Origin of the sequence: Streptomyces sp. NPDC058274 (assembly GCF_042881375.1) — a bacterium.
Lineage (GTDB): Bacteria > Actinomycetota > Actinomycetes > Streptomycetales > Streptomycetaceae > Streptomyces.
On sequence record NZ_JBHVXW010000002.1, the window covers coordinates 544,331 to 600,989 of the forward strand.

At 71.6% G+C, this 56,659-nt stretch carries 50 protein-coding genes (1 of these 50 only partly in view); 30 read left to right on the top strand and 20 right to left on the bottom strand.

The annotated features are described in order from the left end of the window. Nucleotides 1-115: 115 nt before the first annotated feature. The 4 genes from ACFVYF_RS06910 to ACFVYF_RS06925 all read right to left on the bottom strand — a co-directional run bounded on the left by ACFVYF_RS06910 (nt 116) and on the right by ACFVYF_RS06925 (nt 7,356). Nucleotides 116-1,591: an FG-GAP repeat protein gene (locus tag ACFVYF_RS06910; protein ID WP_389451862.1), complete on the bottom strand. Its 1,476-nt coding sequence runs from the start codon at nt 1,589-1,591 to the stop codon at nt 116-118. 207 nt (nt 1,592-1,798) lie between these two features. Beyond that, on the bottom strand, nt 1,799-3,241 hold the full coding sequence (locus ACFVYF_RS06915) for an FG-GAP and VCBS repeat-containing protein (RefSeq protein ID WP_389451865.1): 1,443 nt from the start codon (nt 3,239-3,241) through the stop codon (nt 1,799-1,801). Nucleotides 3,242-3,361: 120 nt separating this feature from the next. After that, the gene (locus ACFVYF_RS06920) at nt 3,362-4,786 is read right to left on the bottom strand and encodes an FG-GAP and VCBS repeat-containing protein (RefSeq protein ID WP_389451868.1); all 1,425 of its coding nucleotides are present in this window, start codon (nt 4,784-4,786) and stop codon (nt 3,362-3,364) included. Between the two features lie 293 nt (nt 4,787-5,079). Then, nucleotides 5,080-7,356: a (Fe-S)-binding protein gene (locus ACFVYF_RS06925; RefSeq protein WP_389451871.1), complete on the bottom strand. Its 2,277-nt coding sequence runs from the start codon at nt 7,354-7,356 to the stop codon at nt 5,080-5,082. Nucleotides 7,357-7,610: 254 nt separating this feature from the next. Here ACFVYF_RS06925 and ACFVYF_RS06930 point away from each other — a divergent pair, with 254 nt between their 5' ends. The 5 genes from ACFVYF_RS06930 to ACFVYF_RS06950 all read left to right on the top strand — a co-directional run bounded on the left by ACFVYF_RS06930 (nt 7,611) and on the right by ACFVYF_RS06950 (nt 13,160). After that, nucleotides 7,611-8,705 (top strand): MraY family glycosyltransferase, encoded by a 1,095-nt coding sequence (locus tag ACFVYF_RS06930; protein WP_389451874.1) that lies wholly within the window; start codon nt 7,611-7,613, stop codon nt 8,703-8,705. Nucleotides 8,706-8,951: 246 nt separating this feature from the next. After that, nucleotides 8,952-10,820 (top strand): molecular chaperone DnaK, encoded by a 1,869-nt coding sequence (gene dnaK / locus ACFVYF_RS06935; protein ID WP_383286311.1) that lies wholly within the window; start codon nt 8,952-8,954, stop codon nt 10,818-10,820. Then, nucleotides 10,817-11,482 carry a nucleotide exchange factor GrpE gene (grpE, locus tag ACFVYF_RS06940; protein WP_389451878.1) on the top strand — a complete coding sequence of 222 codons (666 nt, stop codon included), beginning with the start codon at nt 10,817-10,819 and terminating at the stop codon, nt 11,480-11,482. Before dnaK ends, grpE begins: the two co-directional genes overlap by 4 nt. A 36-nt stretch (nt 11,483-11,518) precedes the next feature. Beyond that, nucleotides 11,519-12,700: a molecular chaperone DnaJ gene (gene dnaJ, locus ACFVYF_RS06945; RefSeq protein WP_383286315.1), complete on the top strand. Its 1,182-nt coding sequence runs from the start codon at nt 11,519-11,521 to the stop codon at nt 12,698-12,700. A 7-nt stretch (nt 12,701-12,707) separates the two neighbouring features. Beyond that, the gene (locus tag ACFVYF_RS06950; protein WP_389451881.1) at nt 12,708-13,160 is read left to right on the top strand and encodes a heat shock protein transcriptional repressor HspR; all 453 of its coding nucleotides are present in this window, start codon (nt 12,708-12,710) and stop codon (nt 13,158-13,160) included. Between the two features lie 73 nt (nt 13,161-13,233). On the opposite strand, the gene ACFVYF_RS06955 is transcribed toward ACFVYF_RS06950, so the two are convergent. From ACFVYF_RS06955 to ACFVYF_RS06965, 3 genes are all read right to left on the bottom strand, one after another. Continuing rightward, nucleotides 13,234-13,488, bottom strand: a complete 255-nt coding sequence (locus ACFVYF_RS06955) for a hypothetical protein (RefSeq protein ID WP_389451884.1) — start codon at nt 13,486-13,488, stop codon at nt 13,234-13,236. Between the two features lie 262 nt (nt 13,489-13,750). Further along, entirely contained in the window at nt 13,751-13,951 is a 201-nt protein-coding gene (locus ACFVYF_RS06960) for a MerR family DNA-binding transcriptional regulator (RefSeq protein WP_389451887.1), read from the bottom strand. Next, nucleotides 13,948-14,469, bottom strand: coding sequence for a hypothetical protein (locus ACFVYF_RS06965; RefSeq protein WP_389451891.1), 522 nt, complete (start codon nt 14,467-14,469; stop codon nt 13,948-13,950). Before ACFVYF_RS06965 ends, ACFVYF_RS06960 begins: the two co-directional genes overlap by 4 nt. Nucleotides 14,470-14,806: 337 nt before the next feature. Here ACFVYF_RS06965 and ACFVYF_RS06970 point away from each other — a divergent pair, with 337 nt between their 5' ends. Continuing rightward, nucleotides 14,807-15,916, top strand: a complete 1,110-nt coding sequence (locus tag ACFVYF_RS06970) for a sugar ABC transporter substrate-binding protein (RefSeq protein WP_389452132.1) — start codon at nt 14,807-14,809, stop codon at nt 15,914-15,916. 76 nt (nt 15,917-15,992) lie between these two features. Here the strand turns inward: ACFVYF_RS06970 and ACFVYF_RS06975 are convergent, their stop codons facing one another. From ACFVYF_RS06975 to ACFVYF_RS06985, 3 genes are read right to left on the bottom strand one after another with little or no spacing between them, the layout of a single operon-like run. Continuing rightward, nucleotides 15,993-16,835, bottom strand: coding sequence for a transglutaminase domain-containing protein (locus ACFVYF_RS06975; RefSeq protein WP_389452134.1), 843 nt, complete (start codon nt 16,833-16,835; stop codon nt 15,993-15,995). Between the two features lie 44 nt (nt 16,836-16,879). Then, nucleotides 16,880-17,812 carry an alpha-E domain-containing protein gene (locus ACFVYF_RS06980; RefSeq protein WP_389451894.1) on the bottom strand — a complete coding sequence of 311 codons (933 nt, stop codon included), beginning with the start codon at nt 17,810-17,812 and terminating at the stop codon, nt 16,880-16,882. Then, nucleotides 17,809-19,353 (bottom strand): circularly permuted type 2 ATP-grasp protein, encoded by a 1,545-nt coding sequence (locus tag ACFVYF_RS06985; protein ID WP_389451897.1) that lies wholly within the window; start codon nt 19,351-19,353, stop codon nt 17,809-17,811. The genes ACFVYF_RS06980 and ACFVYF_RS06985 overlap by 4 nt, the downstream gene beginning before the upstream one ends. A 295-nt stretch (nt 19,354-19,648) precedes the next feature. Between ACFVYF_RS06985 and ACFVYF_RS06990 the strand changes: the two genes are divergently transcribed. Beyond that, on the top strand, nt 19,649-20,710 hold the full coding sequence (locus tag ACFVYF_RS06990; protein ID WP_389451900.1) for a LuxR C-terminal-related transcriptional regulator: 1,062 nt from the start codon (nt 19,649-19,651) through the stop codon (nt 20,708-20,710). On the opposite strand, the gene ACFVYF_RS06995 is transcribed toward ACFVYF_RS06990, so the two are convergent. Together ACFVYF_RS06995 and ACFVYF_RS07000 are read right to left on the bottom strand one after the other, a co-directional pair. Then, a complete protein-coding gene (locus ACFVYF_RS06995; RefSeq protein ID WP_389451903.1) occupies nt 20,655-21,653 on the bottom strand; it encodes a helix-turn-helix transcriptional regulator in 999 nt (332 codons plus the stop codon). The two genes, ACFVYF_RS06990 and ACFVYF_RS06995, sit on opposite strands and share 56 nt — an antisense overlap. Nucleotides 21,654-21,677: 24 nt before the next feature. Continuing rightward, nucleotides 21,678-22,547 (bottom strand): helix-turn-helix transcriptional regulator, encoded by an 870-nt coding sequence (locus tag ACFVYF_RS07000; RefSeq protein WP_389451906.1) that lies wholly within the window; start codon nt 22,545-22,547, stop codon nt 21,678-21,680. Between the two features lie 361 nt (nt 22,548-22,908). Between ACFVYF_RS07000 and ACFVYF_RS07005 the strand changes: the two genes are divergently transcribed. Continuing rightward, entirely contained in the window at nt 22,909-23,034 is a 126-nt protein-coding gene (locus ACFVYF_RS07005) for a hypothetical protein (protein WP_389451909.1), read from the top strand. Next, a complete protein-coding gene (locus ACFVYF_RS07010; RefSeq protein ID WP_389451912.1) occupies nt 23,031-23,366 on the top strand; it encodes a hypothetical protein in 336 nt (111 codons plus the stop codon). Before ACFVYF_RS07005 ends, ACFVYF_RS07010 begins: the two co-directional genes overlap by 4 nt. Nucleotides 23,367-23,572: 206 nt before the next feature. Here the strand turns inward: ACFVYF_RS07010 and ACFVYF_RS07015 are convergent, their stop codons facing one another. After that, nucleotides 23,573-23,986 (bottom strand): pyridoxamine 5'-phosphate oxidase family protein, encoded by a 414-nt coding sequence (locus ACFVYF_RS07015; protein WP_389451915.1) that lies wholly within the window; start codon nt 23,984-23,986, stop codon nt 23,573-23,575. 127 nt (nt 23,987-24,113) lie between these two features. On the opposite strand from ACFVYF_RS07015, the gene clpB reads away from it, so the two are divergent. Then, nucleotides 24,114-26,711 carry an ATP-dependent chaperone ClpB gene (gene clpB, locus ACFVYF_RS07020; protein WP_389451917.1) on the top strand — a complete coding sequence of 866 codons (2,598 nt, stop codon included), beginning with the start codon at nt 24,114-24,116 and terminating at the stop codon, nt 26,709-26,711. 31 nt (nt 26,712-26,742) lie between these two features. On the opposite strand, the gene ACFVYF_RS07025 is transcribed toward clpB, so the two are convergent. Beyond that, complete coding sequence (locus ACFVYF_RS07025) at nt 26,743-26,904, bottom strand: hypothetical protein (protein ID WP_389451919.1); 162 nt, start codon at nt 26,902-26,904, stop codon at nt 26,743-26,745. Nucleotides 26,905-27,029: 125 nt separating this feature from the next. On the opposite strand from ACFVYF_RS07025, the gene ACFVYF_RS07030 reads away from it, so the two are divergent. Then, complete coding sequence (locus ACFVYF_RS07030; RefSeq protein WP_389451922.1) at nt 27,030-27,560, top strand: YbjN domain-containing protein; 531 nt, start codon at nt 27,030-27,032, stop codon at nt 27,558-27,560. A 15-nt stretch (nt 27,561-27,575) separates the two neighbouring features. On the opposite strand, the gene ACFVYF_RS07035 is transcribed toward ACFVYF_RS07030, so the two are convergent. Beyond that, complete coding sequence (locus ACFVYF_RS07035) at nt 27,576-28,781, bottom strand: hypothetical protein (RefSeq protein WP_389451925.1); 1,206 nt, start codon at nt 28,779-28,781, stop codon at nt 27,576-27,578. A gap of 201 nt (nt 28,782-28,982) precedes the next feature. Next, nucleotides 28,983-30,179, bottom strand: a complete 1,197-nt coding sequence (locus ACFVYF_RS07040) for a pyridoxal phosphate-dependent aminotransferase (protein ID WP_389451927.1) — start codon at nt 30,177-30,179, stop codon at nt 28,983-28,985. Nucleotides 30,180-31,006: 827 nt separating this feature from the next. On the opposite strand from ACFVYF_RS07040, the gene ACFVYF_RS07045 reads away from it, so the two are divergent. From ACFVYF_RS07045 to kynU, 10 genes are all read left to right on the top strand, one after another. Continuing rightward, nucleotides 31,007-31,537, top strand: coding sequence for a DUF2617 family protein (locus ACFVYF_RS07045; RefSeq protein ID WP_389451930.1), 531 nt, complete (start codon nt 31,007-31,009; stop codon nt 31,535-31,537). A 143-nt stretch (nt 31,538-31,680) separates the two neighbouring features. Next, complete coding sequence (locus ACFVYF_RS07050; RefSeq protein ID WP_389451932.1) at nt 31,681-33,357, top strand: polyamine aminopropyltransferase; 1,677 nt, start codon at nt 31,681-31,683, stop codon at nt 33,355-33,357. Nucleotides 33,358-33,435: 78 nt separating this feature from the next. Next, entirely contained in the window at nt 33,436-34,479 is a 1,044-nt protein-coding gene (locus ACFVYF_RS07055) for an SRPBCC domain-containing protein (protein ID WP_389451935.1), read from the top strand. Between the two features lie 343 nt (nt 34,480-34,822). Continuing rightward, entirely contained in the window at nt 34,823-35,614 is a 792-nt protein-coding gene (locus ACFVYF_RS07060; protein ID WP_389451938.1) for an aldose 1-epimerase, read from the top strand. Nucleotides 35,615-35,745: 131 nt separating this feature from the next. Further along, nucleotides 35,746-36,294, top strand: coding sequence for an orotate phosphoribosyltransferase (pyrE, locus tag ACFVYF_RS07065; protein WP_389451941.1), 549 nt, complete (start codon nt 35,746-35,748; stop codon nt 36,292-36,294). A 132-nt stretch (nt 36,295-36,426) separates the two neighbouring features. Continuing rightward, nucleotides 36,427-37,449, top strand: coding sequence for a class II fructose-bisphosphate aldolase (fbaA, locus tag ACFVYF_RS07070; protein ID WP_389451944.1), 1,023 nt, complete (start codon nt 36,427-36,429; stop codon nt 37,447-37,449). 177 nt (nt 37,450-37,626) lie between these two features. Then, nucleotides 37,627-39,147: an MFS transporter gene (locus tag ACFVYF_RS07075; RefSeq protein ID WP_389451947.1), complete on the top strand. Its 1,521-nt coding sequence runs from the start codon at nt 37,627-37,629 to the stop codon at nt 39,145-39,147. 228 nt (nt 39,148-39,375) lie between these two features. After that, entirely contained in the window at nt 39,376-39,789 is a 414-nt protein-coding gene (locus ACFVYF_RS07080; RefSeq protein ID WP_389451949.1) for a DUF3151 domain-containing protein, read from the top strand. 159 nt (nt 39,790-39,948) lie between these two features. Then, nucleotides 39,949-40,794: a tryptophan 2,3-dioxygenase family protein gene (locus ACFVYF_RS07085; RefSeq protein ID WP_389451952.1), complete on the top strand. Its 846-nt coding sequence runs from the start codon at nt 39,949-39,951 to the stop codon at nt 40,792-40,794. Next, nucleotides 40,787-41,995: a kynureninase gene (gene kynU / locus ACFVYF_RS07090; protein WP_389451954.1), complete on the top strand. Its 1,209-nt coding sequence runs from the start codon at nt 40,787-40,789 to the stop codon at nt 41,993-41,995. Before ACFVYF_RS07085 ends, kynU begins: the two co-directional genes overlap by 8 nt. A gap of 168 nt (nt 41,996-42,163) precedes the next feature. Here the strand turns inward: kynU and ACFVYF_RS07095 are convergent, their stop codons facing one another. Beyond that, nucleotides 42,164-42,772 (bottom strand): TetR/AcrR family transcriptional regulator, encoded by a 609-nt coding sequence (locus ACFVYF_RS07095; RefSeq protein ID WP_389451957.1) that lies wholly within the window; start codon nt 42,770-42,772, stop codon nt 42,164-42,166. Between the two features lie 207 nt (nt 42,773-42,979). On the opposite strand from ACFVYF_RS07095, the gene ACFVYF_RS07100 reads away from it, so the two are divergent. Then, entirely contained in the window at nt 42,980-43,921 is a 942-nt protein-coding gene (locus ACFVYF_RS07100) for an alpha/beta hydrolase (RefSeq protein WP_389451959.1), read from the top strand. Between the two features lie 140 nt (nt 43,922-44,061). On the opposite strand, the gene ACFVYF_RS07105 is transcribed toward ACFVYF_RS07100, so the two are convergent. Next, nucleotides 44,062-44,484, bottom strand: coding sequence for a hypothetical protein (locus tag ACFVYF_RS07105; RefSeq protein WP_389451961.1), 423 nt, complete (start codon nt 44,482-44,484; stop codon nt 44,062-44,064). Nucleotides 44,485-44,927: 443 nt separating this feature from the next. Here ACFVYF_RS07105 and ACFVYF_RS07110 point away from each other — a divergent pair, with 443 nt between their 5' ends. The 7 genes from ACFVYF_RS07110 (at nt 44,928) to ACFVYF_RS07140 (ending at nt 53,143) form a co-directional block, all read left to right on the top strand. Continuing rightward, entirely contained in the window at nt 44,928-45,866 is a 939-nt protein-coding gene (locus tag ACFVYF_RS07110; protein WP_389451963.1) for an alpha/beta hydrolase, read from the top strand. Nucleotides 45,867-45,954: 88 nt separating this feature from the next. After that, a complete protein-coding gene (locus ACFVYF_RS07115) occupies nt 45,955-47,154 on the top strand; it encodes an acyltransferase (RefSeq protein ID WP_389451966.1) in 1,200 nt (399 codons plus the stop codon). A gap of 280 nt (nt 47,155-47,434) precedes the next feature. Then, on the top strand, nt 47,435-48,742 hold the full coding sequence (locus ACFVYF_RS07120) for a histidine kinase (protein WP_389451969.1): 1,308 nt from the start codon (nt 47,435-47,437) through the stop codon (nt 48,740-48,742). A 3-nt stretch (nt 48,743-48,745) separates the two neighbouring features. Further along, a complete protein-coding gene (locus tag ACFVYF_RS07125; RefSeq protein WP_389451972.1) occupies nt 48,746-49,420 on the top strand; it encodes a response regulator in 675 nt (224 codons plus the stop codon). Nucleotides 49,421-49,756: 336 nt separating this feature from the next. After that, nucleotides 49,757-51,100: a sensor histidine kinase gene (locus tag ACFVYF_RS07130; RefSeq protein WP_389451975.1), complete on the top strand. Its 1,344-nt coding sequence runs from the start codon at nt 49,757-49,759 to the stop codon at nt 51,098-51,100. Beyond that, a complete protein-coding gene (locus ACFVYF_RS07135) occupies nt 51,097-51,828 on the top strand; it encodes a response regulator (protein WP_389451978.1) in 732 nt (243 codons plus the stop codon). The genes ACFVYF_RS07130 and ACFVYF_RS07135 overlap by 4 nt, the downstream gene beginning before the upstream one ends. A 112-nt stretch (nt 51,829-51,940) precedes the next feature. Then, entirely contained in the window at nt 51,941-53,143 is a 1,203-nt protein-coding gene (locus ACFVYF_RS07140) for a cytochrome P450 (RefSeq protein WP_389451980.1), read from the top strand. Nucleotides 53,144-53,543: 400 nt separating this feature from the next. On the opposite strand, the gene ACFVYF_RS07145 is transcribed toward ACFVYF_RS07140, so the two are convergent. Together ACFVYF_RS07145 and ACFVYF_RS07150 are read right to left on the bottom strand one after the other, a co-directional pair. Continuing rightward, nucleotides 53,544-55,076, bottom strand: coding sequence for an APC family permease (locus tag ACFVYF_RS07145; protein ID WP_389451983.1), 1,533 nt, complete (start codon nt 55,074-55,076; stop codon nt 53,544-53,546). Nucleotides 55,077-55,239: 163 nt separating this feature from the next. Further along, nucleotides 55,240-56,085, bottom strand: coding sequence for a diacylglycerol kinase family protein (locus ACFVYF_RS07150; RefSeq protein WP_389451986.1), 846 nt, complete (start codon nt 56,083-56,085; stop codon nt 55,240-55,242). 192 nt (nt 56,086-56,277) lie between these two features. Between ACFVYF_RS07150 and ACFVYF_RS07155 the strand changes: the two genes are divergently transcribed. Continuing rightward, nucleotides 56,278-56,659, top strand: partial view of an adenylosuccinate synthase gene (locus ACFVYF_RS07155; RefSeq protein WP_389451989.1) — the beginning only. 902 nt of this gene lie beyond the right edge of the window; 382 of the gene's 1,284 nt are visible here — the first part of the coding sequence; the start codon lies at nt 56,278-56,280; its stop codon lies beyond the right edge, outside the window.

The following is a 56,659-nucleotide window of genomic DNA, read 5'->3' on the forward strand; positions in this document are numbered from 1 at the left end:
GGGGCTTGGGGGGGGGGGGGGGCGGGTGGTGGGGGTGGCCTATTCGGGTGGGCGGGCGCGCCGGGGCGCGCCCCCGGGGGGGGGGGGGGCCCCCCCGACTGGGGAAGGGGGTGTGTCAGTTGGCGGCGTTGGAGCCGAAGACCGGGTAGCCGTCGGTGGAGACGCCGACCGCGGAGGGGGCGAGGGAGCGCGCACCCGTCGTGGTGATCTTGGCGCCGCCGGAGGGCAGGTAGGTGAGCGCGCCGTTGAAGTCGTTCTCGCCGTTCGCGCCGACCAGCAGGTCCGCGTGGCCGTCGTTGGTGACGTCGGTGAGCTTGACCTCGGAGCCGAAGTAGTCGTTCTTCTCGTCCGTGCCGGGTACACCGGCCGTCGACTGGGCGAAGTACTGCGAGCCCGAGGACGTGTTCAGGCCGGACGCGGAGCCGTACAGGACGGTCACCGCACCCGTGTTGACGATGCCGTTCAGGTTCTCGCCCGAGGCGGCGACGGCGAGGTCCTGGAAGCCGTCGCCGTTGACGTCGCCCAGCGACAGCTCGCCGCCGAACCAGTCGCCGCGCTCCGAGGAGCCGGGCACGGAGCCGGAGTCCTGGGTGACGGCCACCGTGTAGGCCGGGCCGTCGGCGGAGCCGTAGATGAGGTGGACCTGGCCGCCGTCCACCGACTCGGGGACGGACGGGGTGCCGTCGGTGGCCGGGTCCCACTCCTGGCCGGTGACGATGTCGCCGTAACTGTCGCCGTTGACGTCGCCGATGGCCGTGATGACACCGCGCTTGAGCTGCACCGCGGCGTTGGAGTCCAGACCGGAGTCCGTGCCGGGGATGTAGTAGTTGGTGTTCCAGCCGTAGTCGCTGTCGGTCTCGAAGCCGTCGACCACGAGGTCGGTCTTCTTGTCGCCGTTGACATCGCCCGCGGTGAGGTTCAGCGGACCGGCGTACTGGCCGCCGGAGATGATGTCCGGCTTGACCGTGTAGCGGCCGCCGTACGAGCCGGACGGGCTGATGCCGCCCTTGAAGACGTAGATCGTGCTGGCGGAGGAACCGACCGCGAGGTCGTCCTTGCCGTCACCGTCGAAGTCGCCGGCGGCCAGGGTGTGGCCCCAGCGGTCGTGCGAGGAGACCGCCGGGTCCTTGATCGTCGTACCGCCGGTGAGGCCCGCGGACGAGCCCCACAGGATGAGGACGGTGCCGCCGTCGGTGTCCCCGTCGACGTCCTCGTACGAGGCCGACACGGCCAGGTCGTCGAAGCCGTCGGCGTTGAAGTCGCCGTACGCGCTGACCCAGCCGAAGCCGTCGCCCGTCTCGGCGGAGCCGGGGACACCCGTGGTGTTCTGGCTGACCGTCTTGCGGTTGGACGAGGTGACGCCGTTCGCCGACCCGTACAGGGCGACTATCTGGCCGGCCTCCTTCTTGCCGGAGACGGTGGCGTTGCCCGCGGAGAACGCGGTGTCGCCGTAGCCGTCGCCGTTGAAGTCCGCCTCGTGGTGATGGACCGAGTCCGCGGCGAGAGCCGTGGTGGTCGTGAAGGTGAGCAGACCGCCCGTCAGCGCGGCCGTGGCGGCCGTCGCGAGGGCGATACGCAAATGCTTGTGCATGCGGGATTCTCCTGCGGCATGCGGGGGACGCCTGGCGGGTGTCCACAGTCAATGGGGTGCGGACCGCCCGTGTTTGCCTGGAGTTGTCCTGGGCGTCATGGGTCGGTCGGCGAACAGGAGACCGACGCCGGGACGTGAGGGTTGTACGTGAATTCGGAAAAGTTTTGGGGCGGTCGGGGCGTGCGGGATACGGCGCTCCGCTCCGGGTCAGCGGCCGAGTTCCGTTCCGTACCCCTTTGCTCCGGACAGACCGAGGCTGCTCGGGGTCAGCGCGCGGGCACCCACCGGGTACGCGTCGTCCGTCGTCGGGAGGTACCAGACACCGCCGGTGCCGGTGTTCTCGTCGGGGGCGCCGGCCGCCAGGTCCGCGCCGCCGCCCGGGTGGTGGCGGCCGGTGGTCACCGCGGCGCCGAAGCGGTCACCTGCCTCGGCGGTGCCGGGGACGCCCTGGCTGTTCTGCGTGTATGTGATGCCGCCGGCGACCGGGCCCTGGGCGGTGCCCTTCAGGACGGTGACCGAGCCCGCGCTCTTGAGGGAGCCGACGGCCTCGCCCGGGGCGCCGACGAGGAGTTCGGGCGCGCCGTCGCCGTCCAGGTCGCCCACCGCGACCGCGTTGCCCCAGGCGTCGCCCGGCTCCGCCGTGCCGGGGACGCCGGCCGACGACTGCGACAGGCAGGTGTCCGAGCCGCCCTTCAGGCCGCCCGCGCTGAACCGGACGAGGACCGCCCCGCTCGACTCGTCCGGGCACGGTGACGGGACGTCCGCCTCGGGGTTGTCGTGCCGCTGGCCGAGGACCAGGTCGTCGGCCCCGTCGCCGTTCAGGTCGCCGACGGCGAGGGAGGCCGCGTAGTCGCCGGTGCGCCAGGTCTCGGCCGCCTCGCCGCCGGACCAGGACCAGACGCCGGTGCCGTACAGCTCCATGCCGGACCAGGTGACCGCCACGTCGTCCGTGCCGTCGCCGTCGAAGTCGCCGGTGGCCAGGTCGTTGGCGCCGCCGAAGTCGTAGCCGTCGAGGAGGGTCGTCGGGGCGGGGGACGCCAGGGGGCCCGGCCGGTACAGCAGGGCGCCGCCCTCCTCGCCGCTGGTGCCGATCGCGAGGTCGACGTCGCCGTCGTGGTCGTAGTCACCGGTCACGAAGAGTCCGCCGAGGCGCTCCGCCTCCCCGGCCCCCTTCGCCGCCAGCACCGCGGTCTTGCGGAAGCCGGACGGCGAGCCGAACACGACGGTGAGGGTGCCCTGTTCGTCGTACGCGCGGTCGGTCAGGGACTCGCTGGGCGCGCCGATGAGCAGGTCCGCGTGGCCGTCGCCGTCGACGTCCGCGGCGGCGACCCGCGCACCGAACAGGTCCGCCGCCTCCGGGTGGCCCGGGATCCCGGCGGTGGCCTGGCTGAGCGTGGTCGAGCCGGCGTCGCCGAGGCCCTTGGGGCCGCCCCAGACGACATTCACGTATCCGGCCCTGGCCTCGCCGGAGACGGTGGCGTCGGGGACGCCGACCGCGAGGTCCGCGTAACCGTCGCCGTTGAAGTCGTCCTTGAGCGTGGGTGCCGCGGAGGCGGAGCCGGCGAGCGGCAGGCTCAGCCCGGCTGCGACCAGCGCGGCCAGCGCGGCCGCGACGGCCAGCTTCTTCGCATGCGACGTCTGTGCACGCACGAGCGACTCCCGGGGCAAAGGGGCGGGCGTTTTTCGTGCGTGTGACTCACGAGGCGTACGAAAGGTTGTGCTCGGGTGGCCATCAAGTGAACGGGCCGGACGGGAACTGCCGGACAGCCCCTAAGGAAGGCGCTGTGCCGTCCCCAGATCATCGGGGGTGAACAGCTGGGCCCGCTTCGGGTCGAACCCGGCGTCCGTGCCGCGCAGCACCACAAACGCGCCCTTGCGCTTCTCGTAGAGCGGCGCGAAGACCACCGCGTCGGCGTGGCCGTCCCCGTCGACGTCCAGCAGCGGCGGCTCGTAGTTGAACGCGTTCCAGTAGTACGGGTTCGGAGTCCCGGGCAGCCCCTTGGTCCCCGCGTCCACCGACTGCTCACCCGCCGCGGACGGCACCCCGTCGGGGCCGCCCGGCAACAGGGTGACCCGGCCGTCGTGGCGCCGGAAGTCCGGGATGTCGACCACGACGTCGGGGCGGTGGTCGCCGTTGACGTCACCCACGGCCGGCGACGCACCGAAGTCGACGCGCCGCTGGTCGGTGTCCCTGTTCCCGATCACGGTCTCCCGGCGCCCGGTGCCGAGGCCCGACCGGGCGCCGTACAGGATCGTCAGCGCGCCGCCGGTCTTCGGCAGGTCGGCGGGGGCGACGATCAGCCGGGTGGGCAGCAGGAGATCGTCGGTGCCGTCGCCGTCCGCGTCGCCGACGGCGGGGGTGCGCGGGCCGCCGGGGGTCGACACGGCCCGGCTGATACGGCTCTCCTGCCGGGTGTCGCGGACGAGGCCCCGCTCGCCGCCCTCGTAGGAGGCGACGTTGTACAGGCCGGACGGTGCGGCGTCGTCCTGCTCCGCGTCGTAGGAATAGGTGAGGACGACCTCGGCCCGGTGGTCGCCGTCGAAGTCTCCGGTCACGGCGGACTGCGGGGTGCTGTAGCCGTGCTGGCTCAGGTCGAGGGCGACCTGGCGCCGTGGCGTGCCGGTGCGGTCGAACGGCCCGTACAGCAGGGCACCGTCGGTGCGTGGCCACCCGGAGCCGGGGCCGCGCCGGCCGCCGTCGAGGAGGTCCACGGATCCGTCGCCGTCGAAGTCGGCGGCGGCCAGCGGGCGGAAGCCGGCCGGCAGGTCGAGGAGGCGGGCGGCGCCGAGGCCGCGGGGACCGCCGAACATCGCGAACGTCCGCGCCTGGGCGAGGTCCGTGCCGCTGCTGGCGACGACGTCGGTGAAGCCGTCCTTGTCGAGGTCGGCCCGCAGGGGCGGCGGCCCGAATTCCTCTCCCTTGGCCGGCCGGATCCGGGTCGCCCAGGCCGGGTTGAGCCCCTTCTTCGAGCCGTGGACGACGACCAGTGTGCTGGTGCCCATGACCCCGTTCTTCGGCGCCGACTGCACGAAGCCCAGGAAATCGTCGTAGCCGTCCCCGTTGAAGTCGCCGGGATCGGGGCGGTCGGCCGGTTTCCCGGCGGTGGGGTGCCGGGGCGCGGGCTCGTCCCCGCCGCACCCGGTGCCGGCAGCGAGCACCACCGCACAGACCAGTACGGCACGCAGGCGTATCAAACCGTCTCCAGAGACTCGGCGGGCGGTGGAGAAGGTGACGTGGGGGGTCGCTGCCACCGGGCCGCTGCCGTCCTTCTCTCCAAGTAGACCGAGATAGTGCCACGGGGGCGGGCACGGCGGCGCCTGCCGGGAACACCGCCCACGGGAGCGGGCCGGAAACGCCGAGCACCCCAGGCCCCCGAAAACACCGAGCACCCCAGGCCCCCGGTGTGAACCAGGAACAAGGGGTGCCAGTGGGTGCCGGGCCGAACCCGGCGCAGTCGTCCGCAGGGCCAACCAGGCGGCAGCGTCCGCTACTTGACGGGCTCCGGCTCCGGCGTGCTCTCGGCCTCGGCGGAACCGGCCGGGTCGACGGGCGTCCTGACGGAGTCGAGCAGCAGCTGCGCGACGTCCACGACCTGGACGGACTCCGCGGCGGAGCCGCTGCCGGATGCAGCCTTCTTGCCGTTGACCGAGTCGGTCAGCATGACGAGGCAGAAGGGGCAGGCGGTCGAGACGATGTCGGGGTTGAGCGACAGGGCCTCGTCGACGCGCTCGTTGTTGATGCGCTTGCCGATCCGCTCCTCCATCCACATCCGCGCACCACCGGCGCCGCAGCAGAAGCCGCGCTCCTTGTGGCGGTGCATCTCCTGTTGACGCAGGCCCGGGACGGCCGACATGATCTCGCGCGGAGGCGTGTAGATCTTGTTGTGGCGGCCCAGGTAGCAGGGGTCGTGGTAGGTGATGAGGCCGTCGACCGGGGTCACCGGCAGCAGCTTGCCCTCGTCGATGAGGTGCTGGAGCAACTGCGTGTGGTGGATGACCTCGTAGTCGCCGCCGAGCTGCGGGTACTCGTTGCCGAGGGTGTTGAGGCAGTGCGGGCAGGTGGCGACGATCTTCTTCGCGGACTTCGGCTTCTTGGTCTCCGGGTCCTCGTCATCCTCGCCGAACGCCATGTTCAGCGCGGCCACGTTCTCCATGCCGAGCTCCTGGAACAGGGGCTCGTTGCCGAGGCGGCGGGCGGAGTCACCGGTGCACTTCTCGTCGCCGCCCATGATCGCGAACTTGACGCCCGCCATGTGGAGGAGCTCGGCGAAGGCCTTGGTGGTCTTCTTGGCGCGGTCCTCCAGGGCACCCGCACAGCCGACCCAGTACAGGTACTCGACCTCGCTGAGGTCCTCGATGTCGCGGCCGACGACCGGGATCTCGAAGTCGACCTCCTTCGTCCACTCCAGGCGCTGCTTCTTGGCCAGCCCCCAGGGGTTGCCCTTCTTCTCCAGGTTCTTGAGCATCGTGCCCGCCTCGGACGGGAACGCGGACTCGATCATCACCTGGTAGCGGCGCATGTCGACGATGTGGTCGACGTGCTCGATGTCGACGGGGCACTGCTCGACACAGGCGCCGCAGGTGGTGCAGGACCACAGGACGTCGGGGTCGATGACGCCGTTCTCTTCGAGGGTGCCGATGAGCGGGCGCTCGGCCTCGGCGAGCGCGGCGGCCGGCACGTCGGCGAGCTGTTCCTTGGTGGCCTTCTCGTTGCCCTCCATGTCCTTGCCGCCGCCGGCCAGGAGGTACGGGGCCTTGGCGTGCGCGTGGTCGCGCAGCGACATGATGAGGAGCTTCGGGGAGAGCGGCTTACCCGTGTTCCAGGCCGGGCACTGCGACTGGCAACGCCCGCACTCCGTACACGTCGAGAAGTCCAGCAGCCCCTTCCAGGAGAACTGCTCGACCTGGGAGACACCGAAGACGTCGTCGTCACCGGGGTCGGTGAAGTCGATCGGCTTGCCGCCGGAGGTCATCGGAAGGAGCCCGCCGAGGGCGGTGGCGCCCTTCGCGTTCCGCTTGAACCAGATGTTCGGGAAGGCGAGGAAGCGGTGCCAGGCCACACCCATGTTGGTGTTGAGACCGACCGTGATCGCCCAGGTCATCGTGACGCCGAGCTTGATCATGGCGGTCAGGTAGACCAGGTTCTGCAGCGTGCCGAGGCTCAGGCCCTTGAAGGCGGCGACCAGTGGATACGACGCGAAGTACGCGGCCTCGTAACCGTCGACGTGGTGCAGGGCGCCTTCGAGGCCGCGCAGCGTCATGATCGCCAGACCGATGACGAGGATGACGGCCTCGACGAAGTAGGCCTGGCCCATCTTGGAGCCCGCGAAGCGCGACTTGCGGCCCGGGCGCGAGGGCAGGTTGAGCTGCCGGATCGCGATCAGGACCAGGATGCCGACGGTCGTCGCGAGGGCGATGAACTCGGTGTACACCTCGTACGGCAGCCAGCCGCCCAGGACCGGCAGCGTCCAGTCGGCCTTGAACAGCTGGCCGTACGCGGTGACGATCGTCAGGCCGAGCGTGAGGAAGCCGACCGCGACGAACCAGTGCGCGACGCCGACGATTCCCCACCGGTTCATCCGGGTGTGGCCGACGAACTCCTTGGCCAGCGTGACGGTGCGGGCCTTCCAGTCGTCGGTGCGGGAACCGGCCGGGACCGGTTGGCCGAGCTTGATGAACCGGTAGATCTGCGCGACGGCTCGGGCGATGAGCGCCACGCCGACCACGGTCAGGACCAGCGACACGATGATCGCGGCGAGTTGCATTCGGGGGCTCCTCGGGCCTGCGAGGCGGGGCTTCGTAGCGGAGTTCGATAGTGATTACTAAGCGGTAACTTATGCAGTCCGTCTGAGACTACCCACTTCTTGCGCCGCACTGTAGCCAGGTGGGCGGTGATCTGTGTCGCTGAGGCTGACCTGAGTGGAGGTGTCGGCCCCGGGTCACGTCTGCCCCGGGAGGCGGGGAAAAGCACATCGTGTTATTCACCCGATATGAGCTGATATAGGCATAGCCTCGGCTCGTGCTGTACGGGATCACCGCCGCCACGTCGGCCCTTCTTCTCACCGCCGCGCTCAGCGCGCTGCTGCGGCTGCCCGCGCTGCGCCTCGGGGCCGTGGAGCGACGGCGGGGGCGGGTGGTTCCGCTGTTCGGGGGTGTGGCCGTCGTCGCCGGCACGGGAATCGTCGCGGGGGTGGGGGACTGGACCGGGGTCGCCCGCCTCGGCGCCGGGGTCGGGGTGCTGCTCCTCGCCGGGGTCGGAGCGGCGGTGCTGGGGCTCGTCGGGGATCTGCGGCCGGTGCCGCGGGCCGTACGGCCGGCCGGCCTCGCGGTCGCCGCCGCGTTCGTGGTGCCGTACGGCGAACTCGGCCTGCCCGCCGCCCTGTTGGCCATCGTCTGGATCGTCCTCGTCGCCCACGCCTTCGCGGCCCTCGGTCACGCGGACGGTGTGATGGGGACGGTGGGGGTGGTGACCGCCTTCGCGCTCGGCGGCTGCGCCGCGGCCGAGATCATGGACGGACTCGCCGCCCTGCTGAGCGTGCTGGCCGCCGCGCTCACCGGGTTCCTGATGCACAACTGGCCCCCGGCCCGGACCGTGTCCGGCGACTGCGGCGCGCTGTTCACCGGCTTCGTGCTCGCCTCGGCGGCGGTCGTGGTGCACGCCGGACGCGCGCCCCTGCCGAGCGTGGCGGCCCTGTTCGCCCTGACCGCCGTGCCCACCGCCGGCCTCGCCCTCGGTCTGCTCGGGGCGCGGGGCCGCGCCGGCCGGCTCGCTCCCCGGCTGCGACGGCTCGGGCTCACCGCCCAGGGGGCCGCCGTCGTCATCGGCGTGGCCGCCTTCGCCGGCGCGCTCGTCGGGCTGCTGATCGACCTGGGCCGGCTGGGCCCGGGTGCCGCGCTGTGGGTGGCGGGTGGCACGCTGGCGGCCGTACTCGCCCTGTCGCGGGTTCGGGGATACGGATCCGGGGGCACCCGGCACCGGGAGACCCCGTCGGCGGGTGCGACCGCGGTGTTCGCCGCGCCTGTCGTGGCCCCGCCCCGTGTGAAGGGCGGCGGCGCCCGGCGTGCCGTCCCGGGGCGCCGCAAGGGCCCGCGGCCGCGGACTCCGGTGGCCTGACGGGCCGGTGCTTTCTGCCGTCTCGGAGCCGTCTCGGAGCCGTCGCGGAGAGGCCTGAGAGGCATCCGAGGCGCCGTCCCGGCAATGTCACATCGGCGTCCGTTCGCGGAAAGTCGCAGGTCAGCGCCTTCTTGCGTGTAGGGGCGAGATAAGAGTTGAGTCTGCTCGACTCACCTCTGTTGACCGAGCGCCGGACGTCATGCACACTTGAGTCCGTTCCACTCAAGTCATGTTGGAGGAATTGAAATGGCACGTGCGGTCGGCATCGACCTGGGCACGACTAACTCCGTCGTCAGCGTTCTGGAGGGCGGCGAGCCCACCGTCATCACCAACGCCGAGGGCGCCAGGACCACGCCGTCCGTCGTCGCCTTCGCCAAGAACGGTGAGGTGCTCGTCGGCGAGGTCGCGAAGCGTCAGGCGGTCACGAACGTGGACCGGACCATCCGGTCCGTGAAGCGTCACATGGGTACGGACTGGAAGATCGAGCTCGACGGGAAGCCCTTCAACCCGCAGCAGATCTCCGCCTTCATCCTGCAGAAGCTGAAGCGCGACGCCGAGTCCTACCTCGGTGAGAAGGTCACGGACGCGGTCATCACCGTCCCGGCGTACTTCAACGACTCCGAGCGCCAGGCGACGAAGGAGGCCGGCGAGATCGCGGGCCTGAACGTCCTGCGCATCGTGAACGAGCCGACGGCCGCCGCCCTGGCCTACGGTCTCGACAAGGACGACCAGACCATCCTCGTCTTCGACCTCGGTGGCGGCACCTTCGACGTCTCGCTGCTCGAGATCGGCGACGGCGTCGTCGAGGTGAAGGCCACCAACGGTGACAACCACCTCGGTGGTGACGACTGGGACCAGCGGGTCATGGACTACCTGGTCAAGCAGTTCCAGTCCGGTCACGGCGTGGACCTCTCCAAGGACAAGATGGCGCTCCAGCGCCTCCGTGAGGCCGCCGAGAAGGCCAAGATCGAGCTGTCCTCGTCCACCGAGACCTCGATCAACCTGCCCTACATCACGGCGTCCGCCGAGGGCCCGCTGCACCTGGACGAGAAGCTCACGCGCGCCCAGTTCCAGCAGCTGACGGCCGACCTGCTGGAGCGCTGCAAGACGCCGTTCCACAACGTCATCAAGGACGCCGGCATCCAGCTGTCCGAGATCGACCACGTCGTTCTCGTCGGTGGCTCCACGCGTATGCCCGCCGTCGCCGAGCTCGTCAAGGAGCTGACCGGCGGCCAGGACGCCAACAAGGGCGTGAACCCGGACGAGGTCGTCGCCATCGGCGCCGCCCTGCAGGCCGGTGTCCTCAAGGGTGAGGTCAAGGACGTCCTGCTCCTGGACGTGACCCCGCTGTCCCTCGGCATCGAGACCAAGGGAGGGATCATGACGAAGCTCATCGAGCGCAACACCACGATCCCGACCAAGCGTTCCGAGATCTTCACGACGGCCGAGGACAACCAGCCGTCCGTGCAGATCCAGGTCTACCAGGGCGAGCGCGAGATCGCGGCGTACAACAAGAAGCTCGGGATGTTCGAGCTGACCGGTCTGCCGCCGGCCCCGCGCGGTGTCCCGCAGATCGAGGTCGCCTTCGACATCGACGCCAACGGCATCATGCACGTGACCGCGAAGGACCTGGGCACGGGCAAGGAGCAGAAGATGACCGTCACCGGTGGCTCCTCGCTGCCGAAGGACGAGGTCGACCGGATGCGCCAGGAGGCCGAGCAGTACGCGGACGAGGACCACAAGCGCCGCGAGGCCGCCGAGACCCGCAACCAGGGCGAGCAGCTCGTCTACCAGACGGAGAAGTTCCTCAAGGACAACGAGGACAAGGTCCCCGGCGAGGTCAAGACCGAGGTCGAGGCCGCCGTCGAGGAGCTGAAGGCCGCGCTCAAGGGCGCGACCGGCGAGAGCGAGAACACCGCCGAGATCCGTACGGCGACGGAGAAGGTCGCGGCCGTCTCGCAGAAGCTGGGCCAGGCGATGTACGCCGACGCCAACGCCGCGCAGGGTGCTGCCGGTGCCGAGGCGCCCGGTGACGACGCCGGTGCCAAGGCCGCTGACGACGACGTCGTCGACGCCGAGATCGTCGACGAGGACCGCAAGGATGGTGCCGCGTGACGGAGGAGACCCCGGGTTTCGACGAGAAGCCTGACGTCCCCTCCGGCGCGACCTCTGACGACGCCGAGCCGCAGGCCGCCACCCCCTCTCCGGAGGAGGGGGCGGCCCCGGGCGGGGACGCAGCAGCACAACTGGTGGGCCTGACGGCTCAGCTGGACCAGGCACGCACGGCGCTCAGTGAGCGCACGGCGGACCTCCAGCGGCTCCAGGCCGAGTTCCAGAACTACCGCCGCCGTGTCGAGCGCGACCGGATCGCGGTCAAGGAGCTCGCCGTGGCGAGCCTCCTGACCGAGCTCCTGCCCGTACTCGACGACATCGGCCGCGCGCGCGAACACGGCGAACTGGTCGGCGGCTTCAAGTCGGTGGCCGAGTCGCTGGAGACCGTCGCGGCGAAGATGGGCCTGCAGCAGTTCGGCAAGGAGGGCGAGCCCTTCGACCCGACGATCCACGAGGCCCTGATGCACTCGTACGCGCCGGATGTCACGGAGACGACGTGCGTGGCGATTCTGCAGCCTGGGTATCGCATCGGCGAGCGCACCATCCGCCCAGCGCGGGTGGCGGTCGCCGAGCCCCAGCCCGGGGCGCAGGCGGTCAAGGCGGACTCCCCGGATTCCGCCGAGGCGGGCGACGACAAGGAGAGCGGTGGCCCGGACGAGGGCTGACGTCACAGAGAACGCAGGGAAGGAGGGACGTCGAGGATGAGCACCAAGGACTTCATCGAGAAGGACTACTACAAGGTCCTCGGCGTCCCCAAGGACGCCACCGAAGCCGAGATCAAGAAGGCGTACCGCAAGCTCGCCCGCGAGTTCCACCCGGACGCCAACAAGGGCAACGCGAAGGCCGAGGACCGCTTCAAGGAGATCTCCGAGGCCAACGACATCCTCGGTGACCCCAAGAAGCGCAAGGAGTACGACGAGGCACGCGCCCTCTTCGGCAACGGCGGCTTCCGCCCGGGTCCCGGCGCCGGTGGCGGTTCGTTCAACTTCGACCTGGGCGACCTCTTCGGAGGCGGCGCCCAGGGCGGGACGGCGCAGGGCGGCTTCGGCGGCGGCATCGGCGACGTCTTCGGGGGCCTGTTCAACCGCGGCGGCGCGGGCACCGGTTCCCGTACGCAGCCGCGGCGCGGCCAGGACATCGAGTCCGAGGTCACGCTGAGCTTCACGGAAGCGGTGGACGGCGCGACGGTCCCGCTGCGCATGTCCTCGCAGGCGCCCTGCAAGGCCTGCTCGGGCACCGGCGACGCGAACGGCACACCGCGCGTGTGCCCGACGTGCGTCGGCACCGGACAGGTGGCGCGGGGTTCGGGCGGCGGCTTCTCGCTGACCGACCCCTGCCCGGACTGCAAGGGCCGCGGACTGATCGCGGAGAACCCCTGCGAGGTCTGCAAGGGCAGCGGCCGCGCCAAGTCGTCGCGCACGATGCAGGTCCGCATCCCGGCCGGCGTCAGCGACGGCCAGCGGATCCGGCTGCGCGGCAAGGGAGCCCCGGGCGAGCGGGGCGGACCCGCGGGCGATCTGTACGTCGTCGTGCACGTGGGCGCCCACCCCGTCTTCGGCCGCAAGGGCGACAACCTCACCGTCACGGTCCCCGTCACCTTCGCGGAGGCGGCGCTCGGCGGCGAGGTGCGCGTGCCCACGCTGGGCGGGCCGCCGGTCACTCTCAAGCTGCCGCCGGGCACGCCCAACGGCCGTACGATGCGCGCCCGCGGCAAGGGCGCGGTCCGCCAGGACGGCACCCGCGGCGACCTGCTGGTCACCGTCGAGGTCACCGTCCCCAAGGACGTTTCGGGCAAGGCTCGCGACGCGCTGGAGGCGTATCGCGAGGCGACCGCGGACGAGGATCCGCGGGCGGAGCTGTTCCAGGCCGCGAAGGGAGCATGAGAACGCCATGGACGTACCCGGCCGTCGTCGCAACCCCTACGAACTGACCGAGGAGACGCCGGTCTACGTCATCTCGGTGGCGGCCCAGCTCTCCGGTCTGCACCCGCAGACCCTGCGTCAGTACGACCGGCTGGGGCTGGTCTCCCCGGACCGCACCGCGGGCCGGGGCCGGCGTTACTCGGCCCGCGACATCGAACTGCTGCGCACCGTGCAGCAGTTGTCGCAGGACGAGGGCATCAACCTGGCCGGGATCAAGCGCATCATCGAGCTGGAGAACCAGGTCGCCGCGCTCCAGTCCCGGGTCATGGAGCTGGAGTCGGCTCTCGACGGTGCCGCTGCCGCGATGCAGCAGCGCGAGGCGGCCGTCCACGCCTCGTACCGCCGGGACCTGGTGCCGTACCAGGAGGTCCAGCAGACGAGTGCGCTGGTGGTGTGGCGGCCCAAGCGGTCGGCCGAGTAACCGTTGTCAGGCGTGCACGAAGGGGCCGGGAGGGCGAACCTCCCGGCCCCTTCGTCGTGCGTCCGGCCGGGCGTCAGCGGGCCAGGGCCTGCCAGAGCGTGATCGCCAGGGCGGCGCAGGAGGTGAGTGCGGCCAGCGAGGTCAGGGGCCAGCGGGTGCGTTCCAGGGCTTCGATGCGGTCTTCGTGTTCGCCGAGGCACTTGTCGGTCTGGTCGGCGCGCTGCAGGAGGAGAGCCAGATCGCCGCGGGTGGTGGCGAAGCCGACGTCCACCGAGCTGCGGAGGCGTTCCAGTTCGAGGGTGACGCCCTCGGTCAGGGGTGTGGCCATGAGGTGCTCCTAGGTGGGCAACACAAAGCGGCAGGTCCGCCGCCCGCGATCCGGGCGCAGCTCTGCCGCTGCTTCCAGTGTGACGCGACGCTCCGGAACGTGCAACTGGCTTATGCCAATTGGTTATTCGGGGTGGGCGTGCTCGAGCAGGGCGGGGCGGCCGGGGGGTGGTCGGAGGGCGGCGGGGCGACCGGAGGGCCGGGCTGCCCGGGGTGGTGGCCGGGCCGGTGAGGCGGGCGTGGGGGTGAGTGGGGGTCAGGGGTCACGGGGGCGGGTGGGGCCGGGTGCGGGCGTAGTGCGTCGCGCGTTCCGCGGCGAAGACATCCTCCAGGCGGTACAGCCGGCGCCGCCCCTCGGTGCCGGCGGGCCGCAGATGGCCGCGCTGGACCCACTTGCGGATGGTCGCGGGGGTGACGCCCACCTCGTCGGCGGCCAGCTCGGCGGTGATCAGGGGAGAGGTCACGATCCGTCCGCCTCGCCGTCCAGGACCGCGCCGCACACGGGATTCACGCAGCGCAGCTCGGCGCGCTCGGGGAACGCCCGCAGGGACACCGAGTCGCACCGCGGGCAGCGGCCCGTCAGCCGCACCATCTGCTCGGGGTCACCGAGTGCGCGGGCGCACCGCGCGGCCATCCGCCGGGTCTCGTCCTCGACATGGGCCGCGAGCACCGGATCGCCGGCGATGCGTTCCAGCAGCCCGGCGATACGGCGCAGCCGCACCGGCACCGACGCGGGGCCCACGGGCCGCAGTCCGAGGCGTTCGCGGACGGCCTCCTCCAGCTCGACGACTCCGTCGGTGATGTCGCGCACGGCATCGGAGACGTGCAGGCGTAAGGGAGGTGTGGGGCCGCCCGAGGGGGCGCCCCGGGCCTCCCGGGGCACGGGGCCGGCCGTGGGCGCCAGCTCGTCGACGAGGTCGGGGAAGCGGCGGATGAGCGAGCCGATCCACACCGCACCGCCCGTCGCGCGTACGCCGCTCATCCGGCGCCCTCCCTTCCTTTCGTACGGGAACACGTGTTCGATAACTGAGGTGAGCGGACAGAGTCGCACGATGCGGAGCCGTATGCAAGTGACTACTGGCCGTGACGGGCACACTCGTAGTCGTGAGCGGCGGGGGATTTGCCGAGGTGGAGAGGGTGAAACGGAGTGGTGGGCTCAGCGGACGGCATCTTCACCGCCCGCTCACAGAATGCTGTTGCCATCTCGTTAAGCGACTACTCCTTGACGCTGGGGTGATCGCCGCGTTGGCTTTCAGCCACCTGGGTCGCAATGCTGCGCCCTCGTCCGGAAGGCACGTGAAGTGAACACCCGTATCCGTATGCGTCGTACCGCCATGGCCATGGGCGCTTTTGCCACGGCTGCCTCACTCACCGCCTGCGGCGTCGTGGACGGCATCGGGGGCGGCGGAAGCTCGGCCACCCCCAAGAAGGGCGACGACATCACGGTGGGCCTCCTCCTTCCGGAGAAGGAGAACTCCCGGTACGAGAAGTTCGACTACCCGATCATCGAGAAGAAGGTCGCCGAGCTCACCCACGACAAGGGCCGGGTCGAGTACGCGAACGCGGAGCAGGACGCGGACAAGCAGAACAGCCAGCTCGCCAAGATGGTGGCCGACAAGGTCGACGTCCTGCTCGTGGACGCGGTGGACTCGAAGGACATCGCGAGCGGCATCCAGAAGGCGAAGGACGCCGGTATCCCCGTCATCGCGTACGACCGCCTGGCGCAGGGCCCGATCGACGCGTACATCTCCTTCGACAACGAGCTCGTCGGCGAGGTGCAGGGCAGGGCGCTCGTGGAGGCACTGGGCTCCCGCGCGGCCTCCAGCAAGGTCGTCATGATGAACGGCTCGGTCACCGACCCGAACGCCGCCCAGTTCAAGGCGGGCGCCATGGCGGAGCTCCAGGGCAAGGTGAACATCGCCAAGACGTACGACACCAAGGACTGGAAGCCGGAGAACGCCAAGGCCAACATGGAGAAGGCGATCACGGCCATCGGCCTGGACAACATCGCCGGGGTCTACTCCGCCAACGACGGCATGGCGGGCGCCGTCATCCAGGCGCTGAAGGAGACCGGCGCGGGCAAGCTCCCGCCCGTCACCGGTCAGGACGCGGAGCTGGACGCCGTGCAGCGCATCGTCTCCGGCGACCAGTACATGAGCGTCTACAAGTCGTACCCGCAGGAGGCCAACGCCGCCGCCGAGATGGCCGTGGCACGGGTGCAGGGCCGCTCGATCGAGTTCGACGCCCTCACCCGCGACAAGGTCGACAGCCCCACCACCAAGAAGGTCCCCTCCCAGCTCGTCCCCGTGGTCGCGCTGACCCAGGACAACATCAAGAACACGGTCGTCCAGGACGGCATCTACACGGTCAAGCAGATCTGCACGTCCAAGTTCAAGTCGGACTGCAACGCCATCGGGCTGAAGGGCTGAGGGGCGAAGTGCTGACGGGCTGACGGGCTGACGCGCTGCAGCGGCCCGCCCGGGCTCGCCGCACCCCGCCCGGGGCTCACCCCACCCGCGTGAACTCCACCGTCACCTCGGGCGGCCCGCCGGCCACCCCCCGGTAGATCCCCTTGTGCGGGGTCACGTCGTCGTAGTCGCGGCCGCGGCCCACCACCACGTGGGACTCGTCGGCGCGGGTGCGGTTGGTGGGGTCGTAGCCGGCCCAGTCGCCCGCCCAGTACTCGATCCAGGCATGGCTCTGGCCGGCGACGGGACGGTGCAACTCGGCGTCGCGCTCGGGGTGCAGATAGCCCGAGACGTACCGGGTGGGCAGGCCCAGGCCCCGCAGGAGCGCGGCGGTGACATGGGCGATGTCCTGGCAGACGCCCGCGCCCTGCTCCCAGGCTTCCGCGGCGCCGGTGTTCACGCCCGTGGCGCCCGGGATGTACGACACCCGGTCGGCGACCAGGGCGGAGACGGCGACCGCCGTCTCGTGCGGGTCGAGACCGTCGGCCGCCGCGCGGGCCCGGGCCACCAGCTCCGGCGGCACGATGGTGCGCGAGGTCGCCGCCGTGAACTCCGCCAGCCGGGAGTTCGTGGCGGCCTCGGCCACCTCCGCCCAGGCCGGGGCGGACCCGAGCGGCTCCGGCGGCGAGGTCTCCACCAGGCTCGACGCCGTGATCGTCAGGTCGGCGTGCGGGTCCATCAGGTCGAAGCCGGTGACCTGGGTGCCCCAGTAGTCCCAGTACGACCAGGTGGGGGTGGACGGGTTCACGGTGACCCGGGCGTCCAGGGTCGTCTGGCCGGGCAGCGTCAGCGGAGTCATCCGGACCTCGTTGTGCGAGGAGACCGCGGCCTGTGCGTACGAGACACGGGTGATGTGCCGGATGCGCAGCCGGCGCGTCACCGGTGTACGCACCTGGCCCTGGTTGTTCGCGTCACTCACGTCGCTCACGCTCCTTCCTGCGCCCACTCGACAGCCCCCTGGTAGGGGAAGAACTGCTCCGCCACCGCCTCCGCGCACGCCATGCACGAGTGCTGCAAGTCCCGCAGCAGCTGCGGGAGTTGTTCCTCCAGGGCGTGCGAGTCCAGATATTCGAGACGGGTGCGCAGCCGGCCGATGGGGCGCCGCGCGGGGTCCTGGCGCGGGCGCCCCAGCGCCGCCAGGCACTCCTCCGCCGTCGTCAGCGCGTGCAGCGCCGAGCGGGGGAAGTCCCGGTCCATGAGCAGGAATTCGGCCACTCTGGGGGTGTCCCCGAAGCCGCCGTACACCCGCGCGTACGCCTCGTCCGCGCCGCTCGCGCTGAGCAGGGTGGGCCAGTCGGGGGCGTGGGCCGCGTCCAGCACCCGTACGGACAGCAGCCGTACGGTCATGTCCACCCGCTCCAGGCTCCGGCCCAGCACCACGAACCGCCAGCTGTCGTCGCGGCTCATCGTCGAGTCGGCGAGACCGAAGAAGAGCGCCGCCCTGCGCCGTACGAGCTCCAGATAGCCGTACGGGCCGGTGCGGCGGGCCGCCAGGCGCTGGTCGGCGAGCGCGTGCCAGGTGGAGTTGAGGCACTCCCACATCTCGGAGGAGACGGCCTCACGGGCACTGCGGGCGTTCAGCCGGGCCGCGCCCAGCGCGCCCTCGATCGAGCACGTCGACCGTCCGTCGAAGGCCAGTTGGTCCAGCACCTGCTGCATGTCGACGCGCTGCCCGCCCGCGTCGACGCCCAGGATCGCGTAGAGGGAGCGGCAGGCCACGTCCTCGTCGCGCCAGGGGTCCTCCAGGAGCCGGTGCAGATAGGCGTCGAGGATGCGCCCGGTGGCGTCCGCGCGCTCCACGTACCGGCCCGTCCAGGTCAGGGCCTCGGCTATCCGGGAGAGGATCACGTCGTTCACTGCTGCTGCGCCCCTTCCTGTACGACGGTGTGGTCGCCGTCGGGTCCGTGCTGGCGGGGTACCACCTCGGTGAGCGGGCCGCTTTCGTCGGGCACCGGACGTTCCGCGGCCCCCTCCGCGAGCACCCAGGTGTCCTTGGAACCGCCGCCCTGGCTGGAGTTGACGATGAGGTTGCCCTCCTGGAGCGCGACCCGGGTGAGGCCACCGGGCAGCACCCACACGTCGCTGCCGTCGTGGACGGCGAAGGGGCGCAGGTCGATGTGGCGCGGCGCCATGCGCTCACCGGCGAGAGTGGGGGACGTGGACAGGGCGACCGGGCGCTGCGCGATCCAGCCGCGCGGATCGGCGATGACCTCCTCGCGGACCCTCGCGAGCGTCTCGCGGTCGGCGTGCGGCCCGATCACGATCCCCTGACCGCCGGCCCCGTCCACCGGCTTCACGACGAGCTGGTCCAGCTGGTCGAGCACGGCCTCCAACTGGCCCGGCTCGTCCGGCCGGAACGACTCGACGTTCGGCAGCACCGGCTCCTCGCCGAGGTAGTACCGGATGAGGTCGGGGACGTAGGTGTAGAGCAGCTTGTCGTCGGCGATGCCGTTGCCGACGGCGTTCGCGAGGGTCACGTTGCCCGCCTGTGCGGCGCTCAGGATGCCCGGGCAGCCGATGACCGAATCCGGCCGGAACTGGAGCGGGTCGAGGAAGTCGTCGTCGAGGCGCCGGTATACGACGTGGACGGGCATCTCGCCCCGGGTGGTCCGCATCCACACCCGGTTGGTACGGCAGACGAGGTCGTGGCCCTCGACCAGCTGCACGCCCATCAGCCGTGCCAGCAGGGCGTGTTCGAAGTAGGCGGCGTTGCTGGGGCCGGGAGTGAGGACGACGACGCGCGGATCGGTGACCCCGCCCGGGGCCGCGGCTCTGAGCGCCGCCAGCAGCCGCTGCGCGTAGCCGTCCACCGGCATCACGTGCTGTTCGGCGAAGAGCGAGGGGAAGATCCTGGTCATCGCGCGCCGGTTCTCGATGACGTACGACACACCGGACGGCACGCGGACGTTGTCCTCCAGGACGCGGAAGTCACCCTGCTCGTCCCGCACCAGATCGATTCCGGCCACATGGATGCGTACGCCGCCGGGTGGCTCGACCCCGTGCGCGGCCCGGTGGAAGTGCGGGGAGTTGAGCAGCAGCCGCCAGGGCACGACGCCGTCCTCGAAGGCCCGGCAAGGCCCGTAGGCGTCCGCCAGATAGGCCTCCAGTGCCTTCACCCGCTGGGCCACACCGCGCTGGATGAGGTCCCATTCCAGCGCGTCGAGGATGCGGGGCACCAGGTCCAGCGGCCAGGGGCGCTCCTCGCCCGCGAACGCGTAGGTCACGCCCCGGTCGGTGAAGGCCCGGGCCATCTGGTCGGCCCGGAACCGCAGTTCGGCCGGCTCGATGGGCTGCAGCGCGGCCAGCACCGGCTCATAGGCGGTCCTGACCACACCCGGCCGCTCAAACATCTCGTCCCACGCCTCGGCCAACGCGTACGCGTCGAATATGTCCGCCATGGCCTGACGTTAAGTGCGCTCCGTGACGCGCCGGTCAACCGGGGATTTCCGGTGGCTCACATGGCGGGCGGCGCATCTCACCGGCGCACCGGGGGCGTTGTGGCCGTCATCTTGTTGCAAGGGACCGTACGGAGGTGCGGAAATTTACCGACGTATCCGCTCGATAGGGGGCACTCGCGGGAGGGAGCCGTGTTGCGATGGCGGACGGGGCCGCGCATAGTTGCGCTGCGGAAGACGCCGAGGCGTTGCATCGCGCAAGACGCTGGAGCCAGGAATTTGGAGCCAGGGGTGGGAGATGGCGGGGCACAGGACGGACACGCATCCGCACGGTGCTGACCGGCTGTGCGAGGGCGGCGACCGCGTGTATTCCCGTGCCGTGCGGCGCGGCCGCGTGCCGCGCTCGGACGCCGAAGCGGTGCCGTGCCTTCTGGAGCTGGCGCTGCTGCACCCCGACCCCGACGACATGGGCTGGCTGGTGCCGACCTCGCCGCAGGAGGTCATGACCCGACTGCTGCGGGGCGTGTACGAGGAGGTCAGCGCGAGCCAGTCGCGGATGGGCGCCGCCGTGTCCGCCTTCGAGTGGTACGCGGGTCTCGGCGGCCGCGTCCAGGCCCCGGCGGAGGGCGCCGCGATCCGTGTCCTCGACGGACTGCCGCGCATCCACGCCGCGATAGACGGAGCCACCGAGGCGTGCCGGACCGAGGTCCTGACGGTGCAGCCCGGCGGCATCCGCCGTGAGGACGAACTCTCCGAAGGCCTGCACCGGGCCCTGGAGATGCGCCGGCGCGGAGTCCGGATGCGCGACCTGTACACACACGTGGCGCGGCACGGCCAGGGCTTGCACACGTACATGGAACTCATGGGGGAAGCGGCCGAGGCCCGCACGCTCGACGAGGTCGTGGAGCGGCTGATCCTCTTCGACCGCAAGGTGGCGTTCATCCCGGCGAACGAGGACCGCACGGTCGCCCTGGAACTGCGCCACCCGGCCCTGGTGGACTACCTGGTCACGGTCTTCGAGCGGCTCTGGCGGCTGGGCATCCCGCTGGCCGCGCCGCTGCCCTCGACCGGCATCGAGGGCATCACGCACCGGGAACGGTCGATCGCCGCCCTGCTCGCGGAGGGCCACCAGGACGCCGTGGTCGCCGAGCGCCTCGGCATCAGCGTCCGCACCTGCCGCGCCCATATCGCCCGGCTGTCCGAGACCCTCGGTGCCGCCAGCCGTACGCAGCTGGGCGTCCGTATCGCTCAGGCCGGCCTCGACGGCCCGCCCGGCTCGACCGGCCCCACCGAGCTGAGCCAGGTCACCGCTCCCGCTCCCGCTCCCGCTCCCGCTCCAAGATCCCCGACTGGCCTATGAGGTAGCCGAGCTGGGCCCGGCTGTCGCTGCCGAGGGTGGCGGCGAGCTTCGCTATGTGGACGCGGGCCGTGCGGATGTTCATGCCGAGGCGGTCGGCGATCACGGCGTCGGTGTGGCCCTCCACGAGGAGGGCGGCAATGGCCCGCTGGCGGGCCGTGACGCCGTCCAGGACGGGCTGCTGGGCGGCTTCCGGGTACATGGGCGTGGCAAGCCGCCACAGGCGCTCGAAGGCGGCCACGAAGAAGTCGACCAGGGCGGGGTGGCGGACCTCCAGCGCGAGGGTGTGGTCCTTGTTCGCCGGGACGAAGGCCACGCTCCGGTCGACGACGATCATCCGGTCGGTGACCTCGTCGAGCGTGCGGGCCTCCACGTCGCCCTCCAGCCGCTCGTAGCGGGCAAGGACCGTGGGGGCGTGGCGGAGGGTGTGCTGGTAGAGGGTGCGGATCCGGCCGCCGCGGTCGAGCATGGCCTGGTCGCGGCCCATGGCCTCCAGGTGGATCTCGGGGTCCGTGCCGATGTGCGAGGTGCGCGGGTGGATGGCGAGCAGCTCCGTGTTCGCCCCTGCCACGGCCTCCCCGATGGTCCGGCCGATCCGTTCCTTGCCGCTGAGCACGGCGATCGCCGGGGTCTCCTCCGCCGCCGTGCTCCTGCCGTCGAGCCGCATGAGCGGTTCGAACACCGAGGCCAGGTGCTCCTCGCGCCGCCGTTCGTCCGCGATGCGGTCCTCGGCGGTGCGCAGCAGCCGGTGCAGGGCGACGGCGGGGGCCACGGGTTCCAGCCGGCTCATGTCCTCCACGGACGGCTGGAGCAGGCCGGAATCGACCAGGCAGGGGAGCGCGTCGGCCTCCCGCTGCGTGATGCGGCCCTCCCGCAGTGCGCGGGCGTACAGCTCCAGGCCCGCCTCGCACGGCTCCTCCGCGCGGTGCCCGTGCCGGGCGGTCATGTGTGGCTCACTTCCCCGCGCATTTCAGTGGCCCTGGTCCAGGATTCCCGACTGGGCGATCAGAAAGCCGAGCTGGGCCCGGCTTCCGCTGCCGAGCGCGGCGGCGAGTTTGGCGATGTGGGCGCGGCAGGTGCGGACGTTCATCCCGAGCCGGCGGGCGATGGCCTCGTCGACGTGGCCCTCGACGAGCAGTTTGGCTATGGAGCGCTGAACGCCGGTGATGCCGTCGGTGGGCGGCGCGTAGGGCGCCTCCTCGAGCAGCGGGACACCACGGGCCCAGAGCTGTTCGAAGACCTTGGCCAGGTACTCGACGAGACCGGCGTGGCGCAGTTCCAGGGCGACCTGTGTGTCGCTCTGCGCGGGGATGAAGGCCACGGTGCGGTCGAAGATCATGAGCCGTTCGATGAGCTCTTCGAGCGTACGTATCTCGACGCTGCCCTTCGTCATGAGTTCGGCGTACGCGAGTGTTCCCTGGCTGTGCCGTGCGGTGTGCTGATAGAGCGTGCGCATGGTGATGCCGCGGGCGATGACCGCCTGGCCCCGCTCCAGGGCCTCGGTGAGGGAGTGCTCGCTGCGGCCGCCGCCCGGCTGGACGGTGAGGATCTCCGAGCGGCATTCGGCCATCGCGAGCTCGATCGCCGAATTGATCCGGTTGATCCCTTCGAGCACGGTGATCGCATGCGTGGTCGCCGGATCCTGTGCGGTGATGACCATGAATGGCTCGAAGGAGTCGGTCAACTGCACCGCCAGGCTCCTACGGTCCTGAATCTCCCGTTCCAGGGGATGCAGGCGCTGTGCCAGTGCCGCCGCAGGGGGGACCGGTCGCAGCCAGTGTGCGTCGTCCGGATCGGGGTGCAGCAGGGCGAATTCCATCAGGCAAGGGGCTGGTTCCACCTCCTTGCGGGCGATGCGGCCGGAGCGCAGAGCGCTGGCGTACAGACGCTTTCCCTCGTCACACAGTTCAGTCTCGGCATGAGGATGTGTCCGATGTGAGTTGTTTGTAGGCAAAGCTCCACCCCCCAGGGTCCTGAACGTGCAGGAACATGATGCATCGACCCTGTGGTGTTTGCCTGACTGAATGAGCCATCGTCTTGGTGGACGGCGGGGGAGAGTATCCAAGGAAGTGAGGACGAAGCCGACTATGTGCAAGAGAATGGTTCGCTCGGTGCTCGCTGTCGCCTTCTCCGCAGGGGTGGTTTTCAGTGCCGCAAGTGCTCTGGACCTTTCCTGGAGCAGTGAGCCTGCCCATGCACAAGTGTCCAGCACGCCCGGCGCCGTGCCCGGCGATCTCTCCTGGAGCAGTGGCCGGACGGACACGTCCTGGCAAGTGCAGGGCGACCTGTCCTGGAGCATCGGCGCCCCCAGGGGCGTGGAGGCATGACCACTCCACCCGACGACCGCTCCTTCCGCCGCGAAATGGCCACCGCCTACCGCTCCGGCTGGCACTTCATCGACCTGGCCACCGCCATCCCCCACAGCGGTGACTCGTTGATGGTGACGGTGTTCGGAGAGCCGGTGGTCGTCACCCGGGACGACGACGAGGACGTACGGGCGTACCGGTGTCTGCGACGGCCTCGGGGGGCGCCGCAGCCGGTTCGGTGCGCCATAAGGTACGGAATGATCTTTGTGAACCTTGACCAGCGTGACCATCAGCTGGTCGAGCCGGAAGCCCCGGATGTACGGACCATCTCAGCCACCCCCCGCAGTGCCTGACGCGATTCCCCCGTCGTTGTAGATCGCGCAGGTACTTCCCCCCGCAGCGGCGTCACCGTGACCTGAACACGGTGACGCCGCTGTCGTTATGGGCGAAAGATCCAGATATCGACCGATGTCATGGTGGCCGGTCGTCCCGGGAAACGGGGCCGGAATCGATCGCTGCTCGTGCCCCGGACGTCAGCCGCTGTCACGAAGGCCGGAAATCACCCTCGCCCCATCGCCGAGGTCAGTTCGATCTCGATCACCACGCGCGCGGGACTGGGCGAGGGCACGCGCCCGTACCGCTCCGCGTACCGCCGCTCCGCCTCCGCGACCCGCTCCGGGTCCGTGACGACCGCCGCGAGGCCCTCCAGGGTCGCCCAGCGGCGCCGGTCGACCTGACAGACCGCGACCCGGGCGCCGGCGGACCCCGCGGCCTGGATGTGGGCCACCTTCGCGCTCGCCTTGTTGGCGATCACCCGAGCCAGACCCTCCTCCGGTGCGTAGGTCACCCCGACGGGCACCACGTGCGGGCTGCCGTCGGGGCGGAGGGTGCTCAGGGTGCACAGGTGGTGTTCACGCCAGAAGCTGAGATACGCGGCGTCGGGATCGCGCGGATCCACGGGGTATGCGGCCATGGCGGGAACTTAACCGCTTCTGCCCCCGCGGGCCTCCCGCTCAGCGCCTTGAGTGGAATAGACTCAACTTTGTGCAGGTTGACCGAGTCAGACTGACGACGGCTGACGCAAGGAGGAGACAGCGAACGTGGACGCCGAGCTGACCAACAGGAGCCGGGACGCGATCAACGCGGCAAGCAGCAGGGCCGTGTCCGAGGGCCACCCGGACCTCACCCCCGCCCACCTGCTGCTCGCGCTGCTGGCGGGCCAGGAGAACGAGAACATCACCGACCTGCTGGCCGCGGTCGACGCCGACCAGGCGGCCGTACGCGCGGGCACGGAGCGGGTACTGGCCGCGCTGCCCAGCGTGACCGGATCCACCGTGGCGCCCCCGCAGCCCAGCCGCGAGCTGCTCGCCGTCATCGCCGACGCCACCGAGCGCGCGAAGGAGCTCGGCGACGAGTACCTCTCCACCGAGCACCTGCTCATGGGCATCGCCGCGAAGGGCGGTCAGGCCGGGGACGTACTCTCCTCGCAGGGCGCCAGTGCGAAGAAGCTTCTTGAGGCGTTCCAGAAGACCAGGGGAGGGCGCCGGGTGACGACCCCGGATCCCGAGGGCCAGTACAAGGCGCTCGAAAAGTTCGGTACGGATTTCACCGACGCCGCCCGGGAGGGCAAGCTCGATCCCGTCATCGGCCGGGACCAGGAGATCCGCCGGGTCGTGCAGGTGCTCAGCCGCCGCACCAAGAACAACCCCGTCCTCATCGGTGAGCCCGGAGTCGGCAAGACCGCCGTCGTCGAAGGCCTCGCCCAGCGGATCGTCAAGGGCGATGTGCCCGAGTCCCTGAAGAACAAGCGGCTGGTCGCGCTCGACCTCGGTGCGATGGTCGCCGGCGCGAAGTACCGCGGCGAGTTCGAGGAGCGGCTGAAGACCGTCCTCGCCGAGATCAAGGACTCCGACGGGCAGATCATCACGTTCATCGACGAGCTGCACACGGTCGTCGGCGCGGGCGCCGGCGGCGACTCCGCCATGGACGCCGGCAACATGCTGAAGCCGATGCTCGCGCGCGGTGAGCTGCGCATGGTGGGTGCCACCACCCTCGACGAGTACCGCGAGCGGATCGAGAAGGACCCCGCCCTGGAGCGCCGCTTCCAGCAGGTGCTGGTCGCCGAGCCCTCCGTCGAGGACACCATCGCGATCCTGCGCGGACTCAAGGGGCGCTACGAGGCCCACCACAAGGTGGTGATCGCGGACAACGCCCTGGTGGCCGCCGCGACCCTCTCCGACCGGTACATCACCTCCCGCTTCCTGCCCGACAAGGCCATCGACCTCGTCGACGAGGCCGCGTCCCGGCTGCGTATGGAGATCGACTCGTCCCCCGTCGAGATCGACGAACTCCAGCGGGCCGTCGACCGGTTGAAGATGGAGGAGCTGGCGATCGGCAAGGAGACCGACCCGGCCAGCAGGGAGCGGCTGGAGAAGCTGCGCCGCGACCTCGCCGACCGGGAGGAGGAGCTGCGCGGCCTCACCGCCCGCTGGGAGAAGGAGAAGCAGTCCCTCAACCGGGTCGGTGAGCTGAAGGAGAAGCTCGACGAGCTGCGCGGCCAGGCCGAACGCGCCCAGCGCGACGGCGACTTCGACACCGCCTCCAAGCTGCTGTACGGCGAGATCCCCACCCTGGAGCGGGACTTGGAGGAGGCCTCCGCCGCCGAGGAGGAGGTCGCCGAGGACACCATGGTCAAGGAGGAGGTCGGGCCCGACGACATCGCCGATGTGGTCGGCTCCTGGACGGGTATCCCGGCCGGCCGGCTCCTGGAGGGCGAGACGCAGAAACTGCTGCGCATGGAGGAGGAGCTGGGCCGCCGGCTCATCGGCCAGAGCGAGGCCGTGCAGGCGGTCTCCGATGCCGTACGGCGCACCCGGGCCGGTATCGCCGACCCGGACCGGCCCACCGGTTCCTTCCTCTTCCTCGGCCCCACCGGCGTCGGCAAGACCGAACTGGCCAAGGCGCTGGCGGACTTCCTCTTCGACGACGAGCGGGCCATGGTCCGCATCGACATGAGCGAGTACGGCGAGAAGCACAGCGTCGCCCGGCTGGTGGGCGCCCCGCCCGGCTATGTCGGGTACGAGGAGGGCGGCCAGCTGACGGAGGCCGTGCGCCGGCGGCCGTACAGCGTCGTGCTGCTCGACGAGGTGGAGAAGGCGCACCCGGAGGTCTTCGACATCCTGCTCCAGGTGCTGGACGACGGGCGGCTGACGGATGGTCAGGGCCGGACGGTCGACTTCCGCAACACCATCCTGGTGCTCACCTCCAACCTGGGCAGCCAGTACCTGGTCGAGCCGCTGACCAGCGAGCAGGAGAAGAAGGAACAGGTGCTGGAGGTCGTACGGGCCTCCTTCAAGCCGGAGTTCCTGAACCGGCTCGACGACCTGGTGGTCTTCTCCGCGCTGAACAAGACGGAGCTGGAGCGCATCGCCAGGCTCCAGATCGACCGGCTCGCCAAGCGGCTCGCCGACCGCCGGCTCACCCTGGAGGTCTCCGACGCGGCCCTGGCCTGGCTCGCCGACGAGGGCAACGACCCGGCCTACGGCGCCCGGCCGCTGCGCCGCCTCATCCAGACGGCGATCGGCGACCGGCTCGCGAAGGAGATCCTGGCGGGCGAGGTCAAGGACGGCGACACGGTCCGCGTCGACGCCTTCGGCGACGGCCTGATCGTGGGCCCGGCCACCGGCAAGACGCTGTAAGCGGTGTGCGGCCCCCTCGTCCCGCCCGGGTTCACCCGGTTCTGGGGGCGAGGGGGCCGAGGTTCTGCAGCTGGTTGAGCGGCGAGTCGTCCAGGATCAGCAGGATCACCGCCACCACGAACCAGACGGCGATCACCAGGCACACCAGCCAGAGCCCCCACAGGAGCCACCGCGTTCCCCTTCGCAAGCGCATGACCCGATCATGTCAGCCCTGCCGACCGGATCGGATCAGCCCCTGGCGGACAGGTCCGCCAGGGGTTGCCACCCCCCGCCCCGGATGGGGGAGGATGGCAGGATCCGTACGAAGGGAAATACACGGTGAGCATCGACCCGTCCTCGATTCCGAATTTCGGGGGCCAGCCCGAGCCGCAGCCCGGCGGACCGGCGGGCCCCGTCGTCCCGGATCAGGACCTCGTGAAGCAGCTCCTCGACCAGATGGAGCTCAAGCACCTCGTCGACGAAGAGGGAGACCTCGTCGCGCCGTGGGAGCAGTTCCGTACGTACTTCATGTTCCGCGGCGAGGGTGACCAGCAGGTCTTCTCCGTCCGGACGTTCTACGACCGGCCGCACCAGATCGACGAGAAGCCCGCGCTGCTGGAGTCCATCGACGACTGGAACCGTCGCACGCTGTGGCCGAAGGTCTACAGCCACACGCACGACGACGGCACCGTCCGCCTCATCGGCGAGGCGCAGATGCTGATCGGCACCGGCGTCAGCCTGGAGCACTTCGTGTCGTCGACGGTCAGCTGGGTGCGGGCCGCCATCGAGTTCGACAAGTGGCTCGTCGAGCAGCTCGGCCTGGAGCAGGAAGTCAACGAGGCGGAGAAGCCCGAGGACGACGAGGAGTAGTCCTCCGGCCACAGCTCACAGGGGCGTATGGGCGATGACCACCAGATACGCCCCGTAGGCGAACGAGAGCCCGGCCAGGGCGCCGACCACCAGGGTCGCGTGCCAGGGCCGGGCTCTGGCCGTTCGCACCAGCGCGCCCGCCAGCGGCAGCAGCATCGGGAACGCGGGCAGCAGGAAGCGCGGCTTGCACTCGAAGAAGCCGGAGCCGCCGAGCGCGATCAGCAGCAGGACGCCGCTGTACACCACGAGGGGCAGCGGGGCGCGGTCCGCGACGAGCAGCGCGAACAGCAGGATGCCCGCGGCCACGAGCACCATCGTCATGGGGAAGACGAAACGGCTGCCGTGCATGATCACGTGCTGGATGAAGCGCAGGGAGCCGTGGCCGAAGTCGAAGCGGGAGCCCCACAGCCGCTGCACGGTGAAGTAGCCGCCGAGCGGATCGCCCTCGCGGTGGCCGACCCACAGGACGTAGCCGCCCCAGCCGAGCGGCGCGAGCGCGGCGCCCGTCCACAGCCTGTGGGAAACTCCCCGGCCGCGCGCCTTCCCGACCTCGTACGCGGCGGCCGCCATGACCGCGGCCGCGACGGCGAACCCGTTCGGCCGGGCCAGCCCCGCGAGCGCGGCGAGCGCCCCCGCCCAGATCCACCGTCCGGTCAGCACCGCGTACAGCGACCAGGCGGCGAGGGCCGTGAGCACCGGTTCCGTGTACGCCATCGACAGCACGACCGAGTGCGGGAGCAGGCCCCAGAGCAGCACGAGGGCGGTGGCGACCGCGCGGCCGTGCAGCCGGGCTCCGATCAGATAGATCCCGTACGCGGCGATCGCGGCCGCGGTCCAGGAGACCAGCAGGCCCGCCGCACCGCCGCTGAGCGGGGTCAGGGTGGTGACGACCCGGATGAGCGCCGGGTAGAGCGGGAAGAAGGCCAGGTCGCTGTGGACGACGGTCGGCCGGAAGTGCAGGGTCCGCCCGTAGCCGTGCGCCGCGATGCCCAGGTACCACATCGAGTCCCAGGACCGGCCGAGCAGGGCGAGGGGGTGCTTGCCCTGCGCCCAGGCGGTCACGGCGAGCGCCAGGACGCCGGTGAGGCGGGCGGCGGCGAACAGTCCGAGTGCGGTGGCCGCCGTCGTGGGCAGACGCCGCGCGGCGGGGGCCGGGCGGCCGTGGCCCCCGGCACCGGGGGCCACGGTGGCGGGGGCGGGAATGGTACTCGCGTGGGTCACACGGGAACTGTGCGTCCCTTACGAGCTGTTTGCGAGCTTTACGCGGCCGTGCGGGTGTGGATTGCACCGGTCCGGCGCGCCGTCCGCGACCCGGGCGGGCGTGGTGCTAAAAGCCGTCCGCGACCCGGCGGGCGGGGTGTTAAAAGCCGTCCGCGACCCGGGCGGGCGTGGTGCCAAAAGCCGCCGTCCCGCCCCCGGGAGTCACTCCTGGAAGGCCGCCTTCAGCCGCTTCGCGGCCTCTTCCAGGACCCCCGTCTGCTTGCAGAACGCGAACCGCACGAAGGGGGCGCCGGCCTCCCGGTGGTCGTAGAAGACCGCGTTCGGGATGGCGACCACCCCGGCCCGCTCGGGCAGCGCGCGGCAGAAGGCGAAACCGTCCGACTCGCCGAGCGGCCGGATGTCGGTGGTGATGAAGTACGTGCCCGCGGGCCGGAAGACCTCGAAGCCCGCCTCCGTGAGCCCGGTGGCCAGCAGGTCGCGCTTGGCCCGCATGTCCGCCCGGAAGGCCTCGAAGTACGCGTCCGGCAGTGCGAGCGCCTCGGCGACGGCGTACTGGAACGGCCCCGACGACACATAGGTCAGGAACTGCTTCGCCGACCGTACGGCGGCGACCAGATCGGGCGCGGCCGTCACCCAGCCGACCTTCCAGCCAGTGAAAGAGAACGTCTTGCCGGCGCTCCCGATGCTGACCGTGCGCCCGCGCATACCCGGGAACGACGCCAGCGGCAGGTGCTCGGCGTCGTCGAAGACGAGGTGCTCGTACACCTCGTCGGTGATCACCAGCAGATCCCGCTCGACGGCGAGCTTCGCGATCTCGAAGAGCTCCGCGCGGGTCAGCACGGTGCCGGTCGGGTTGTGCGGGGTGTTGATCAGCAGCAGCCGGGTGTTGTCGGTGACCGCGTCCCGCAGTTCGTCGAGGTCGAGCCGGAACGCTCCCTCGTGCGGGCGCAGCGTCACGGGCACGCGCGTCCCGCCCGCCATCGCGATGCACGCCGCGTACGAGTCGTAGTACGGCTCCAGCGCGATCACCTCGTCGCCCGGCTCCAGCAGCGCCAGCAGGGCCGCGGCGATCGCCTCGGTCGCCCCCGCCGTGACGAGGACCTCGGTGTCGGGGTGGTACGACAGGCCGTAGCGCCGCTCCTGGTGGGCGGCGATCGCCGTACGCAGCTCGGGCACGCCGGGACCCGGTGGGTACTGGTTCCCCCGCCCGTCCCTGAGCGCCCGCACCGCGGCCTCGCGGATCTCCTCGGGACCGTCGGTGTCGGGGAAACCCTGGCCGAGGTTGATCGATCCGGTGCTGAGGGCGAGGGCCGACATCTCCGCGAAGATCGTCGTGCCGAACTCGGCGAGCCGGCGGTTGAGGAAGGGGCGGCGTGCGCTGGAGGTCATGGCCGCCATCCTGCGCCGAAGCTCTGGAGTTCCTCAACTCTGCTTTGGCGGGTGAGACGCGAGGGCATCCCCCTCCCACGCGAGGGCCCACGGGGGGCCGCTTCGGGGGAAGTGAAAGGAGGGTGGCGCCATGATCGTGGGCATCATCCTGGCGATTGTCTTCATCGTCGTGGTCGCGGTCGTCGCGGCCGCGAGCCGCAGCGACAAGAAGGCCGCGTTGCGGTCGCGGGGCGGGGTCGCGCGCTCGCGCCGCTCGGGAAGCGACAGCAGCAGCTGGTGGGCCGGCGGAGGCGGGGCGGTCGCGTCCTGCGGGAGCTCGTCCTCCGGCGGTCACTCCGGTCACTCGTGCGGGGGAGGTTCCTCATGCGGCGGCGGCTCGTCCTGCGGAGGCGGGTCGTCGTGCGGTGGTGGGGGCGGATGCGGGGGAGGCAGCTGACACGGGGCAGCTGAGCTCCCCGCAGGGGGAAGCGCATCCGCACCACGCCGAAGTGCCCGCCGGGAGGCTTCTCCCGGCGGGCACTTCTCCGTTCCCGGCCGTCACTTCCGTGTCTCCCGTCGCCGGCTTCCGGCGGCCGCTTACGCACTCCGGGCGTACGCCGTGGTTGAACAGTTGAGCTGTGGAGCCCTCGGGGGGATGGAAACCCTACGAAGTTGGGTAAAAACGCTGTGGTGGCACCACAGTTCATGATTCCCTCTAAATCAGCCAACGCAGCCCTCGGATCGTCCTCCCGATCGGGCTGAACCGCGCTGAACCGGGCGGACCGGGCCGATCCCCCGGTCCCGACCGGGTGCGCCGGACCCCCACACCTCCCTTTGCGTGCTAGCGGAGCCGACCCATGCTCACGACCCTGAAAACCTCGTACACCGACACGCGCGCGGCCGACCTCGCCTGGACCCTGGGGCGCGAGCCGCTGCCCGCGCTCGCCATCCTCGACCTCGAACTCTCGGGCGCGAAACTGCAGTTGAGACTGCTCGGCGCGTCCCACCAAGTGCTCCTGGAGGAGGAGCAGGGCAGCTGTTCGGAGACCGTCGCGTGCATCCCCGGCAGCAGTACGCCCCTGCCGCTCGGTGTCGCGAAGCGGGTCGGCGACTGGGAATACGAGTTCGCGGCCCGTGTCGAGACGCTCTCCCACGGCTCCTTCGCGGGCCGCGCCCAGGAGTTGCTCGCCCTGGTGGCCGACCATCCGAACGGTCTCGCGGGCGTCTTCCCCGGCAGTCCGCACGCCTTCACCGCGATGCTCGCCCAGCGCCACGAGGGCCAGGTCCACTGGCGCACCTGGCACGCCTACCCCCAGGACGGCCAACTCGTCGCCACCCGAACGAGGGTGGGTGTACGAGTGGGGTCCCTCACCCCGTCCGGCGTGTGAGGGCGGGGCCGTTCGGGCCGGCAGGGGGTGCGGGGGCGCGTTCCCCGGGAGTGGCCGGACCTCCGCCGGGGTGGCGCAGGGGCGGCCAGTTCCACACGTGTGGGTGACGAGGCGTACTCCCCGCGTGACGTAGCGTTCGCAGCGTGATCGAACCGCACGCCCCTTCCCGCACACGCGGCTTCGCGCGCACCGGGGCACCCGCACCGCCCGCCGCGCCGCAGCCGACGGGTGAGCAGGGGCAGGCGCGGCTTCCCGTCCGGCCCGGCATCGCACGCTTCCTCGTCCTCACCGGCGTCTTCGTCTGCGCGGCCTGCGGACTGGTGTACGAACTCGAACTCGTCGCGCTGGCCTCCTACTTGATCGGCGACTCGGTCACCCAGGCCTCCGTCGTGCTCTCCGTGATGGTCTTCGCGATGGGCATCGGCTCCCTCGCGGCGAAGCGGCTGCGCTGCCGTGCCGCGGCCGGGTTCGGCGCCGTCGAGGCGGCGCTCGCACTGGTCGGCGGATGCAGCGCGATGGCGCTGTACGCGATGTTCGCCTGGACCGGCGCCTGGGGCGGCGCGTGGGCGGGCGGCTCGCGCTGTCTGCTGGTCGCCTTCTCCCTGGCGATCGGCCTCCTGATCGGCGCCGAGGTCCCCCTCCTGATGGAACTGATCCAGCGCATCCGGCGCCAGGACGCGGGCGGCGCGGTCGCGGACCTCTTCGCCGCGGACTACGTGGGCGCGCTGGTCGGCGGCCTCGCCTTCCCGTTCCTGCTGCTGCCCCTGCTCGGACAGCTGACCGGCACGCTGCTCACCGGGACGGTCAACGTGATCGCCGGCGGCTCCCTCGTCCTCGGCCTGTTCCGGCGGGACCTGACCCGCCGGACCTGCTGGCTGCTGCTGGTCGCCAACGTCGTCGTCCTCGGACTGCTCGCCGCCGCCGCCGTACTCGTCGACGACTTCGAACGGGCCGCCCGCCACGCCGTGTACGGCGCGGATGTGCGCGTCGCCCAGCAGACCGACGTCCAGGAGGTCGTCCTCACCGGCGGTACCCACGGCCGGCCCCTCCACCTCTTCCTCGACGGGCGGCTCCGCGTCAGCGGCCGCGACGAGCACCTCTACCACGAGGCCCTCGTCCACCCCGCGATGAACGGGCCGCGCGCCCGGGTCCTCGTCCTCGGCGGGGGCGACGGGCTCGCGGCGCGCGAGGCGCTGCGGTATCCGGGGGTCCGCCGGGTCGACGTGGTCGAACTCGACGCGGACGTCGTGCGGCTGGCGCGCGAGGACCCCGCCCTGTCCGCGCTGAACGGACACGCCTACGACGATCCGCGGGTGCGCGTGACGACGGCCGACGCCTTCGACTGGCTGCGCCGCACCCGGACGACGTACGACGTGGTGATCTCGGATCTGCCGGACCCGGGCATCACCGCGAGCACCAAGCTCTACTCCCAGGAGTTCTACGGCCTCGCCCGCCGCGCCCTGGCCCCCGGGGGACGGCTCGCGGTGCACGCGGGGCCGGTCTCCTCCCGGCCCCGGAGCTTCTGGACCGTCGACGCGACCGTGCGCGCCGCCGGGCTGCGCACGGCGCCCTATCGCGTGGGCGGGCGCGACTCCGGTTTCGCGGCCGGCCCCGACCGCACCACCGGCGCCTCCCGCGCCCCGCGCGACTGGGGCTTCGTACTCGCCGCAAGGAGCCGCCCGGCGCTGCTCCCGGACCCGGGTGAGCGGCCGCGCGGCCTCACCCGGGCCGCGCTGACCGCCGACGCCCACGCGGCGGCCGCGACCCGCGTCACGGGACTGCCGCCCTCCACGCTGGTGCATCCCCGGTACGCCGACTGAGTCCCTGTGGGCGCCGATCCCGCGGAATCCCGCGATACGAGGGTGCACTTCCGGCCGTGCTGGGTAGGCTCGGTCGACATGGAGCATGAGGTGTTCGTTCCGGTTGTGGCCGAGCGGCTGAGGGAGGCGCTGGCCGACCCCGCGCGGGTCGCCCGGGCGATTCCCGGACTCCACCAGGACGCGGGGACGGCGCCCGTCTCCGGGCGGCTGAAGGTGCGCGTCGGGAGCCACAGCATCACCTACCGCGGCGCCCTCAGGGTCGTCGGCCGGGACGACGGGTCGTACACCGTCGAGGGCGACGCGGCCGAGTCCCGCGGCAGCGGTTCCGTCAAACTCGCGCTCACCGTGCGACTGGTCCCCGCGGACGGCGGCACGACCGTCGTCTTCGGCGGGGGCGCCACCGCTGACGGGCGGGTCGAGGAGCTGCCGGCGGACGCGGTGGCCTCGGCGGCGACCCGGCTGCTGGACCGTTTCGCGGAGAACCTGGGGGCGGGAGCCTTGGACGGGGACTCGGAAACGGGGTCGGAAACGGGGTCGGCAGCCTCGGCGCCGACCGTCTCCGCCGACGGTGATCTCGTACCGCCTCCCGCCGCTGTGCCGGACCACGGGGCCCCCGCCGACGACGCCTCGGCGGCCGTGCCCACACCGTCCGCCCCGGCGGAGGACGAAGACCTGCCTCCCGCGTCGGCGGAGGGCGAAGACCTGACTCCCGCGCCCGAGGGCGACGTCGAGCCGCCCAGCCCCTCCGTCTTCGAGGCCGAGGTCCCGCCGCCCTCCCTCGACCCCCTGGCGGACGACGAACTCGAAGGCGGCGAACTCGAAGGCGACGAACTCGAAGGCGACGAACTCGACGGGGACGAGATCGTGGCCGAGGACCTGGGTGTGACCGAGGGACTGGGCGTCGAGGACGAGCCGCCCGCGGAGGCGGCCCACGCGCGCCGGACGATGATCGGCCGCAGTGCGGAGGAGGTCGACCACGCGCCGCCGCGTGGCCGGTACGCGCCCGTGCCCGCGCCGGAGACCGGCTCGGGCCGTGTCGCCCTCCGCTGGGCCGCGCCGGCCGCGGCCCTCGCCGTGGCCTCCGCCATCGTCGTGAGCCGGGCCCTGCGCAAGCGCCGTTGAACGGCGCCGCTCGGGTGCGTTCCGGTGCGCCGGGCTGAAAGCCCCGGTGTTGTCGCGCTGTTGGCGGTGGTCTGCGTGAACCGGGCGGCCTGCGTGGCGGGTTGAGGCGCCGTTGCCGGTGGTCTGCGTGAACCGGATGGCGGGCGTGCCGTGTTGAGGCTTCGGTCCGGGGGCGGCACGCGTGCTTGGTTGCGGCGTCGGTCCGGGGGCGGCGTGGCGTGTGTGCCTGGTTGAGGTGTCGGTCCGGGGGCGGCGCGTGTGCCTGGTTGCGGCGTCGGTCCGGATGCGACGCCGTGTTGTACGGGCGTCCGGTGGGCCGGGCCGGGCCAGTAGGGTCGGGCCCGTGAGTTACGAAGACATCACGCTGACCGCGGGTGACGCGGAGGTGACCGTCCAGCCGGGCAACGGCGGACGGGTGGGCGGCCTGCGGGTGGGCGGCGTCGAACTGCTGCGGCAGGGCGCGAAGTTCGGGTGCTTCCCGATGGTGCCGTGGTGCGGACGGATCCGCGACGGACAGTTCCGGGACGGCGGCGTCGTCCGCCAGATGCCGCTCAACGCCCCGCCGAACGCCATCCACGGCACCGCCCGCAACGGCCCCTGGCGCACCGCGCGCACCGATGCCACCGAGGCCGTCATCACGTACGACCTCGTCGAACCCTGGCCGCACCCCGGCCGCGTCACCCAGATCGCCGCCCTGACCGAGGACAGCCTCACGCTCACCATGGCCGTCGAGGCGCACGACTCGTCGTTCCCCGCGCAGATCGGCTGGCACCCCTGGTTCCACCGGAACCTCGGGACGGGTGACGACGTCCGCGTGGACTTCGCGCCCGGCTGGCAGGAGGAGCGCGGCGAGGACCACCTGCCCACCGGACGGCGCGTCGAGCCGAAGCCCGGCCCGTGGGACGACTGCTTCGGGATGCCCGACGGCGTCGACGTCACACTGACCTGGCCCGGACAGCTGGAACTCAAGGTCACCAGCCGCGAGGAATGGGTCGTCGTGTACGACGAGCAGGAGGCCGCCGTCTGCGTGGAGCCGCAGACCGGGCCGCCCAACGGGCTCAACACCCTGCCCCGGCTGGTCACGCCCATCGAGCCCCTCGAAGCGGCCATGACGTGGACCTGGCGTCGTCTGTGACGCGGCGGCGGGCGCCCCGGGGCGGATGACTCCGGGTGCGGTGGCCCCTGCGGCCCTGCGGGTGGCCCGCCTCGGGGCCGCCCGGCAACCGGGGGAGGACCCCGGCCGGCGGCGCCTCTAAGCTGGCTCGCATGAGTGACGTACGTGGCGCGCTGCTGCAGCAGATCAAGGACAAGGCCGTGGTGCACGGCAAGGTGACCCTCTCCTCGGGTCTTGAGGCCGACTACTACGTGGACCTGCGCCGCATCACCCTCGACGGCGAGGCCGCTCCGCTGGTCGGTCAGGTGCTGCTCGACCTCACCGCCGACCTCGACTTCGAGGCGGTGGGCGGGCTCACCATGGGTGCCGACCCGGTGGCCGGCGCGATGCTGCACGCCGCCGCCGCGCGCGGACAGCGGCTCGACGCCTTCGTCGTGCGCAAGGCCGCCAAGGCGCACGGGCTGCAGCGCCGGGTCGAGGGTCCGGAGATCCGGGGCCGCCGCGTCCTCGTCGTCGAGGACACCTCGACCACTGGAGGCTCCCCGCTCGCCGCCGTCGAGGCCGTGCGCGAGGCGGGCGCCGAGGTCGTCGGCGTCGCGACCATCGTCGACCGGGCGACGGGCGCCGCCGAGAAGATCCAGGAAGGCGCCGGAGTCCCGTACCTCTTCGCCTTCTCCAAGGACGAGCTCGGCCTCGACTGAGAGTTGTCCACAGGGCGGACGCGGTGGGCGGAGCACCGGGTCAAGTCTGGAAAGATGGGGACGACGATGATGTCGCCCCCCTAGGTCAGGGCCGTAAGCAGAACGCCACCCGCACATACAAGGAGCGGACAGATGCCCATCGCAACCCCCGAGGTCTACAACGAGATGCTCGACCGGGCGAAGGCAGGCAAGTTCGCCTACCCGGCCATCAACGTGACCTCGACCCAGACCCTGCACGCTGCGCTGCGCGGCTTCGCGGAGGCCGAGAGCGACGGCATCATCCAGATCTCCACCGGCGGAGCCGAGTTCCTCGGCGGTCAGTACAGCAAGGACATGGTCACCGGCGCCGTCGCCCTGGCCGAGTTCGCGCACATCGTCGCCGAGAAGTACCCGGTGACGGTCGCCCTGCACACCGACCACTGTCCCAAGGACAAGCTCGACGGGTACGTGCGTCCGCTGATCGCGGTCTCCGAGGAGCGCGTCAAGGCCGGCCGGAACCCGCTCTTCCAGTCGCACATGTGGGACGGCTCGGCCGAGACCCTCGCCGACAACCTCGCCATCGCCCAGGAGCTCCTGGAGAAGGCCCGCGCCGCGAAGATCATCCTCGAGGTGGAGATCACCCCCACCGGCGGCGAGGAGGACGGCGTCTCGCACGAGATCAACGACTCCCTGTACACGACGGTCGACGACGCGATCCGCACCGCCGAGGCCCTCGGCCTGGGCGAGAAGGGCCGCTACCTGCTCGCCGCCTCCTTCGGCAACGTGCACGGTGTCTACAAGCCGGGCAACGTCGTCCTGCGCCCCGACCTCCTGCAGCAGCTGAGCGAAGGCGTCGCCGCCAAGTTCGGCAAGCAGTCCCCGTTCGACTTCGTCTTCCACGGCGGCTCCGGCTCCACGGCCGAGGAGATCGCCACCGCGCTGGAGAACGGCGTCGTGAAGATGAACCTCGACACCGACACCCAGTACGCCTTCACGCGCCCCGTCGCGGACCACATGTTCCGCAACTACGACGGTGTCCTGAAGGTCGACGGCGAGGTCGGCAACAAGAAGACGTACGACCCGCGCACCTGGGGCAAGCTCGCCGAGACCTCCATGGCCCAGCGGGTCACCGAGGCCTGCGCGAACCTCCGGTCCACCGGCACGAAGATCAAGTAACACCTGCGGTTCCGACGGAGGGCCCGGCACCTGGGGGTGCCGGGTTCTTCTGTGTTCGGGGGGCGTGCGGGGGCGGCCGCTTTCGGGCTGGGATGCGGGCTGGGGTGCGGGGCGGGTGACAGGAGCTTCCACCGGGCAGGCCTGGCCGAGGGGCCGCGGGCGAGGGATGATCCCAGCATGGCTGCCCCTCCGCAGGAGACCCCGGCCGTCAGGATCGCCACCCCGCAGGGGAAGTGGATCCTGCTGACCACGGTGCTGGGCTCCAGCATGGCCCTGCTGGACTCGACCGTCGTCAACGTCGCCCTTCCCCGCATCGGCCGCGATCTGGACGCCGACCTCGAGGCCCTCCAGTGGACCGTCAACGCGTACATGCTCACGCTCGCGGGGCTGATTCTCCTCGGCGGTGCCCTGGGCGACCGCTTCGGGCGCCGGAAGATCTTCGTCATCGGTGTGCTGTGGTTCGCGGCCGCCTCGCTGCTCTGCGGCATCGCGCCGGGCGCCGGTGTGCTCGTCGCCGCCCGGGCCCTGCAGGGTGTCGGCGGTGCCCTGCTCACCCCCGGCGCGCTCGCCCTCATCCAGGCGTCCTTCCATCCCGACGACCGGGCCCGGGCGGTCGGGCTCTGGTCCGCCTTCGGCGGGATCGGCGCGGCCGTCGGGCCGTTCCTGGGCGGCTGGCTCGTGGACGGGCCGGGCTGGCGGTGGGTCTTCCTGCTGAACGTCCCCCTCGCGCTGCTCTGTGCCCCGATCGCCGTGCGTCACGTTCCCGAGTCGGCCGGGGGCGCGTCGCGCTCCGGCGCGGTGGACGGCGGGGGAGGCCGGGGTCACCGGCGTTTCGACGTCCTCGGTGCGGCTCTCGGGGCTCTCTCGCTCGCCCTGGTGACGTACGCGCTGATCGAGGCCCGTAACGGCTCTCTCGTCGTCGCCGTGACCGCGGTCGCGGGGCTCGCGGCCGGGGTCGCCTTCGTGTACGTGGAGAAGCGGCGGGCCGATCCGATGATGCCGCTGGACATCTTCGCGTCGCGCCAGTTCACGGCGGTCAACCTGGTCACCCTGTGCGTCTACGCGGCCTTCAGCGGCTTCTTCTTCCTGACCGCGCTCCAGCTGCAGGTCGTGGCCGGTTACTCGGCTCTGGGCGCCGGTACGGCCATGCTGCCCACGACCGTGCTGATGCTGCTGTTCTCCGCCCGCTCGGGGGATCTCGCCCAGCGCATCGGGCCGCGCATTCCGCTCACGGTCGGGCCGCTGCTGTGCGCCGGCGGGATGCTGCTGATGCTGCGTGTCGGGCCCGACGCCGCGTACGTGTCCGACGTGCTGCCCGCCCTGCTGGTCATGGGCGCGGGCATGGTCACGCTGGTCGCTCCGCTGACGGCCACGGTGCTGGCGTCCGTGGACATCGGGCGGGCGGGGCTCGCCAGTGGGATCAACAACGCGGCGGCCCGGGCGGCGGGGCTGGTGGCGGTGGCCGCGTTGCCGTTGCTGGCCGGGATGGGGCCGGAGGCGTATCGGTCGGCGGCGCAGTTCGATGACGCGTTTCGGCGGGGGATGCCGTGGTGTGCGGGGGTGCTGGTGCTCGGGTCGGTGGTCGCCTTCGCCACCGTGCGCCGGCCGCCGCCGGACTGCCGGCGCCCCGAGTGCCGCACCCACGGCTGGGTGACGGCCCCGCCCCTGGAATCGACCCGGGGCCGGTCCCTGACGTGACGCTGCCTTGTGCGGGGCCGCCCGGGGGGCAGCACCAGCGCCGGGGGGCCACGCAGGAAGGGACACGGGGCCCACCCAGGTGCCGGCTCCAGTGCCGGGTGCCCGGGCGAGGAAGCGAACCGGGTCCCCCGGGCGTCCGCGGCTTCGCGGGGTGGTGGGCACCCTCCCGTGGGCCGGACAGGGCACCGCGGGGACGGCCGCGTCCGGTGATGGCGCAGACTGGAACCCATGAGCCTTCACGAGAACCTGCTCGGGGGACCGCCCCCGACCGAGCTGCCCGACGACCCGGAGCCCCGCGAGCTCCTCGCGAACGGCACGGCCCCCGCCGACGTCGCCGCCAAGTACCCCACCTCCTCGCTCGCCTGGGCCCAGCTCGCCGACGACGCGTTCGAGCGGTCCAGCGTCGTCGAGTCGTACGCCTATGCCCGTACGGGCTACCACCGCGGTCTGGACTCCCTGCGCCGCAACGGCTGGAAGGGCCACGGCCCGGTGCCCTGGGAGCACGAGCCGAACCGCGGCTTCCTGCGCGCCCTGCACGCCCTCGCCCGCGCCGCGCAGGCGATCGGCGAGCAGGAGGAGTACCAGCGCTGCAGCCAGTTCCTGAAGGACTCCTCGCCGGCGGCGGCCCAGACCCTGGGCTAGATGTACGCACGGTCACAAAGATGCAGGCCCGCCTGGTGTGACCAGGCGGGCCTTGCGGTTTGGGGGGACGATTGCGGAGGATGCGGGGAGGGGACCGGGGCCCCCGTGCCGGTAACGGCAGGGGCGGACCGCTACCCGGAGCACGCACAGGAGACAGCGATGTCCCACCAGGCTCAGCCATCAGAGGCTTCGGAGCCCGAGACCCCGCATCTCGACTTCCAGGGCACGACCCCGTATGAGGACTACGTCCAGGCGGATGTCCTGACCCACCTCCAGCACACCCTCTCCGACGACCCCGGCGAGATGGTCTTCCTGGTGACCACCCAGGTCATGGAGCTGTGGTTCACCGTCATCGTCCACGAGTGGGAGACCGCGGCCCGCGCCCTGCGCGAGGACCGCGTCCCGGTCGCCGTGGCCGCGCTGAAGCGGTCGGTGCGCGAGCTGGAGGCGCTGAACGCGTCGTGGAAGCCGCTCGGGCAGCTGACGCCGGCGCAGTTCAACTCGTACCGCTCGGCGCTCGGCGAGGGCTCCGGCTTCCAGTCCGCGATGTACCGCCGTATGGAGTTCCTGCTCGGCGAGAAGTCCGCGTCGATGCTCGTCCCGCACCGCGGCGCGCCCCGCGTCCACGCTGAGCTGGAGAAGGCGCTGCACGAGCCGAGCCTGTACGACGAGGTACTGCGCCTGCTCGACCGGCGCGGGCACACGATCCCGCGCGCCGTACTGGACCGGGACGTCTCGCAGCGCTACGAGTCCGCGCCGGAGATCGAAGCCGTGTGGACCGAGCTGTACGCCGGTGACGAGAGCGCGGAACTCGCCCGGCTGGGCGAGGCGTTGACGGACGTCGCCGAGCTGGTGTGGCGCTGGCGCAACGACCATCTCGTCGCCACTCGCCGGGCCATGGGCTCGAAGACCGGCACCGGTGGCTCCGCCGGCGTCGCCTGGCTGGAGAAGCGCGCCCAGAAGAACGTCTTCCCCGAGCTGTGGACGGCGAGGTCCCATGTCTGAGGTGATGGCCGGGACGGCCGGGATACGCGGGCGGGCCAAGGAGCTGGACGCCGCCGACGAACTCGCCGGACTCCGCGCGCGGTTCGTGCTCGACGACGTGGTCTATCTGGACGGGAACTCGCTCGGTGCGCTGCCGGCGGCCGTCCCCGGCCGGCTGGACGACGTCGTCCGCCGGCAGTGGGGCGAGCTGCGGATCCGGTCCTGGGAGGAGAGCGGCTGGTGGACGGCTCCCGAGCGGATCGGTGACCTGATCGCCCCGCTGGTCGGTGCCGCGCCGGGCCAGATCGTCGTGGGCGACTCCACAAGTGTCAACGTTTTCAAGGCGGTTGTGGCTGCGGTGCGGCTGGCGGGGGAGGGGCGCGACGAGATCCTGGTCGACGCCACCACCTTTCCCACGGACGGCTACATCGCGGAGTCGGCGGCCCGGATGACGGGGTGCGCGCTGCGTCCGGTGGCGCCGGGTGAGGTCGCCGGGGCTCTCGGGCCGCGTACGGCCGCGGTGCTGCTGAACCACGTCGACTACCGCACGGGCCGTCTGCACGATCTGCCTGCCCTCACGGCCGCCGTGCACGAGGCGGGGGCCCGCATGGTGTGGGACCTGTGCCACAGCGCGGGCGCCCTGCCCGTCGGACTCGACGAACACGGCGTCGATCTGGCGGTCGGCTGCACCTACAAGTACCTGAACGGCGGGCCCGGTTCCCCCGCGTACCTCTATGTGCGCTCGGACCTGCAGGACCGCTTCGACTCACCCCTGCCCGGCTGGAACTCGCATGCCGAACCCTTCGGGATGCGGCGGGAGTTCGAGCCCGCGCCGGGTGCCCTGCGCGGCCGGGTCGGCACCCCGGACATCCTCTCCATGCTGGCCCTGGAGGCGGCTCTGGAGGTGTGGGACGGCGTCTCGGTCGAGGCGGTGCGGGCCAAGTCCCTCGCGCTGACGGACTTCTTCCTGGAGTGCGTCGCCGCGTACGTGCCCGACGGCGCGGTCGAGTCCCTGACCCCGGCCGCACATGCGGAACGCGGGAGCCAGGTGGCGCTGCGCTGCCCCGACGCCGGCGAGGTCATGAAGCGCCTGATCGAGCGCGGAGTGGTCGGTGACTTCCGCCGCCCGGACGTCCTCCGCTTCGGATTCACCCCGTTGTACGTCGGCTTCGGCGACGTGGAGCGGGCGGCCCGGGTGCTCGCGGAGACCGTCGGCACCTGAGGTGACGTTCTCCCGGCTGAGCCGTAGCCCCGAGACGCATCGGATGAGGCCGTTGACGGCGGCGAGCACGGCGGTGACCCCGCCGGCTCCCGCCGTCAGCGAGTCCAGCAGGCTGCGCACTACGCGCCGGTCAAGCCGTGATTCCTCCAGCCGCCGGCTCAGTTTCCTTCACGGCGCCCCGCCGTACGCTCCCGCCTTCGCCGCGGCCACCGCCGCCTCCGCCGCCCGGTCCGCCGAGCCGGGGTCGGGGGCCACGCCGCTGGTGAGCAGCGTGTAGTAGAGGGGCGCGGACACCGCACGTACGACCGTCGCCGGGTCCGTCCCGGGCGGCAACTCCCCGCGCTCGACGCCCTGTTCGACACACGGAACCCACTCCGCGACCCGAACCTCGTAGAACCGCGCCAGCGCCTGCGCCGTACGCGCGTCGCACGCGGCCGCCGCGATGACCGCCCGGAACAACGGCCCCTGACGCGGGTCGGCCAGGGTCCGCTGGACCAGTGCGGCATTGGCCCGCAGGTCTCCGAGCACGGATCCCGTCTCGGTGCGGGGGAGCGACTGCTCGGCCATCTCCGCGAGGAGGTCCGCGACGAGCCCCGTCACGTTCCCCCATCGCCGGTAGACCGTCGTCTTGCCCACCTCGGCCCGTCGGGCGACGTCCGCGAGATCGAGATGCGCGAACCCCTGCTCGGCCAGTACGTCTCCGGCCGCCCGCAGCACAGCGGTCCGGACCCGTGCGGTGCGGCCCCCGGGGCGTACGGTGCCGGGCTCGGCGGACATGGGGCCTCCTGGAGGCTCGGGGAAGCGGACTCGGTGGGTGCCGCTCTCAGCCTAACGAAACAGAAGGACCGTTTAACCCTCACCGAGCGTGACAACCCCTTGTCCGCGCACGTCACCGGCCTGATACCGTCCCCGCCAACGGCCCGGGTCACCCCCAGGCCCGCTCTCGTACCGCCCCTATTCCGTTCAGCCCTGAGAGGTCGGAGCATGCCGGACGACGCCGCACCCCGCGATGCCGCAGAACCGGACGACGCGGCCGCCCGCGACGCGGCAGGGCGCGACGCCATCGCCCGCGACGCAGCGGAAGAGGCGTCGGCACTCGCACACCCGTACGTGGCCCCCGACGCCACCGCCGCATACGGCGACCACCCCGACCAGGTGATCGACTTCTACGCCCCGCGCGGCCCCGAGGCGCCGGTGCTCGCCCCGCTCGTCGTCGTCCTGCACGGCGGCGCCTGGCGGGCCCCGTACGACCGCCGTCACCTCACCGCGTTCGCCGACTTCCTGGCCCGCCGGGGCTTCGCCGTGGCCAACGTCGAGTACCGGCGGGGCAGCGCCATCCCCGCGCAGGGCGGCGTGGGCCCGGTCGCGGGCCGCTGGCCGGACACCTTCGACGACGTGGCGGCCGCGCTCGACGCGCTGCCCGCCCTGGCACGGGAGGCGCTGCCGGGGGCCGACGCCCGCCGCGTGGTGGTCACCGGCCACTCCGCCGGGGGCCAGCTGGCCCTGTGGGCCGCGTCCCGCCACGTCCTGCCGGCCGACTCCCCCTGGCACACGGACCGTCCCGCGCCGCTGCGCGGCGTCGTCGCCCTCGCCCCCATCGCCGACTTCGACGTCGCCGTCAAGCTGGAGGTGTGCGCCGGCGCCGTTGCCCAACTCCTCGGTGGCGAAGGGAAAGTGGCGGAGCGTCAGCCCTACGCCGACCCGGCGCTTCTCCTCCCGACCGGTATCGCCACCACCCTCGTCCAGGGCCGCGCCGACATCGTCGTGCCGCAGGCCGTCGCCGAGTCGTACGCGGACGCGTCGGCGAAGGCTGGTGAGGTGGTCGGCCTGACCCTGCTGGACGGCGTCGGCCACTTCGCGCTCATCGACCCGGCGGCGGACGCGTGCGCGGTGGTGGCGGAGGAGATCGCCCAACTGGCTTGGTGATCAGGGTGGTTACGATCGTCCTGGTGGTGGCGAGGGCCAGGCGGCGCTGTCCTGCCGGCCGACCGGGCATCGCAACCGGCGGGATCCACTCCGTCGCCTGGCCGACTGTGTGGCGCAGCTGGCGGGATCCACTCCGTCGTCTATTCGCAGAGCGGCGGTTTGTCGTCGGTCGGTACGAATTGCAGCGTGGGCATCCCGGCGGCGTCGAAGTCGGCGGTGTCCGGGCCGATCAGGGTCAGGTAACCGGCGATCCGCTGGCTGCCCTGCGACGGCGCCTTCCCCTTGACCTGCTCGACACCGGGGAACACAGTGTCGAGGACCCACCAACGACCGCCGAAATGCACCCACTTGATCCCACAGTGCGTGTAGAGGTCGTACGGATAGGGCTTGTGCTGCTTGGGCTTGGCCGGCCCGTCCGCCCACTTCTCCTTCGCCACGGTGCGGGCGGGCAGCGTGGGGCCGGTGTACCCCTCCTCGCCCGGGCTGTCGGAGGAGGACGAGCAGCCGGACACCAACAGCCCGGAACTCAGGAGCAGGACGGCGGCTTGGCGCGTGAAGTTCATGTACTTCAGACGCCGCGGGTGTGGGTTTCGTTCGGTCTGCGTGAGGGTCCCCGTGGTCGTCTTCGTTGGCGTCTTGATGGTCGTTTTCGTGGTCGTTTTCGTGGTCCTCTTCGTGGGTGTCGCGGGGGTGCTCCGCGGGCGCGTCGGAGGAGCAGGAGGGGTGTAACACCCTGTCTCTGACGGGGAGTTCACACAGGGCGCTCAAGGGGCCCGGTCATACCCGTAATACCTGAGAGCTACTTCCAAGGACAGCTCCCTGGCGGGACGCCGACCACAGGCCGCGGTCCGTAATTTCGCCTCCAGACAGGCCCGATGGCCGGGCGGACTGGGAGGGGAAGGACGCCATGGGGGTCGGGGTCGGGGTCGGGTTCAGGTTCGGGGCCGGGGAGAGGGCGGTGTCCTCGGAAGGGGCGGCGCTCGGGGCGGGGAGACGTCGGGGCAGGTTGGCCGGGCGGTTGCGCCGGGCGTTTCTCGCGGCGCTGGTCGTGGGGGCCGTGGTCGTGCCGGTGTCCGCGGCCGCGCGACCCGAGATCCCCGCCCCGCCGCCCGCGGCGCCGGGGCCGGTGACGGCGTCGACGCTGGACGACGCCTACGCGGCCCATCGCGCCAACGCGGCGAAGGCGGCCCGGATGGCCGCGGACCACGGCGACCGCGGGCGCGCGGCGGCGGACCGTGCGATGGCCGACCCCGGCCGGCGGTTCCTCTTCTTCGACGGACGTGGATCCGGCCGGGCGGCCGAGGTCTTCGGCGACCTGGCGCGGGCCGACCGCGTCGCGGTCCTCGTCCCGGGCTCGGACACCACGCTCGACACGTACGGCCGCTTCCGCGCCGGAGCCCGGGCCCTCGCGGAGCGACTCGGCGACCGGGGCGCGGTCATCGCCTGGCTCGGCTACGAGACGCCGCGCACAGTGAGCACGACCGTGGCCACGACGGACCGAGCCGACGAAGCGGCCCCCCAACTGCAGGCGTTCATACGGGAAGTGCGGCGTGTCGTCGGCCATCGGGCGCACGTCTCGGTGCTCTGCCATTCGTACGGCTCGGTCGTCTGCGGACGCGCCGCCGACGCTCTGGACGTGGACGACCTGGCCCTGATCGGCAGCCCCGGCGCCGGCGCGGACTCCGCGGCGGCCCTGCACACATCCGCCCGCGTCTGGGCGGCCCGCGGTGCCTCCGACTGGATCGCGAACGTCCCGCATGCCGACGCCAGCCTCTTCGGCATCACCGTCGGCTTCGGCACGGACCCCGTCTCGCCGGGGTTCGGCGCGCGGGTCTTCGAGGCGGGCACCGGCGGCCACAGCGACTACTTCACCCCGGGCTCGAAGTCCCTGGACAACCTCGCCCGGATCGTCCTCGGCGACACCACGGAGGTCAGCCGTGCATGAGGTCATACGAGACGACGTGCCCCCGGCCACTCGTGAGCGCGCGTGCGTTGGTGCACAGGCGGCGTCTGACGGACGCCTGCGCCGGGGTGTGCGCGAGAAGCTGCGCCTGCTGCGGGACGGTGTGCAACGCGTCGACGCCGTGACGCCCCCGGAGCGGGACCGGGCCGTCGACGCCCTGCGCGCGCTCGCGATCGTCGGTGTCGTCCTCGGCCACTGGCTGGTGACGGCCCTGGTCGCGGACGGCGGCGCCCTGCGAGCGGCGAGCCCGCTGGGAGACCAGCCCCAACTGGCGCCCATCTCCTGGGTCTTCCAGACCCTCGCCGTGTTCTTCCTGGTGGGCGGGCACACGGCGACCAAGGGTTACGCATCGGCACGAGCGCGCGGGACGACGTACGGGCAGTGGCTGCGCACCCGGCTCACCCGCCTCTTCAAGCCGGTGGCCGCCGTGCTCACGCTGTGGACGGTGGCCGCGGTCTGCCTGCTCCTGTCCGGAGCGGAGCTGGACACGGTGCACACGCTGGTGAAGTTGGCCCTGTCCCCGCTGTGGTTCCTGGTGGTCTTCGCCGGACTGACCGCGGCCGTGCCGCTGTTGACGCGGCTGAACCCGCTGTGGCCGCTGGCCGTCGTTCTCCATGTGGACCTCATCCGCTTCGGACTCGGCGGCCCGTCCTGGCTCGGCTGGGTCAACGTGGCGGCGGCCTGGCTGGTGCCGTTCACCCTGGGCGCCGCCTGGACGCGCGGCGAGCTGGAGCGCCGTCGCGCGGGCTGGGTGCTGCTCGCCGGGGGCGCGGCAGCGACCATCGGGTTGGTGGCGTGGGCGGGTTACCCGGCGTCGATGGTGGGCGTCCCGGGCGCCCCGGTTTCGAACCTGAATCCGCCGACGCTGGCCGCCGTCACCTTCGGCATGGCGCAGTGCGGGCTCGCGTTGCTGCTGCGCGAGCCGTTGCGCCGGGTGCTGCGACGGCCCGCGGTCTGGGCGGGCGTCGCCTTGGTCAACCTCTCCGCGATGACGATCTTCCTCTGGCACCAGACGGCACTGATGACGGTCACCGCAACCGGCCTGCTCGCTGGCCGCCTTCCCGGGCTGCACACGCGCCCCGACGACCTGAGCTGGGTGGCGGCCCGCCTCATCTGGCTGCCGGTGTTCGCGCTCGCCCTCACCGTCTGCTGGGCTGCCTTCCGCGGATACGAACAGGGGCCTCGCCGCCGTAGTGGCCGCACGTCTCGTGTCGTCCGCGTCCACCGCCGTCGCGGACGGCCGGGAACACAGGAGGCCCGTCGTGCCTAGGGTTGACCGCGTGAACAGCGCCGAGCCCAGCGAGCCGGACCCGCACCCGAGCGGTGATCTCGCCGTGCCCGCCGGCCCCAACTCGGCCTTGGCCGACCCGAATACCCCGGGGATTTCGGGCGGCGCGGGCAGTCCGGGGGTCTCGGGCGGCGGGGACAGTCCGGGGGTCTCGGGCGGCGCGGGCAGTCCGGGGGTTTCGGGCGCCCCGTATAGCCCGGGGGTCTCGGGCGGGGTGAATCACCCGCGCCCCGCCGCGCCCCGTCAGCCTGACCTCGGGGCGTTGCGGACCCTTCTGGAGGACCTGTCGTCGACGGCCGTCGCGGCGCTGCCGCCTTTGTCGCGGCCGCGGTTGCTGCGTTGGCTGCCGCACTTCCTGCTGTGCTGGATCGCTCTGGCGATCGCGTTGTCCGGCATGGAGCAGATGAATTCGCAGTACCGCCTGGGCGGCGGCCTGGCGGCGGTGACCGGTTTCGCCCAGGGCGTGGCGGTTCTGCTCGCGATGTGGCGGCCCGTTCCGGCCTGGTGGCTGTCGCTGGCCGGTGTCCTCGTGGTCGCCGGGGTGGCGCGGTCGCACATGCTGGCGGGCATACCGCTGTACGGGCCCGACTGGCCGTGGAGCCCGTCCGCGATCATCGCGCACGCCTTCGTGCTCCTGCTGCTGGCCCTGCGGGTGCCGACCCGGGTGTCCATCGGGGTGTTGGCCCTCGACGCCCTGGCGACCTATGTGCTGCAGGGCGTGATCGGTGGCACGAACTACAGCTCGACCGGCGTGCTCGCCATCGCCGTCTTCGTGGCCGTCGTCCTGGTCGGCACCGCCCTGCGCGGGCGCCGCGAGGCCCGGACGCAGCTCGTCGAGCAGACCACCCTCACCGCCGAGGAACGGGCCCGCCGCACACTCCTGGAGGAGCGCAGCCGTATCGCGCGCGAGCTGCACGACGTGGTCGCCCACCACATGTCGGTGATCTCCATCCAGGCCCAGGTGGCCCCGCACCTGGTGAAGAACCCCACGAAGGAACTGCAGGAAAATCTGGAAGGCATCCGGCAGAACGCCCTGGAGGCGCTCACCGAACTGCGTCGCGTCCTCGGCGTGCTGCGTTCCGAGAACCCCGACGATCCCTACGGCCTCGGCGCCGGCACCGGCACGGCCCCGGACTCCCCACAGCCCACCCTCGACCGTCTGGAAGCGCTCGTGGCGAACTCCCGCCGCGGCGGCCTGTTCGTGCGTACGGAGATCCGCGGCGCGCAGGTGCCGCTGCCGCCCGGCGTGGAGCTGTCCGCGTACCGGATCGTCCAGGAAGCCCTGAGCAACGCCCTGCGGCACGCGCCCGGTTCTCTCGCCGAGGTCCAGCTCACGTACTTCGCGCACGGCCTCAAGGTGCGGGTCGTCAACTCGCGGGGCGGCTCTCCCGCCCCGCCGTCCCAGGGCGCCGGGCACGGTCTGCTGGGCATGCGGGAACGGGCCGCGATGCTCGGTGGCAGCCTCGTCGCGACCCATACGACGGACGGCGGCTTCGCGGTCGACGCCTACCTTCCCGGCACCGCGACCACCGCCCTCGACGACAACTCCACACCCCCTCAGGAGAAGTGACCCATGACGAGCAGCACCATCCGCGTACTGATCGCCGACGACCAGCAGATGGTCCGGCAGGGCTTCACGGTGCTGCTCAACACCCAGCCCGACATCGAGGTTGTCGGCCAGGCGGTGGACGGCCTGGACGCGGTGGCCAAGGTCGCCGAGCTCGATCCTGACGTGGTCCTGATGGACATCCGCATGCCCGAGCTCGGCGGGATCGAGGCCACCCGCCGCATCACCGTCGACACCCCGCGGATCAGGGTCCTGGTGCTCACCACCTTCGATCTCGACGAGTACGTGTACGAAGCCCTGCGCGCCGGCGCCTCCGGCTTCCTGCTGAAGGACGCGTCCGCCGACCAGCTCGCCGAGGCGGTCCGGGTGGTGGCAGGGGGCGACGCGCTGCTCGCACCCGGGATCACCCGCCGTCTCATCGCCGAGTTCTCCCGCCTCGACAACACGCCCCGCGCCCCGCTCAAGGAGCGCGTGGCCGGTCTGACCGAGCGCGAGACGGAGGTCCTCGCGCTGATCGCGCAAGGTCTGTCGAACGCGGAGATCGCCGAGCGGCTCGTCGTCGCCGAACAGACCGTGAAGACCCACGTGGGCCGCATCCTGGTGAAACTGGGCCTGCGGGACCGGACCCAGGCGGCAGTCTTCGCGTACGAGTCGGGGCTGGTGCGGCCGGCGGGTTACTGAGGGCGGAGCGGGGGCCGGGCCGGAACGGATACGGGCCGCACGAGTCGGAGGGCCGCGCGATCCCGGGGACCGCCCCGTCCCGGGGACCGCCCCGTCCCGGGGACCGCCCCATCCCGGGGACCGCCCCATCCCGGGGACCGGCGGAAATCCGGCGTCGAGGACCCCTCCCGGGGACCGCCCCATCCCGGGGACCGCCCCATCCCGGGGACCGGCGGAAATCCGGCGTCGAGGACCCCTCCCGTGACCTGGGAGTACCCGTAGTACCTGAGACGGATGCCGAATGACCCATCTCACTGGGGACGACCGCGGCCCGGTCCGCGGCCTACCGTTCTGTATGTGACCGAGACGACCCAGACGACGACGGCTCCGCCGGGCAGTGACGAGCCGCGCAGCCCCGAGTTCCGGCTGGCCATGGGCGCCCTGCAGAGGCTGCGCCAGGACCTGTTCCACGACGCCTTCGCCTACCGGCCCCTGCCGCCGATGCGCGTGGTCGGCCCGATCTCCCGCCGGCTCCCCGAGCGGATGCGCCGTTATGCGGTCTGGACTCCGCACCTGGCGGTGGGAGCGGCGGCCTTTCTGGTCCTCCTCATCGCGGCGTCCGGCAATGACGGATCAGGCAGCTTCGGGGATCTGCTGACCGTGGTCCTGTCCGTGAGTCCGGTGCTGCTGACGCTGCTCCGGCCGGTGGGGGCCTTCTGGCTCTCGATGGCGGCGACCCCGCTGATCGCCATGTTCGGCACGGAGTGGAGCGACTGGCCCTGGCCGGCCGCCGCCTTCGCCGCCCATCTGGTGGTGCTGACGGTCGTCGCGGCCCGGACCCGCCCGCGCATCGCCGCCTGGATGTGGGCGCTGACGGCTGCGTACGGCCTTCTCGTCGAGATCCTCTTCGGCGGCGGCCACTACTCGTCCAACAGCGTGCCGTTCCTGTTTGTCTCCGCGCTGGCGCTGCTGGTGGTCACCGTGCGGCAGGTGCGCCGCGAGGCCGAGCAGGAGGTGACCGCCCAGCAGACGGTGACCGCCCACGAGCGCTCCAAGCGCACCCTCCTCGAAGAGCGCACGACCATCGCCCGTGAGCTGCACGACGTGGTCGCCCACCACATGTCGGTGGTCGCCATCCAGGCCGAGGCCGCGCCCTACCGCGTGGAGAATCCGCCGCCGGAGCTGGAGAAGGCCTTCGCCACGATCCGGGAGAACGCGGTGGCGGCGCTGACCGAGCTGCGCCGCGTCCTCGGCGTCGTCAGAGCCGAGGACTACGAAGCTCCGGACGCCCCGCAGCCCACGCTCGCCGACCTGGAAGGCCTGCTCGCCAATGTGCGGGAGGCCGGCCTGGCTGTCGACAAGGTGGTGACCGGCGCGGTGCGCGAGTTGCCGCAGGGCGTCGAGCTGTCGGCGTACCGAATAGTGCAGGAGGCGCTCAGCAACACGCTGCGGCACGCGCCGGGCGCGACGGCCCGGGTGGAGATCGGCTATGTGCTCGGCGGTCTGGGCCTGCGCATAGTCAATGGCCCGGCGCCGGCCCCGACGCTGGTGAAGTCACCGCACGGCGCGGGCCACGGCATCACCGGCATGCGCGAGCGTGTCTCGATGCTGAACGGCGAGATGACCGCGGACCGCACGGACGACGGGGGATATGAAGTGACGGTCTTCCTGCCCGTGCCCCTGGCCGAGGAGCCCGCATGACGCCGACCGGCACCCCGGGCGACGCGGGCCCCCTCGGCTCCTCCGGCTCCCCGGGTTCCCCCGGCACCATCCGTGTCCTGATCGCCGACGACCAGGTGATGGTCCGCGAAGGCTTCTCCGTGCTGCTCGGCGCGATGCCGGACATCGAGGTCGTCGGTGAGGCGGTCAACGGCCGGGACGCCGTGAACCGGGTCCGTGAGCTCGCGCCCGACGTCGTCCTGATGGACATCCGGATGCCCGAGCTGAACGGCATCGAGGCGACGCGGGAGATCGTCGCCTCGGACCGCGCGGCGAAGGTGCTGGTGCTGACGACCTTCGACCTCGACGAGTACGTGTATCAGGCGCTGCGTGCGGGTGCCTCCGGCTTCCTCCTCAAGGACGCCTCGGCGCGGCAGCTGGCCGACGGGGTGCGGGTGGTGGCGTCCGGCGAGGCGCTGCTCGCGCCCTCGGTGACCAGGCGGCTGATCACGGAGTTCTCCAAGCTGGCGGAGACACCGAGATTCCCCGCCGGAGCGCAGGCGGCGTACGGCGAGCTGACCGATCGCGAGACGGAGGTCCTGGTCCTCATCGCCCAGGGCCTGTCGAACGCGGAGATCGCCGGCCGCCTGGTCGTCGCCGAGTCCACCATCAAGACCCATGTCAGCCGCATCCTGGTCAAGCTGGGCCTGCGCGACCGCACGCAGGCGGCGGTGTTCGCGTACGAGGCACGGCTGGTGCGGCCGGGGTGACGCCCGCGACGGGGGTGATGCCGACGGGCCACACCGGGCCCGCCCGATGCCTGCCCCGCCGTCCGCAGGACACACCTGGTCAGCCGGGGGTCGGCCGGGCTAGCGTCCGGGCATGACAGCCTTCGACCCCTGGGACCCCGCGTTCCTCGCCGACCCCTACCCCGCGTATGCCGAGCTGCGGGCCCAGGGCCGCGTGCAGTACTACGAGCCCACCGGGCAGTGGCTGGTCCCGCACCACGCGGATGTCTCGGCGCTGCTGCGGGACAGGCGGCTGGGGCGCACGTACCAGCACCGTTTCACGCACGAGGACTTCGGGCGGACGGCGCCACCGGCGGAGCACGAGCCGTTCCACGTGCTGAACGACCACGGGATGCTCGATCTGGAGCCGCCTGACCACACCCGGATCCGGCGACTGGTGTCGAAGGCGTTCACACCGCGCACGGTGGAGCGGTTGCGGCCGTATGTGCACGGGCTGGCGGCCGAGCTGGTGTCGGGGCTGGTGGAGGCCGGGGGCGGCGATCTGCTGAGCGAGGTCGCCGAGCCGCTGCCGGTGGCCGTGATCGCGGAGATGCTGGGCATCCCGGAGCCGGACCGGGCGCCGTTGCGGCCGTGGTCGGCGGACATCTGCGGGATGTACGAGCTGAACCCGTCACAGGAGACGGCGGCGAAGGCGGTGCGGGCGTCGGTCGAATTCACCGAGTATCTGCGGGAGTTGATCGAGTTCCGCCGCAAGGAGCCGGGTGAGGACCTGATCTCCGGGCTCATCGCGGCGTACGACGAGGGTGACCGGCTGACCGAGCAGGAGATGATCTCCACCTGCGTCCTGCTGCTGAACGCGGGGCACGAGGCGACGGTCAACGCGACGGTGAACGGATGGTGGGCGCTGTTCCGTCATCCCGACCAGCTGGCGGCCCTGCGCGCCGACCGTTCGCTGGTCCCCACGGCGGTGGAGGAGTTGATGCGTTACGACACTCCGCTCCAGCTCTTCGAGCGCTGGGTGCTGGACGACATCGAGATCGACGGGACGACGGTGCCGCGGGGTTCCGAGATCGCGATGCTCTTCGGTTCCGCCAACCATGACCCGGCTGTCTTCGACGCCCCGGACAAGCTCGACCTCGCCCGCCGGGAGAATCCCCACATCTCGTTCAGCGCGGGCATCCACTACTGCATCGGCGCTCCCCTGGCCCGTATCGAACTGGCCGCTTCTCTGGGCGCGTTGCTCGACCGGGCGCCCACGCTCCACCTCGCCGCCGAACCCCGGCGCAAGCCGAACTTCGTGATCCGCGGCCTCAGCAGCCTGCACGTCGCGGTCTGACCCGCCGGGCAAGGCCCCTTCGAGTTCGTCGACGGGGAGATCGCCCAGGTGATGGACGGCTGGCGGGTGCACCGGGAGCGGGTCTTCGGCGCCGGGTGAGGGTCGCGCCGGCGCGGGCCTTGGCGGGGTGGGTTTGGGTTCCCCGGGTGCGTGGGTGCGTGGGTGCGTGGGTGCCTGCGGGCCGGCTGTGGCTGGTCGCGCAGTTCCCCGCGCCCCCTACCGGAGTTCCCCGGACCGGTGCTTCCTTGGAAAGGCACCTCCTGTGCAGGCATCTCCTGTACAGGCGCCTCCTGTGCAGGCGCCTCCTGTGCAGGCACCTCCCTCACCGACCGGTGCGCCAGCCCCTGCCGGGCGCTTCCCGGAGCGGCGCTCCCCGGACCGCGCTTCCCTCGAGGAAGCCTCACCGCTCCTTCGTCTCCTCCAGGACCGTGCGGCCCAGTAGTGCGTACCGCTGTGGAGCCCGGCGCTTGAGGTAGGTGGCGTACGCCAGTCCGCCCGCTGCGATCAGGACGACGATCCACGGCGTGGCCTTCAGGACGAGCGAGCCCGACTCGGTGCCCGCCGCGGCGCTCATGTTGGACACCAGCAGGACCACCACGCCGAGCATCGCAAGGCCGCCGATGAGCGGGGCGGTGAAGGTCCTGAACCAGTGCCTGCTCTCGGGGTGATGGCTGCGGAAGTACGCCAGCACCGCGAACGAACAGACCGCCTGCACCACCAGGATGGCCATCGTGCCGAGGATGGCGAGCAGGACGTACGTACCGGTGTACGGGTCCTTGCCGGCGCCCCAGAAGGCGGCGAGCAGCACGCCGCTGACCACCGTCTGGACCAGGCCCGCGAGGTGCGGGGAGCCGTGCTCGGGGTGGGTGCGGCCGATGGTGCGCTGGAGCGAGGGCAGGACGCCTTCGCGGCCGAGGGCGTACAGATAGCGGGCGGCGCAGTTGTGGAAGGCCATGCCGCAGGCCAGCGACCCGCTGATCATCAGCCACTGCATGACGACGACCGCCCAGTGGCCGACGTACTGCTCGGTGGGATTGAAGAACAGGGCCAGCGGGTTCGCGGACGAGGCGGCCTGTACGGCCTTTGTCTCGCCGTTGCCGATGATGGCCATCCAGGAGACGAACACGTAGAAGACGCCGACACCCAGGACGGAGATCATCGTCGCCTTGGGGATGATCTTCTTCGGGTCGCGGGACTCCTCGCCGTACATGGCCGTCGACTCGAAGCCGACCCATGACCAGAAGGCGAAGAAGAGGCCGAGCCCGGCGCTGGTGCCGTGGAAGGCGTTGACCGGATTGACCGGGCCGAGGGTGAAGCCGTGCGGGCCGCCGCCGTGCAGGGCCACGGATATCGCCATCGCCGCCAGGACGGTGACCTCGGTGGCCAGCAGCACCACGAGCAGTTTCTCGGCGACGGAGACCCCGAACCAGGTGCCCGTGGCGTTGACGGCGAGCATCAGGACCGCGAACGCCCACCACGGCACGTCCAGGCCCGTCTGGTCCTTCAGGGTCGTCGTGGCGAAGGTCGAGAAGATGCCGATCAGGGCCGGCTCGAAGACCACGTACGCGAAGGTCGCGAGGAGGCCCGAGGCGAGCCCCACGGTGCGGCCGAGGCCGTAGGAGATGAAGCCGTAGAAGGCGCCGGTGGAGGTGATGTGCTTGGCCATCGAGGTGAAGCCGACCGCAAAGATTGCCAGGACGACCATTGCGACGAGATAGCTCGCGGGGGCGCCGATGCCGTTTCCGGCGGAGACCATGAAGGGTACGTTGCCGGTCATGGCGGTGATGGGGGCCGCGGTGGCGACGGCCATGAAGACCACGCCGAGCAACCCGATGGCGTTCGGTTTGAGCCGGTGAACTGCGCCTTCGGGGCCGTCGGCGGATCCGCCGGGGGTGTCCGTGGCCTCCGGGGTGACGCCCTCCTGTATAGCCATCGGGTGGCCCCTCTCCCTCGTTCGCCGGAGTTCACCGGAACAGTGCGACGAGCCGGAATCCTCCTGGGTAAATGCGTCGGAGTCCAGAGGCTGGAGTTAAATGCATGCTAAATAGACCTTTGGAGAAGGGAGGGGAGAGGCAGCGAGGGGCGGGACGGCGGGCTCAGTGGCCCGGCAGCGTGAGGCCCCACGCCCCCTCGCGCACGGTCCACGTCCGGGTCCGCACCGGCCCGGCGATGACGGAGTCCGCGCGATAGCGGAAATCCGCGCCGGACACGGTGATCCGGCGCCCCACCGCCCGCAGCGGGGACGCCTCCGCCCCCACGGACACCGGCCGGACCTCCACCTCCGCGCCGCCGCCCGCGCAGGGCGTCACCGAGACCGCCTCCACCGGCTGGTCGAGATCGACGAGCGTCACGCCGTCGACCTCGATGCGCAGCCGGGAGGGCCCGGCCCCGGGCACGGACGCCACCCGCGACGGCCGCGCGGCCAGGGTGCGGACGAGGGACTGGTAGGTGCGCAGCCAGGGATGGGCGGACGAGTCCTCGGCCGGCGACGAGCCGACGGATATCGGCACCGGCGGGATCCTGAGGCCGCCCAGCACCACCCCGTCGCTGTCGTCCACCAGCAGGTCGAGGCGCCGTACGCGTCCGTCGAGCACCGCCCGGGCCGCCGCCACGGCCCCCGTCGGCACCCCCAGCGAGCGGGCCAGGGCCAGCGCGCCGCCCACCGGCACCAGCGACAGCGCGCACCCGGACAGCTCCCGCCTGCGGTGCAGCAGCGACACGGCCCGCAGCAGGGCCCGGTCGTCGCCCACCACGACGGGTCGGCGGGCACCCCGTCGGAGAAGCGCCCGGGCGAATTCCTCGGGTCCGTCAGGGAGGCACACTTTGGTGGCCGCACCCGCGCTGAGCACGTCTTTCGCGATCCGTACCGACTCCCCGTCGGTGCGACGGGCGACCGGGTCGATGACCACCAGGAGCTGGTCGGAAGCCGCCACCTCGGTCATGCCTCGCTTCCTCGGGTAGCATCTTTGTGCAAGAGCCCCTTGCGCTATTGCGCCAGGGGCTTCGTCTATTCCGGGGCATCCGGTCCGACGGTCGCGGCCAAAGAAGGTCGCCGGCGTACGCAGCCGTACAGCGAAGTCAGCCGCGTACGTCCCCGACCTTGGACATGCCCCGCCCGGAAGGGGTGTACGCCTGTGCCCGCACTTGTGCTGCTCGGTGCTCAGTGGGGTGACGAAGGCAAGGGAAAGGCCACCGACCTGCTCGGTGGATCCGTGGACTATGTGGTGCGCTACCAAGGCGGCAACAACGCCGGCCATACGGTAGTCGTGGGCGATCAGAAGTACGCCCTCCACCTCCTCCCTTCCGGAATCCTCACACCGGAGTGCACGCCGGTGATCGGAAACGGAGTCGTCGTCGACCCGTCGGTCCTGTTCTCCGAGCTGAACGGACTCAACGAGCGCGGCGTCGACACCTCCAAGCTCCTGATCAGCGGAAACGCCCACATCATCACGCCGTACAACGTGACGGTGGACAAGGTCACCGAGCGCTTCCTCGGCAAGCGGAAGATCGGGACCA

Excerpts from the sequence above, each read along its gene's own strand:
- ACFVYF_RS06910 (WP_389451862.1), bottom strand. The coding sequence starts at position 1,591 with ATGCACAAGCATTTGCGTATCGCCCTCGCGACGGCCGCCACGGCCGCG.
- ACFVYF_RS06925 (WP_389451871.1), bottom strand. The coding sequence starts at position 7,356 with ATGCAACTCGCCGCGATCATCGTGTCGCTGGTCCTGACCGTGGTCGGC.
- dnaK (WP_383286311.1), top strand. The coding sequence starts at position 8,952 with ATGGCACGTGCGGTCGGCATCGACCTGGGCACGACTAACTCCGTCGTC.
- dnaJ (WP_383286315.1), top strand. The coding sequence starts at position 11,519 with ATGAGCACCAAGGACTTCATCGAGAAGGACTACTACAAGGTCCTCGGC.
- ACFVYF_RS06950 (WP_389451881.1), top strand. The coding sequence starts at position 12,708 with ATGGACGTACCCGGCCGTCGTCGCAACCCCTACGAACTGACCGAGGAG.
- ACFVYF_RS06955 (WP_389451884.1), bottom strand. The coding sequence starts at position 13,488 with ATGGCCACACCCCTGACCGAGGGCGTCACCCTCGAACTGGAACGCCTC.
- ACFVYF_RS06965 (WP_389451891.1), bottom strand. The coding sequence starts at position 14,469 with ATGAGCGGCGTACGCGCGACGGGCGGTGCGGTGTGGATCGGCTCGCTC.
- ACFVYF_RS06970 (WP_389452132.1), top strand. The coding sequence starts at position 14,807 with ATGCGTCGTACCGCCATGGCCATGGGCGCTTTTGCCACGGCTGCCTCA.
- ACFVYF_RS06985 (WP_389451897.1), bottom strand. The coding sequence starts at position 19,353 with ATGGCGGACATATTCGACGCGTACGCGTTGGCCGAGGCGTGGGACGAG.
- ACFVYF_RS06990 (WP_389451900.1), top strand. The coding sequence starts at position 19,649 with ATGGCGGGGCACAGGACGGACACGCATCCGCACGGTGCTGACCGGCTG.
- ACFVYF_RS06995 (WP_389451903.1), bottom strand. The coding sequence starts at position 21,653 with ATGACCGCCCGGCACGGGCACCGCGCGGAGGAGCCGTGCGAGGCGGGC.
- ACFVYF_RS07010 (WP_389451912.1), top strand. The coding sequence starts at position 23,031 with ATGACCACTCCACCCGACGACCGCTCCTTCCGCCGCGAAATGGCCACC.
- ACFVYF_RS07015 (WP_389451915.1), bottom strand. The coding sequence starts at position 23,986 with ATGGCCGCATACCCCGTGGATCCGCGCGATCCCGACGCCGCGTATCTC.
- ACFVYF_RS07025 (WP_389451919.1), bottom strand. The coding sequence starts at position 26,904 with ATGCGCTTGCGAAGGGGAACGCGGTGGCTCCTGTGGGGGCTCTGGCTG.
- ACFVYF_RS07040 (WP_389451927.1), bottom strand. The coding sequence starts at position 30,179 with ATGGCGGCCATGACCTCCAGCGCACGCCGCCCCTTCCTCAACCGCCGG.
- ACFVYF_RS07045 (WP_389451930.1), top strand. The coding sequence starts at position 31,007 with ATGCTCACGACCCTGAAAACCTCGTACACCGACACGCGCGCGGCCGAC.
- ACFVYF_RS07055 (WP_389451935.1), top strand. The coding sequence starts at position 33,436 with ATGGAGCATGAGGTGTTCGTTCCGGTTGTGGCCGAGCGGCTGAGGGAG.
- pyrE (WP_389451941.1), top strand. The coding sequence starts at position 35,746 with ATGAGTGACGTACGTGGCGCGCTGCTGCAGCAGATCAAGGACAAGGCC.
- fbaA (WP_389451944.1), top strand. The coding sequence starts at position 36,427 with ATGCCCATCGCAACCCCCGAGGTCTACAACGAGATGCTCGACCGGGCG.
- ACFVYF_RS07075 (WP_389451947.1), top strand. The coding sequence starts at position 37,627 with ATGGCTGCCCCTCCGCAGGAGACCCCGGCCGTCAGGATCGCCACCCCG.
- ACFVYF_RS07080 (WP_389451949.1), top strand. The coding sequence starts at position 39,376 with ATGAGCCTTCACGAGAACCTGCTCGGGGGACCGCCCCCGACCGAGCTG.
- ACFVYF_RS07085 (WP_389451952.1), top strand. The coding sequence starts at position 39,949 with ATGTCCCACCAGGCTCAGCCATCAGAGGCTTCGGAGCCCGAGACCCCG.
- kynU (WP_389451954.1), top strand. The coding sequence starts at position 40,787 with ATGTCTGAGGTGATGGCCGGGACGGCCGGGATACGCGGGCGGGCCAAG.
- ACFVYF_RS07095 (WP_389451957.1), bottom strand. The coding sequence starts at position 42,772 with ATGTCCGCCGAGCCCGGCACCGTACGCCCCGGGGGCCGCACCGCACGG.
- ACFVYF_RS07100 (WP_389451959.1), top strand. The coding sequence starts at position 42,980 with ATGCCGGACGACGCCGCACCCCGCGATGCCGCAGAACCGGACGACGCG.
- ACFVYF_RS07105 (WP_389451961.1), bottom strand. The coding sequence starts at position 44,484 with ATGAACTTCACGCGCCAAGCCGCCGTCCTGCTCCTGAGTTCCGGGCTG.
- ACFVYF_RS07125 (WP_389451972.1), top strand. The coding sequence starts at position 48,746 with ATGACGAGCAGCACCATCCGCGTACTGATCGCCGACGACCAGCAGATG.
- ACFVYF_RS07135 (WP_389451978.1), top strand. The coding sequence starts at position 51,097 with ATGACGCCGACCGGCACCCCGGGCGACGCGGGCCCCCTCGGCTCCTCC.
- ACFVYF_RS07140 (WP_389451980.1), top strand. The coding sequence starts at position 51,941 with ATGACAGCCTTCGACCCCTGGGACCCCGCGTTCCTCGCCGACCCCTAC.
- ACFVYF_RS07145 (WP_389451983.1), bottom strand. The coding sequence starts at position 55,076 with ATGGCTATACAGGAGGGCGTCACCCCGGAGGCCACGGACACCCCCGGC.
- ACFVYF_RS07150 (WP_389451986.1), bottom strand. The coding sequence starts at position 56,085 with ATGACCGAGGTGGCGGCTTCCGACCAGCTCCTGGTGGTCATCGACCCG.